This window comes from Pseudomonas sp. 51_B, assembly GCF_017491595.1.
GTDB lineage: Bacteria > Pseudomonadota > Gammaproteobacteria > Pseudomonadales > Pseudomonadaceae > Aquipseudomonas > Aquipseudomonas promysalinigenes.
The window spans coordinates 55,973-112,607 of record NZ_JAFGYW010000008.1 but is presented as its reverse complement, the minus strand read 5'-3'; the positions used below and the strand labels follow the sequence as shown (position 1 = coordinate 112,607).

Here is a 56,635-nt window from a genome sequence, read left to right as displayed (position 1 = left end):
TCTTGTTCACATCCTTGAGCATCGGCTTGTTGGCGTCGAAGATTTTCTGGTACTTGTTCGCATCGCCATATACCCGCTTGGAGATCGCGCTGAGGGTATCGCCCTTCTCGACGGTGACGAAGCGTGCCGCCTGAGCCACTGGCCCGGTGACGGTGATCTGATCGTCCACGCTGGCGACACCTTCGATGTTGCCGGCGGCGAGAATGATCTTCTCTTTTTCCTCCTGGCTCGCGACCTCGCCCTTGAGGATGACTTTGTCACCCTCCACGGTGGCCGTGATGTTCGGGTTGCCCAGGCCGACACTTTCCACGTGTTTCTTCAACTGCTCTTCGGCATTGGCGTTGCCGGGGGTCAGCAGATCGATCAACTTCTCGCCGGCTTCCTTCACGAAACTGAACAGGCTCATGACGCGCTCCTTGTTGACGTAAACCTTGAAGCCACGAGTCTAGGCCAGGATTGCACCTTGCGCCCTACTGCGACCAATCGACGCGCTCTATCAAGGCATAGACCCTAGCGATTAGACGCAGCCGGCCCACGCGCCTAGGCTTGGTGCTATCGAAAAACCGCCGGTAGTCAGCCTCCCGATGCAAAGCAAACCTCCGGTCTGCGCGGCCTCTACACCTTTGGCCCTGCCCGCCGCCAGCAATAGCTACGACTACGTCCAGCTCAGCGATGGCGAGCGCGCCTGCACGCCCCTGGCCGAAGAAGTCGCCTTGGCCATTGCCTACAACGGGCTGAACCAGGCGGTCATGCTGGTCAGCCCTACCGATCTGGAGGACTTCGCAGTCGGGTTCAGCGTTGGCAGCGGGATCGTCGAGGGCACCGCGGAAATCTACGACCTCAAGTTGTCTGGAAGTGGCTCTGCGATGTACGCAGACCTTGAGATTTCCAGCCGTGCGTTCTGGAACCTGAAGAACCAGCGCCGCCAGCTAGCCGGCACCAGCGGCTGCGGGCTGTGTGGTGTCGAGGCCCTGGAGCAGGCGCTGCCGGAGCTCAGCGCATTGCCTGGGGCCGCGTTGCCGCCAGCGCAATGGCTGGCGGGCCTGCGCCAGCGCATCGATGCGTTCACCCCCCTGGGCCAGCACTGCGGCGCCGTACACGCCGCCTTGTTCATGAACGCCCAGGGCGAATTGCTGATGGGCCGCGAAGACATCGGCCGGCACAACGCCCTGGACAAGCTGATTGGCGCCCTGTTGCGCCAAGGCATCAGCACCGAAGGGGGCCTTGCCATCGTCACCAGCCGCTGCAGCCTGGAGCTGATCCAGAAAGTACTGCGCGCCGGTATCCAGACTTTGGTCAGCCTCTCGGCGCCCACCGGCCTTGCCCTGCAATGGGCGCGCAAGCACAACCTCAACCTCATTCATTTGCCCAAACACAGTGCACCGCGGGTCTATAGCCCTGCGGCGGAGTCGTAACAGCCGTGACCTCGTACCAGCAACTACCTGACAACGCCCCAGCCTCCCCTCCTCGCTACAAGCCCTACCACGGCCCCGCCGGTGGCTGGGGCGCGCTGCGTAGCGTGGCCAAGGCCTGGGTCGGCAGCGACAATGCGCTGAAGAACATCCGCGCCCTGCTCAAGACCAACCAGAACGGGGGCTTCGACTGCCCCGGTTGCGCCTGGGGCGATTCGCCGGAAAGCGGCATGGTCAAGTTCTGCGAGAACGGCGCCAAAGCGGTCAACTGGGAGGCGACCAAACGCCGTGTCGACGCAGCGTTCTTCGCCCGCTATAGCGTCAGCGCTTTGCTTGAGCAGAGTGACTACTGGCTGGAGTACCAGGGCCGCCTGACCGAGCCAATGGTCTACGACCCCAAAAGCGATCGCTACCAGCCGATCACCTGGGAGGCCGCCTTTGCATTGGTCGCCCGTGAGCTGAATAAACTGGCCAGCGCAGACCAGGCCGAGTTCTATACCTCTGGCCGCGCGAGCAACGAAGCGGCGTTTCTCTACCAGTTGTTCGTGCGCGCCTACGGTACCAACAACTTCCCAGACTGCTCGAACATGTGCCATGAAGCCAGCGGCGTGGCCCTGGGCCAGAGCGTGGGCGTGGGCAAAGGCACCGTTACCTATGATGATTTCGAGCATGCCGATGCTATTTTCGTCTGGGGCCAGAACCCAGGCACCAATCACCCGCGGATGCTCGACCCACTCCGTGACGCAGTGAAACGCGGCGCTCAGGTGGTGTGCGTCAACCCACTCAAGGAGCGTGGGCTGGAGCGCTTCCAGCATCCGCAAAACCCGCTGGAAATGCTGACCAACAGCGACCGCCCGACCAATACAGCCTTCTTCCGCCCGGCATTGGGCGGCGACATGGCGCTATTGCGAGGCATGGCCAAGTTCGTCCTGCAGTGGGAGCGCGAAGCCCAGGCCAAGGGCGAGCCGGCGGTGTTCGACCATGTGTTCATCGCCGAGCATGGCCATGGGGTGGACCAGTACCTGGCAGCGGTGGATGCCACCAGCTGGGAGCACATCCAGGAACAGTCCGGGCTGCCGCTGGCCGACATCGAGCTGGCGGCGCGCATGTATTGCCGTGGCAAACGGGTAATCATGTGCTGGGCGATGGGCATCACCCAGCACCGCCATTCTGTGCCGACCATTCAGGAAATCGTCAACCTGATGATGCTGCGCGGCAACATCGGCGTGCCAGGCGCCGGCCTGTGCCCGGTACGTGGCCACAGCAATGTGCAGGGCGACCGCACCATGGGCATCAACGAGCGCCCGCCAGCGGCCCTGCTCGATGCCATTGAGAAACGCTTCAATTTCCCGGTACCTCGGCACAATGGCCACAATACCGTCGAGGCCATCCACGCCATGCTCGAAGGCCGTGCCAAAGTCTTCATCGGCCTGGGCGGCAACTTCGCCCAAGCCACACCGGACACCGAACGCACGGCGCAAGCCCTGCGCAACTGCGAGCTGACCGTGCACATCAGCACCAAGCTCAACCGCAGCCACCTCATCCATGGCAAGCAGGCGCTGATTCTGCCGTGCCTGGGCCGTACCGACATCGACCTGCAGGCCGACGGGCCTCAGGCAGTCACCGTGGAAGACTCGTTCAGCATGGTCCACGCCTCCAATGGCCAGCTGAAGCCGCTGTCGACGCAGATGCGCTCGGAACCTGCGGTGGTAGCCGGTATTGCCGCCGCCACGCTGGGCAAGCATCCGGTGGACTGGCACTGGCTGGTGGCCGATTACGCGCGCATTCGCGACCTTATCGGCGACACCATTGCAGGCTTTGCCGACTTCAATCAGCGCCTGACCCAGCCGGGTGGTTTCTACCTGGGCAACAGCGCCGCCAGCCGCCAGTGGAAGACCACCACGGGCCGCGCCAACTTCAAGGCCAACCTGCTGCCAGACACCTTGCTCGATGAGCGCGTGCGCGCCAGCGGCCAAGTGCCGGACCTGATCATGCAGTCGATGCGCTCCCACGATCAGTACAACACCACCATTTACGGCCTGGACGATCGCTATCGTGGCGTACGCGGCCTGCGCGAAGTGCTGTTCGCCAACGAGGCCGACATCATCCGCCTGGGCTTCCAGCCGGGGCAGAAGGTCGATATCGTTTCGTTGTGGGGCGATACGCACGTACGCCGTGTGCAGGGCTTCACTTTGCTGGCCTTCGATATTCCAGCGGGGCAAGCGGCGGCGTACTACCCAGAAGTGAACCCGCTCGTGCCGCTTGAAAGCATTGGTGACGGCAGCCATACACCAACGTCCAAGTTCGTTGCCATCAAGCTCGAACGCGCTCGGGACGATGGGCGAATCCTGTAAAGCGCTACCACCTGTCTGAACGAAAAAAGCCCTGAATCGCGAGGTCCAGGGCTTTGTCACAAATACCTCTGACAAGCGAAAACCGATTAAGTTTCATAGCAAATACAGCAACTTAGCGAATTGTGTACAACTCGTGTTACTCGTCGGATTTTCGTTGCCAGCCGCCCTTGCTAGCCTCAAATTCGCCTCGTCATCCCTATGAGGCTCTCTTGATGAAGAAGTACTCCTCGATTTTGTTGTTGTCTTTCAGCTTGCTCAGCGGCGTTGCCATGGCAGGCGGCACCACCGAGGCCGGCATTGGCGGCGCATTGGGTGGGGTACTCGGCTCCGTAGTGGGCAACTCCATCGGCGGTAGCACAGGCGGTGCCATTGGTGCAGGCCTGGGCGGCGCGGCCGGCGGCGCCCTGGGTGCCGACAAGCGTCAGCGTGGCGAGGCCGCCATCGGCGGCGCTTTGGGCGCTGCTGGCGGTAACGTGGTAGGCCGCTCGGTCGGTGGCACCACCGGTAGCTACATTGGTGCAGCCGCTGGCGGCGGTGCTGGTGGTGCACTGGGTAACTACATGGGCAACAAGGCCGATAGAGACGAGCGTCACGACGACCGTCGCTACCGTCGCGATTACGACGACCGTCGCCACTATGACCGTGGCCGCCATTATGGCCACCGCAAACATCGCCACTGGCGTCACTGATACCTCAGGCCAGGCCTTGTTGGTAAAAAAGCCCTGCCCCGACCGGCAGGGCTTTTTCATGCCTGAAGCTCTACCTGTAGGCCAGCCAGGGTAGCCTGCAAACCCTGGGGCAGCGGTACGGGCCGGCCGCTGGCGCGCTCGATGAATACCTGCACTACCGTCCCGGCCGCGCAGGCCTCATTCTCGCCAGGGCGATACAGCGCCAGGCGATACTCCACGGTGCTGCCTACCAGCCGCGTCACCCCAAGCCCGACCTCGAGCACATCCGGAAAGCCCGGCAAAGCGAAAAAGTCGGCCGCCGAACTCACCACGAACGCAGCCAGCTCGCCATCGCGCAGGTCGACATCTGCCTGCTCGACGAGAAATGCCTGAATGGCTGTTTCGAAAAAGCCATGCACGGTTGCGCCAGCGACGTGGCCGTTGACGTCGTTGTCCTGGGGGCGGGTGAGGATCGGGTGGAAGTGGGTGAACGCGCAGCGGTTCGGGGATTCGGTCATGGGTCATCCACAGCGAGTGACTTGAGAGCCAAGCTTCCCACAACAGGGCTAGGAAGGCCTAGGCCCCTGCCTAAACCGTGCTCCAGCGGGTTGGGCTTGGCGTCGGGGATCGATCGCACTGGCGCCCTGAACCTATAGCCAATCGCGCAAAAAAAAACCGACACCAGATCACTGGTGTCGGATTTTTCAGACTCAGGCTTGCTGGTTACAGCTAGCGTCAGCTTACAGCTGTGGGCCTGCAGCCTTGATGGCGTCGGAAACTTCGAACTTCTTGAAGTTTTCGGTGAACAGCTTGGCCAGGCCTTTGGCGGCCTCATCGTACGCCGCTTTGTCAGCCCAGGTGTTGCGCGGGTTGAGCAGCTCGGTGTCGACGCCTGGGACAGCCTTCGGCACGTCCAGGTTGATGATGTCCAGGTGCTCGGTTTCGGCGCCGACCAGAGCACCGCTCTGGATGGCGGCGATTACGCCACGGGTGGTCGGGATGCTGAAGCGCTTGCCAACACCGTAGCCACCACCCGTCCAGCCGGTGTTGACCAGATAGACCTTGGAGCCGAAAGCGTTGATGCGCTTGATCAGCAGTTCGGCGTATTCGCCAGCTGGGCGTGGGAAGAACGGTGCGCCGAAGCAGGTGGAGAAGGTCGACTTGATGCCACCGCCCGAGCCCATTTCGGTGGAGCCTACCAATGCGGTGTAGCCGGACAGGAAGTGATAAGCCGCCTGCTCGTTGTTCAGGATCGAAACCGGAGGCAGAACACCGGTCAGGTCACAGGTCAGGAAGATGACAGCGTTCGGCTCACCACCCAGGTTGGCCTCGGCGCGCTTGGCGACGTGCTCCAGCGGGTAGGCAGCGCGGCTGTTCTGAGTCAGGCTGACATCGGCGTAGTCGGCGTGCTTGTTGGCGTCGAGTACGACGTTTTCCAGCACCGCGCCATGCTTGATGGCCTTCCAGATGACCGGCTCGTTCTTCTCGGAGAGGTCGATGCACTTGGCGTAGCAGCCGCCTTCCATGTTGAAGACAACACCTTCGCCCCAGCCGTGCTCGTCGTCACCGATCAGGTAACGGCTTTCGTCGGCGGACAGGGTGGTTTTACCAGTGCCGGACAGGCCGAAGAACAGGGTCACATCGCCTTCTTCGCCGATGTTGGCAGCGCAGTGCATTGGCAGCACGTCGGCAGCCGGCAGCAGGAAGTTCTGCACCGAGAACATGGCTTTCTTCATTTCACCGGCATAACGCATACCGGCGATCAGTACCTTCTTCTGTGCGAAGTTGATGATCACGCAGCCGTCGGAGTTGGTGCCGTCACGCTCAGGCTCGCACACGAAGTTGGCAACGTTGAGGATCTGCCACTGCTCGCGACCGGCCGGGTTGAACTGGCCTTGCTCCGGGTTGATGAACAGGCAGCGGCCAAACAGGTTCTGCCAGGCAGTCTGAGTGGTCATCTTGACCGGCAGGTAGTGCTCGGCCGCAGCCCCTACGTGAACGTAGGAAACGAAGTGGTCCTGGGCGTTGTTGAACGCCTCGACGCGAGCCCACAGGGCATCGAACTTGTCGGCCGGGAACTTGCGGTTGATCGGGCCCCAGGCGATAGCGTCCTGGGTGGAAGGTTCTTCGACGATGAAACGGTCGGCCGGCGAACGGCCAGTACGGTGGCCAGTTTCGACTACCAGTGCGCCAGTATCGGCCAGCACGCCTTCACCGCGGGACAGCGCTTCTTTAACCAGCTCATCGACGCTCAGGTCGGTGTACACGGTGTTGTTGGCTTGCGTCATGAGATACCCCATCCGGCCCGAGGCCGAGTGCTCCAAACGTTTTGTAGTCGTCTTAAAAAAACTACTACAGCGAAAAAAGTGGCCGGATTATGCCAGAAACGCCCAAAAAAAGTAGGCCCCTCCTGTCGTAACTGCGTTTTTGCGCAATTCGACAGGAGATTCTCCTGAGCTTAAACGTTTCAGTGACGAGTTTCTGACGCCGCTTCTGTGCCACCACCGGCAAACAGTTGCGCCACATCGGTGGCATCGAAGAAATAGCGCTGGTTACAGAACTGGCAATCGATCTCGACCGTACCACCGCACTCCTCGACCAACGCCTTGGCGTCCTGCTCGCCCAAGCTGACCAATGCATTGCCGGAGCGTTCCCGCGAGCAGCTGCAGTTGAAGCGCAGCGGCTGCACGTCGAACAGGCGAACCGCGTCTTCGTGGTACAGGCGGTGCAGCAAGGTTTCGTTGCTTTCCGACCACTCTTGAGGCTTGAGTGTCTTGGCCAGGGCAATCACGTGCTGCCAGCTGTCTTCGCGCTCTTCGTCGTCGGGTTGGCGGTCACGTGGCAGTTGCTGCAGCAACAGGCCACGCGCCTTGCCGCCTTCGGCGTTTAGCCAGAAGCGGGTATTGAGCTGCTGCGATTGAACGAAGTAGTTGGTGAAGCACTCCGACAGGTCGGCGCCATCCAGGTCGACGGTGCCTTGGTAGCGCTGGCCTTTGACCGGATCGATGGTCAGGGTCAGGTGGCCGTCGGGCATCAGTTGCTCAAGCGTGGCATCGGCCGGGATCTGCTCAGCTTCGTAGCGAGCCATACCGCGGATGTCACGGTCACCCGAGCATTCGACCATCAGCAACGGGATTGGGCCTTGAGAGCGCGCCTGCAGAATCAGCAGGCCGTCGAACTTGAGGGCGCCGACCAGCAAGGCAGTGGCGGCCATCAGTTCGCCCAGCAGGGTCTGCACGGGCTGAGGGTAAGGGTGACGCGCCAGCACCGCGGCATAGCTATCGTCGAGAGACACCCACTCGCCGCGCACATCGCGCTCGTCGAAGATGAAACGTTGGGTGAAATCTTTATCTGGCAAGTCGCTCATGGTTGTCTGGCTATCTGAAAATGATGACAAAATAATTACCGGTCACTTAAAACCGTCGCAGAGCGCTGAAAAAGCGCCTATTCCACACTGGAGATCGAAACAGTTTATGGACAATCAGCCACTGTTCCAAGCAAGGTGGTCATGGGGACCCTTGGCAGCCTGTACCTTGCTGCCCATTGCCCTACTGTGTTTCTGGTTATGGCCCTTTGGCCAGATTCTTTGCCTGACTTTCGACGAGTGGCTATTCCATAGCCTCAACGCCCCATTGGCCGAGAATACGGCCTGGCGCTACATCTGGACCGTCGGCAGCCTGCGCCCGTTCGACATCGTCGTCGGGCTGATCCTTCTGGCGTTGCTGATCCGTGGCAACTGGGTGTTCAAGGCCGCTCAGGTCCGCGAGGCCTTCTTCGGCTTTTTGGTCACGCTACTCCTGTTAGTGGTGATTCGCGCGCTGTTTTCCAAGTGGGTGGACGCGATGGGCTGGCAACACGACAGTCCATCAATGGTGTTTGATAATGTCGTGCACCTGAGCGACTACTACCCGAACCTGGAAAAAACCTGGGAACTGAAAGACCGTTCCAGCAAGAGTTTCCCTGGCGATCACGCATCGGTACTGTTGATCTGGGCGCTGTTCATGAGCCTGTTCAGCCGCCGGCTGGTGCAGTACTTGGTGATCTGGGCACTGGCGTTTGTGTTCATGATGCCGCGCTTGGTGGCTGGGGCGCACTGGGGGCAGGATGACTACATCGGTGGCCTGCTGATGGCGGTGCTTGCGCTGGGCTGGAGTTGCCACACGCCGTTGGCGGCCAAGGGCAGTGCTTTGCTGCTGCGCTGGACCGCACCATTGGTCGGGATTGCCAGGAAAATACCGTTGATCGGGCGGCTGGCGGTAGTCCGCTGAAGCGCTGAGGCCGCGCTACTCAAAGCTCCCATGGAGCTGGTGAATCTGCCGCCGCTGCTTCTTGTTAGGCCGGCCATCGGTGGTAACACCCATGGCCCCGGCCTTGCGCAGCTCGGCCGCCTGCTCGCGCTGGCGCACGCTCTCTTCAGTCTCTTGATACAGGGCCTGCGCCTCAGGCGCACCACGGCGCACCACTGAGAGGGCTTTGACTACCACCGTGCGTTCGTCGAAGCCTGTGCGCAACACCAACTCGTCGCCCACCCGCGGCTCTTTGCTCGGTTTGCAGCGCTCGCCCCGGCAATGCACCTTACCGCTTTCGATCGCCGCCTTGGCCAGCGCACGCGTTTTGTAGAACCGCGCCGCCCACAGCCATTTGTCCAGGCGCACCTTGTCATCATCGTCGGCTTTTTGTGCCATCTCGTAACCTCGCATGCTGTCGTTCATCGAACTGTACTACCGTAACTGACGGATGCAAAAAGTCCCCGCCGTGCTTACAGTTCACCACCTTATCCGCAGGGTGTGCTTCGTGAAGAAATTTGACCATCTGACAGTGATCGGCCTGCGCGAGTGGGTAGCCTTGCCGGACCTCGGCGTGGCGGGCCTGCGGGCCAAGATCGACACTGGCGCCAGCACCTCCAGCCTGCATGCAACCGAAGTCGAGCCCTTCGAGCGCAACGGCCAACCCTGGGTGCGCTTCACCGCTCATCTGGGTTCGGTGGTGCAGTTGCGCCACCGCCGCTGCGAAGCGCCGCTGGTGGCCATGAAAACCATCAAGAGCTCCAATGGCCATGCGCAGACCCGTTACGTGATACGCACTTCGCTGGCCTTGGGTGATGCCGTGTGGGAAATCGAGTTCACACTGGCCTGCCGCAAGAACATGCGCTATAGGCTGCTTCTTGGCTCCAAGGCATTGATCCAAGGCCAGTTGGTGGTCAACCCTGGTTTGAAATACGTACAAGACAAACCGGCCTATCCGGCCACTCTCCCCCCTGTCACAGGTGCTGCATGAAGATCGCTGTGCTGTCGCGCAATCCGCGTCTGTATTCCACCCGCCGTCTGGTTGAAGCCGGTACCCAGCGGGGCCACGAAATGGTGGTGATCGACACCTTGCGGGCCTATATGAACATCGCCAGCCACAAGCCACAGATCCACTACCGTGGCAGGCCGCTGGAGGGGTTCAATGCGGTGATTCCGCGCATTGGCGCTTCGGTCACCTTCTACGGCTGCGCAGTACTGCGCCAGTTCGAAATGATGGGGGTGTACCCGCTCAATGAATCGGTGGCCATCGCCCGCTCCCGGGACAAACTACGGTCGTTGCAATTGCTGTCACGCCGCGGCATCGGCCTGCCCATCACAGGTTTCGCCCACTCACCCGACGACATCCCGGACCTGATCCAGATGGTCAATGGCGCCCCGCTGGTGATCAAGGTACTCGAAGGCACTCAAGGTATCGGCGTAGTGCTGTGCGAAACCACCAAGGCTGCCGAATCGGTGATTGAGGCCTTCATGGGGCTGAAACAGAACATCATGGTGCAGGAGTACATCAAGGAAGCCGGCGGGGCGGATATCCGCTGCTTCGTGGTAGGTGACAAGGTGATCGCCTCGATGAAGCGCCAGGCCAAGCCAGGGGAATTCCGCTCCAACCTGCATCGCGGCGGTGTAGCGAGCCTGATCAAGATCACCCCCGAAGAGCGCATGACCGCCATTCGGGCCGCCAAGGTGATGGGGCTGAGTGTGGCCGGTGTGGATATCCTGCGTTCGAATCACGGGCCGTTGGTGATGGAGGTGAATTCGTCACCGGGGCTGGAGGGCATCGAGGTGACCACTGGCAAGAACGTTGCCGGGATGATCATCGAGCACCTCGAGAAGAACGGCGGGCCGAATCAGACCCGCACCAAGGGCAAGGGCTGACACCGGCTTGTGTGGGCCTCTTCGCGGGGTCAGCCGCGAAGAGCCCAATGCACTTCAAACAGCATTGCGCGGCAGTAGCAGCCCTAATGGCAGCCGCACGCGCGCTTCGATCCCGCCACCGGAGCGGTTGCGCAGCTCGACATTGCCACCATGCTGCGCCGCGATCCGTTTGACGATCGCCAACCCCAGCCCGGTACCCTTGCCTCCTCTGGCACGATCACCACGAATGAACGGGTTGAAGATGGTTTCAAGCTCCGACTCTTCGATGCCGGTGCCCCGGTCCAGTACGCTGAGCACCACATAAGGCGCGCTCTCGTCCCCCGACACGTACGCCGCCACCTCAACGCCCTGGCCTGCATGATGCAGGGCATTGCCGATAAGATTGCCAAGCATGCGCTTGAGTGACACCCGCCGCAGCGGGAATGGCGGAATGGGCTCAAGGCACAGGCGCACGCGCTCGTGGGGCTGATTGTAAGGCGCTACTACCTCGCGCACCAGATTGGCCAGGTCGACCTCTTCGAGCGGCTCGTCTCGCCCGTCGCGAATGAACGCGAGGAACTGGTCGAGAATTGCGTCCATGTCCTCGATGTCGCGCACCATGTCATCGCTCAATTCGCTGTCGCTGTTCAACAACGACAACGACAGGCGCAGGCGCGTAAGCGGCGTGCGCAGGTCATGGGAAACACCGGCGAGCATCAACTCACGCTCACGGCCTGCTTGCTCGACATCTTCGGCCATCTGGTTGAACGCGCGGTAAACCTCGGTCATTTCGCTAGGGGTATCGCTGATCGGCAAGCGCACACTGCGCCCCTGCCCGAGCTGGCGGGCGGCAAACACCAGGCGCTTCAGGGGTTGGTTGAGCTGGCGCACGAAGATCCAGGCCGAGGCGGTGGACAACAGGCCGATGGCCAGGAACCAACCCAGCACGTTCCAGATCTTCTGCCCCCGCAGCGGGTGCGGATACAGGGGCACTTTCAGCCACCCCGGGCCCAGGCTCGGTGCATTCACCCACAGCGCAGGCGGCGCATGGATACGCAGGCGCACTTCGGTATCCTCACCCAGCTCGGCCTGCATCTGGCGCTGGTAGATTTCGCTGTAGGGCCAATGCTGCTCGCCCTCCGGCACGCCGGAGCCGGTGACACGGATCAGGCCAGCGGCTTCGGCGATCTTGTCGCGGTTTTCTTCATCCGCTGCCCAATAGGCGCGCAAAGTCAGTGCCACACCGTGACTGTACTGCCGATCGACCAACACGTCCTCGTTCATCAGCAGGTAGACCAGGGTCAGTGCCTTGGAGAACAGAACGACGATCAACACCAGCCACAGGGTGCGGGCAAAGAAGCTTTGTGGAAACCACAAGGGAGTTTTCATCGACGACGCTGCATCATTTGCCAGCGTTGCCGTCTGGTACGAACACGTAACCTACGCCCCACACCGTCTGGATGTAGCGTGGCTTGGACGGGTCTGGCTCGATCATGCGACGTAGGCGGGATATCTGCACGTCGATGGAGCGCTCCAGGGCATCCCACTCGCGACCACGGGCCAGGTTCATAAGCTTGTCGCGAGTCAGTGGCTCACGGGCATGCATCACCAAGGCCTTGAGCACGGCGAACTCGCCCGTGGTGAGCATGTGCACTTCGTCGCCACGCTTGAGCTCGCGGGTGGCCAGCGACAGCTCGTAGTCGCCGAAGGTAACCGTCTCGTCCTCGCTGCCCGGTGCACCCGGCACGCTCGGCGACTGACGGCGCAGTACGGCCTTGACCCGCGCCATCAGCTCGTCGGGGTTGAATGGCTTGCCCAGGTAATCGTCGGCACCCAGCTCCAGCCCCTTGATGCGGCTGAGTTCGTCACCCTTGGCCGTGAGCATGATGATCGGGATCTGGTTGTTCTGCTGACGCAGGCGCTTGCACGCGGATAGGCCGTCCTCGCCTGGCAACATCAGGTCGAGTACCACCAGATTGAACACCTCGCGCTGCAGCAGGCGGTCCATCTGTTCGGTGTTGGGCACTGCGCGGGCGCGGTAGCCCTTGCTGGTGAAGAAACGCTCCAAAAGGCTGCTGAGCCCAGGATCGTCGTCGACGATGAGAATCTTGTCACCTTCAGCGGTATTTGGCGTGCCGGTCATGAATAACTCCTCTGATATCGCCGCGCATTATGGCGTAGCCATTGCTGCACGTTGCGTGAGCATTGTTAGCAGATTTTTCCCCGGGCGCCAGTTCCGGCTGGCCGGGCGCCATCACCGCAAGCTGTTTGCGATGGGTATAATGCGCGGCTTTCATCCAGCGCCACAGGGCCAAAGGCCCACCGGCGACCCACGTTTTCACAAATGTCAGGTGGTTTTCATGGACAGCATCAACAGCCGTATCGCCGAGGAACTGGGCGTACGCCCCCAGCAGGTCGAGGCGGCCGTGGGCCTGTTGGACGAAGGCTCGACCGTGCCCTTCATCGCCCGTTACCGCAAGGAAGTGACCGGTAGCCTGGACGACACCCAGTTGCGCCACCTGGAAGAGCGCCTGCGCTACCTGCGCGAACTCGACGAGCGCCGCGCCAGCATCCTGTCCAGCATCGAGGAACAGGGCAAGCTCACCCCGGAACTTGCCCGCGAGATCAAGCTCGCCGACACCAAGACGCGTCTCGAAGACCTTTACCTGCCATACAAGCAAAAACGCCGCACCAAGGGTCAGATCGCCTTGGAAGCCGGTCTTGGTGAGCTGGCCGATGCTCTGTTCAACGACCCAACCCTGGCCCCGGAAAGCGAAGCCGCGCGCTTCGTCGATGCCGGCAAGGGCGTGGCCGACGTCAAGGCAGCTCTGGAGGGCGCCAAGTACATCTTGATGGAGCGCTTCGCCGAAGACGCCGCACTGCTCGACAAGCTGCGCAACTTCCTCAAGCAGGAAGCGGTGCTCAGCGCCCGCGTGGTGGCCGGCAAGGAAGAAGAAGGTGCCAAGTTCCGCGACTACTTCGCCCACGACGAGCTGCTGCGTACAGCGCCCTCGCACCGGGCGCTGGCCATATTCCGCGGCCGCAACGAAGGCGTGCTGAGTGCCTCGCTGAAGGTTGGCGAAGAACTGCCCGGCACCCTGCACCCGTGCGAACTGATGATCGGCAACCATGTCGGCATCGAAAACCGCAGCCGCCCTGCCGACAAATGGCTGGGCGAGGTGGTGCGCTGGACCTGGAAGGTCAAGCTCTATACCCACCTGGAAACCGACCTGTTCGGTGAACTGCGCGACAATGCCGAAAGTGAGGCGATCAACGTCTTCGCCCACAACCTGCACGACCTGCTGCTGGCAGCACCTGCAGGCCCACGCGCCACCCTGGGCTTCGACCCGGGCCTGCGCACCGGCTGCAAGATCGCCGTGGTCGACGCCACCGGCAAGCTGCTGGACCACACCACGGTCTACCCCCATGCGCCGAAAAACGACTGGGACCGCACCATCGCCATCATGGCCGCCTTGTGCGCCAAGCACTCGGTAGAGTTGATCGCCATCGGCAACGGCACCGCCAGCCGCGAGAGCGACAAGCTGGTGGCTGAGCTGGTGAAGAAGTACCCAGCACTGAAGATCACCAAGATCATGGTTTCCGAGGCCGGTGCTTCGGTGTACTCGGCATCGGAACTGGCAGCCCGCGAGTTCCCCGACCTGGACGTGTCGATCCGTGGCGCTGTGTCGATCGCCCGCCGCCTGCAGGACCCGCTGGCCGAGTTGGTGAAGATCGACCCGAAATCCATCGGCGTTGGCCAGTACCAGCACGACGTTTCGCAAATCAAGCTGGCCCGCGGCCTGGACGCGGTGGTCGAGGACTGCGTGAACGCCGTGGGCGTCGACGTCAACACCGCGTCGGTGGCGCTGCTGACCCGCATCTCTGGCCTGAACGCCACCCTGGCCCAGAACATCGTCGCTCACCGCGACGCCAATGGCCCATTTGCCACCCGTGCAGCGCTTAAAAAAGTCAGCCGCCTGGGTGAGAAAACCTTCGAACAGGCTGCCGGCTTCCTGCGTGTGATGAACGGCGACAACCCGCTCGACGCCTCTGCCGTGCACCCGGAGGCCTACCCGCTGGTGCAGCGCATCGCCGCAGGCACCGACCGTGACATTCGCTCGCTGATTGGCGACAGCAGCTTCCTCAAGCGCCTGGACCCCAAGCAGTTCACCGATGAAACCTTCGGCCTGCCCACCGTCACTGACATCTTGCAAGAGCTGGACAAACCCGGCCGCGACCCGCGCCCTGAGTTCAAGACGGCCACCTTCCAGGATGGCGTGGAAGACCTCAAGGACCTGGAGCCCGGCATGATCCTCGAAGGTGTGGTGACCAACGTTACAAACTTCGGGGCCTTCGTCGACATCGGCGTCCACCAGGACGGCCTGGTTCACATTTCGGCGCTGTCGGAGAAATTCGTCAAAGACCCACGCGAGGCGGTCAAGGCCGGCGACGTGGTCAAGGTCAAGGTCATGGAAGTGGACATCCCGCGCAAGCGCGTGGGCCTGTCCATGCGCATGAGCGACACGCCGGGCGAGAAGGTCGAAGGCAACCGCGGCGGCAACCGTGGCAATGCTGGTAACCGTCAGCAGCAGGCGCCGCGCCAGCGTGAAACCACCGCAGCAGCCCCGGCCAACAACGCCATGGCCGCCTTGTTCGCCAATGCCAAGCAGCTGAAGAAGAAGTGATGGATATCCCCAAGGAACTGCTCGAGAGCGCCTACAGCCAGCTGCTCGGCTGCCGGGTACAACGCCTGGACGCCGGGCTGGCGGAAGTAGGCCTGGCCCTTGAGCCGCACCTGCGCAATCGCGGCCAGAAGCTGCACGGCGGGGCGATCTTCAGCCTGGTGGACATCGCCATGGGCCTGGCGTGTTCGGCCAGCCATGGCTTCGACCAGCAAAGCGTGACCATCGAGTGCAAGATCAACTACCTGCGTGCCGTCAGTGACGGTGAGGTGCTGTGCACGGCCCGCGTGCTGCATGCCGGGCGCCGCACGCTGGTGGTCGACGCCGACGTAGTTCAAGGCGACAAACTGGTGGCAAAAGCGCAAGGAACCTTTGCGGTTCTCTAGCTCACCAAGTGGTATCTGCGGTATTTTTCGGCAGTGCGCTGGCACTGCCGGAGCCGCGTAAACCAGGCGACCACGCCAGTTCCTTTCCTCCTACCCTTGTAGACCGTCTTTGCTACCCCCATATTGGGGCCACTGACGCGTGAAGGAATACATCTTGAGCGACCTCCTCAACCGCCGCCTGAGCCTGCTCGGCGCCAATCTTCCCCTGCTCAAGCAGTGCCTGCACGGTATTGAGCGAGAATGCCTGCGCGTGACCCATGAAGGGCGCCTGGCCCAGACGCCCCACCCAGAGGCCTTGGGCTCGGCACTGACCAACGAACAGATCACCACCGATTATTCCGAGTCGCTGCTGGAGTTCATCACCCCAGCGATGGCCGACTCGGCCAAGGTGCTCGAAAGCCTCGAACAGACCCACCGCTTCGTCTACAGCAAGCTTGGCGACGAACTCCTGTGGAGCCCGTCGATGCCCTGCACGCTGCCGGCCGAGGAGGACATCCCGATTGCCGAGTACGGCACGTCGAACATCGGCAAGCTCAAGCACGTCTACCGCAAGGGCCTGGCCCTGCGCTATGGCCGCACCATGCAGTGCATCGCCGGTATCCACTACAACTTCTCGCTGCCTGAGGCGCTGTGGCCACTGTTGCGCGATGCCGAAGGTGGTGAACAGAGCGACCGTGATTACCAGTCCTCAGCGTACATTGCGCTGATTCGCAATTTCCGCCGCTACAGCTGGCTGCTGATGTATCTGTTCGGCGCCTCACCGGCATTGGACAAAGGCTTTTTGCGTGGCCGCCCGCACCAGCTTGAAGAGCTGGATGCCGAAACCCTGTATCTCCCCTACGCCACCAGCCTGCGCATGAGCGACCTGGGCTACCAGAGCAATGCCCAGGCGGGCCTTACGCCGTGCTACAACAACCTCGAGAGCTACACCGATAGCCTGCGCAAGGCAGTCGGCACGCCCTACCCGCCTTATGTCGAGGTCGGCACCCATGTGGATGGCGAGTGGGTGCAGTTGAACACCAACATCCTGCAGATCGAAAACGAGTACTACTCGAACATCCGCCCCAAGCGCGTGACCTACACCGGCGAGCGGCCGATCCAGGCTTTGACCTCGCGCGGCGTGCAGTACGTCGAAGTGCGCTGCCTGGATATCAACCCGTTCCTGCCGGTGGGCATCGACCTTACAGAAGCACGCTTCCTCGATGCATTCCTGCTGTTCTGCGCGCTGGAAGAGAGCCCGCAACTGGACAACAGCGAGTGCGGCCAGTGCTCCAGCAACTTCCTGACCGTGAACAAGGAAGGCCGTCGCCCAGGCCTTGAACTGCTGCGCGATGGCCAACCCATCGGGCTGCGTGAGTGGGCCAGCGAACTGATCGAACGCATCGGCCAGTTCGCCGCGCTGCTCGACCAGGCGCAAGGCGGTGACGAACATGCCAAAGCGTTGGCTGAACAACAGGCCAAGGTCGATGATGCAGCCCTGACCCCATCCGCCCAGGTGCTGGCCCGCATGACCGAACATGACGAAACCTTCGTCCAGTTCTCCCTGCGCCAGAGCCGCCTGCATGCCGAAACGTTGCGCGAGCAACCACTGCATGTGGAGCAACAGCAGGCGTTCGAGACGCTGGCGCGTGAGTCGCTGGCCCGGCAGTCGGAGCTTGAGCAAGAGGAGGTCGGCGACTTCGACCTGTTCGTCGGCGCTTACCAGGCCAGCATCCTGGCGATCAGCAACTGATGAATCGGCCCGCCACTTCGCGCAAGCCCCGCGCCAGCAGCCAGGCGAGGATCGACGCGATCCTGGCGGCCGCCCGCGCGCTGCTGGCCGAGCACGGAGTGACCGGGCTTTCGATCTACAGTGTGGCAGAGCACGCACAGATTCCGCCGTCTTCGGTGTACCACTTCTTCGCCAGCGTGCCGGCCCTACTGGAGGCGCTGACCGCCGATGTGCACAGGGCTTTTCGCGAGGCGCTGAGCGCACCGATCGACAGCAGCGCATTCGCCACCTGGCACGAGCTGTCACGGCTGGTCGAGCAGCGCATGCTCGACATCTACAAGGAGGATGCCGCAGCGCGCCAGTTGATTCTGGCTCAGCACGGGCTAAGTGAAGTGGTGCAGGCCGACCGGCTGCACGATATGGAGCTGGGCAGCCTGATGCACAACCTGTTCGACCGGCATTTCCACTTGCCGAAGATTCCGGCAGATGTGGATGTGTTCACCTTGGCGATGGAACTGAGTGATCGGGTTTATGCCCGCTCGGTGCAGTTGCACGAGACAATCACCCCGCGCATGGCCGAGGAAGGCAAGCGGGTGTTCGAGGCCTATCTTGGGCTTTATCTGCCGCCTTTTCTGGCCAAACGTGCACCCTGAAGACTAGGGCCGCGTCGCGGCCCTGGATGCCCGCCTCACAGCTTGGCGATGGAGACTTCGGTCGACTTCACGAACGCGATCACTTCGCTGCCCACCTGCAGCTCCAGCTCCTTCACCGAGCGGGTGGTGATGACCGAAGTGACGATGCCCGAGGCAGTCTGCACGTCGATTTCCGACAGTACCGGGCCTTCGAGGATTTCTTTCACGGTGCCTTTGAACTGGTTGCGAACGTTGATGGCTTTGATGGTCATGGCTTGATTCCTTCTCTTTGGCTTCTTGGGTTCAGTGTGCCCAACGCAGTTGCGTGGGCAATGGGGCTACAGGATCGGGCTCGGGCGCACTGCCCGGGGTCGACAGAACACGGTCAAGCACTTCGCTTTCAAGCGCAGCCAGGCGGTGCGAACCACGCGCCCTGGGCCTGGCCAGATCGACAGTGAGGTCCAGGCCGACTTCACCCTCTTCGATCAGAATCACTCGGTCGGCGACGGCGACGGCCTCGTTGACGTCGTGGGTCACCAACAGCACGGTGAAGCCATGCTGGCGCCACAGGCGTTCGATCAATTGCTGCATCTCGATGCGCGTCAGTGCATCCAGCGCGCCCAACGGCTCATCCAGCAGCAGCAGGCGCGGCTGGTGGATAAGGGCTCGGGCCAAAGCCACGCGCTGTTTTTGCCCACCGGACAACGCAGCGGGCCATTCATTGGCGCGGTCAGCCAGGCCGACGGCCTCCAACGCATCCAGCGCACGCTGCCGCCAGCCGCCATGCAAACCCAGGCCAACGTTGTCGATCACCTTCTTCCACGGCAACAGCCGCGCGTCCTGGAACATCAGGCGAGTTTCCTCACGAGCCTGGCTCAGCGGGGCGGCTCCGGCCAGCAGCTCACCGTCAGTCGGTTGGTCGAGCCCGGCCAGCAGCCGCAACAAGGTGCTCTTGCCGCAACCACTGCGCCCGACGATGGCAACGAACTGCCCTGCGGGTATGTGCAGGTCGATACCTTTCAAAACCTCGCGCTGGCCGAAGGCTTTGCGCAAGCCCTTGGCGGCCAACGGGATGCCACGCAGCAGGCGTGGCGGCTGTTCTTTGAGCACCGTCATGCGCCCTCCTTCTTCGCCACTTGGTAGGCCGGGTGCCAGCGCAACCACACGCGCTCCAAGCCGCGTGCGGCGAGGTCGGCTAGCTTGCCCAGCACCGCGTACAGGACGATGGCCAGCACCACTACATCGGTCTGCAGGAATTCGCGGGCATTCATCGCCAGGTAACCGATGCCAGCATTGGCCGAAATGGTCTCGGCAACGATCAGCGTCAGCCACATGAAGCCCAGCGCAAAGCGTACCCCCACCAGGATCGAGGGCAGCGCCCCAGGCAGGATCACCTGGCGGAACAGGCCAAAACCTGACAGGCCATAGCTGCGGGCCATTTCCACCAAGGCCGGGTCGACGTTGCGGATGCCGTGATAGGTGTTCAGGTAGATCGGAAACAACGTGCCCAGCGCGACCAGAAAAATCTTCGCCGACTCATCGATCCCGAACCACAGGATCACCAGCGGGATGAGCGCCAGGTGTGGCACGTTGCGGATCATCTGTACCGAGCTATCGAGCAGGCGTTCGCCCCAGTTCGAAAGGCCAGTGATAAAGCCCAGCACCAGGCCGATGCTGCCGCCGATCACGAAGCCCAGCCCGGCACGCCAGCCGCTGATGGCTAGGTGCGTCCAGATTTCCCCGCTGCGCACCAACTCAACGCCGGCACTGACCACCGCACTGGGCGCGGGCAGAATGCGGGTCGACAGCCAGCCGGCGCTGACTGCCAACTGCCAGGCCGCCAGCAGCAGCACTGGCAGCGCCCACGGCGCCAGGCGCTGGCTCAGGGTGGTTGTAGTTGCACGACTCATGGCCCGGCCCTCAGCTCTGCGCAACCGATTTGGGCAAGATGTCGTTGGCCACCATCTCGCCGAACGGGCTCACATAGCCGCCGCTTTTCGGCTGCTCCGGGCGCTGCACGTCAAGATGCGGGAACAGCAACTCGGCAACCCGGTAAGACTCCTCCAGGTGCGGGTAGCCAGAGAAGATGAAGGTATCTATGCCCAATTCGGCATACTCCTTGACCCGCGCCGCTACCGTGGGGCCGTCACCGACCAGAGCGGTGCCAGCACCGCCGCGCACCAGACCGACGCCGGCCCAGAGGTTGGGGCTGACTTCGAGCTTGTCGCGGTTGCCGTTGTGCAGGGCGGCCATGCGCTGTTGACCCACGGAGTCGAAACGCGCCAGGGAAGCCTGGGCGCGAGCGATGGTGTCATCGTCCAGGTGCGAGATCAGTTTGTCGGCGGCAGCCCAGGCTTCTTGGTTGGTTTCCCGCACGATGACGTGCAGGCGGATGCCGAAGCGCACTTGGCGGCCTTGAGCGGCGGCCTTCTCACGCACTGCAGCGATCTTCTCGGCCACGGCCGATGGCGGCTCGCCCCAGGTCAGGTACAGCTCGACCTGCTCGGCTGCCAGGTCCTGAGCGGCCTCGGAAGATCCACCGAAATACAGCGGCGGGCGCGGTTGCTGGACTGGCGGATAGAGCAGCTTGGCGCCCTTGACCTGAATGTGCTTGCCCTCGTAGTCGACAACTTCGCCTTCCAGCACCTTGCGCCAGATGCGGGTGAATTCGACAGAGGCCTCATAGCGCTCCTGGTGATTGAGGTGCAGACCGTCGCCGGCCAACTCGTCCGGGTCACCCCCGGTCACCAGGTTGAACAACGCGCGGCCGTTGGACAGCCGGTCGAGCGTGGCAGCCTGGCGAGCCGCCACGGTCGGGGAGATGATGCCGGGGCGTAAGGCCACCAGAAACTTCAGGCGCTGGGTTACCGGTACCAGCGACGCAGCCACCAGCCAGGAATCCTCGCAGGAGCGCCCGGTGGGGATCAGCACGCCACCGAAACCCAGGCGGTCAGCGGCCTGGGCAATTTGTTGCAGATAACCATGATCGACCGCGCGAGCGCCGTCGGAGGTGCCCAGGTACTTGCCGTCACCGTGGGTGGGGAGGAACCAGAAAATGTTAAGGCTCATTGGAGTTGTCTCCTCAGGGTGGCTCGAGCCGAGGCGGCGCCCCGGCGCAGGCGAATCATTCAAGGCGCAGTGGCGACCTTGGCCGGGGGTGTCCAGATCACGTCCTTGATGCTCAAGGGCTTGGGAATCAGCTTGAGCACCTGGAAGGTGTCGGCAATCTTCTGTTGCGCGGCAACCACCTGCGGGGTGAGCGGTTGGGCACCGTAACCTTGGCGTTTCACCGAGGTCAGGGTGATGTCGGCAGGCAGGCCCAGCAGTGGGGCGACCTGCTCGGTGACCTCTTGCGGGTTGGCCTGGGACCACTGGCCGACAGCGCGCACTTCGTCGATCAGGGCGCTGATTACCGCCGGGTGCTGGGTGGCGTAGCTGCGCGTTGCCAGATAGAACTGATGGTTATCCACCAGGCCTTGACCATCACGCAGCGTGCGGGCCTGTAGCTGTTGCTCGGCGGCAGCTTGGTACGGGTCCCAGATCACCCAGGCATCGACACTGCCACGCTCGAAGGCGGCGCGGGCATCGGCGGGGGGCAGGTAGACGGGTTGGATGTCGCTGTACTTGAGGCCGGCGTCTTCCAGGGCGCGGACCAACAGGTAGTGCACGTTCGAGCCCTTGTTGAGGGCGACTTTCTTGCCTTTGAGGTCCTTCACCGACTGTACCGGCGAGTCCTTGGGCACGAGAATGGCCTCGCTGTGCGGCGCAGGTGGCTCATAGGCCACATACAGCAGGTCGGCACCAGCGGCCTGAGCGAACACCGGCGGGGTCTCACCGGTGACACCGAAGTCGATCGAGCCAACGTTCAACCCCTCGAGCAACTGCGGCCCGCCGGGGAACTCAGTCCATTGCACCTGCACGCCTTGAGCGGCCAGGCGCTTCTCAAGCGTACCCTTGGCCTTGAGTAGCACCAGGGTTCCGTATTTCTGATAGCCGATACGCAGGCTTTCTGCGTGAGCTTGGGTGATGGCGCCGAAGGACACAGCCGCCGCAAACAGGGCGACCAGACCACGACGCAAGAAGACAGTGCGCATGGCGCTCTCCTGTGCGATAGGGTTCGGGTTGCACCTGCTTGCCTCGTTGACGGGCGAGTAAGGTGGTGAAGCTATGGGGTGACAGTACCAGCCTGCTTATATATCTAGAAATCATATTTTTTCATTTGTTTATTCCATTTTATGATTTTGGACATGAGGGCTTTATTGCGGCGAAAGCCGCCCTTACCAGGTCTTCTTGCAACCCACGCAGCATCGGTCGGGAGCGGGTCTATCCGCGAATAACCCCATCACTTTTACCCAGGCATAAAAAAGGGCCGTCGAAACGGCCCGAAAATCCCTGCTATGGCTAAGAGCACTGCAACGAGGATTTGGTCAGCGATTAGGTTGCGGAGTCAGCCGCAGATAAGGCTTCACAGCCCGGTAACCTTTCGGGAAGCGCTGCTTGATTTCTTCCTCATCTTTTAGAGACGGCACAATCACCACATCGTCGCCGTCCTGCCAGTTCCCTGGTGTGGCAACCTTGTGGTTATCGGTGAGCTGTAGCGAGTCGATCACCCGCAGGATCTCGTTGAAGTTGCGCCCGGTACTGGCCGGATAGGTGATAGTCAGGCGTACCTTCTTGCTCGGGTCGATGACGAACAGCGAGCGCACCGTCAAAGTGTCGCTGGCATTGGGGTGAATCAGGTCATACAGGTCCGAAACCTTGCGGTCGGCGTCGGCAATGATCGGGAAGTTGACCACAGTGTTCTGGGTTTCGTTGATATCCGCGATCCACTTATGGTGTGAGTCGACCGGGTCAACCGACAGGGCGATGGCTTTTACACCGCGCTTGGCGAACTCATCCTTGAGCTTGGCGGTCAGGCCCAGCTCGGTGGTGCACACTGGAGTGAAATCCGCCGGGTGGGAGAACAGCACACCCCAGCTGCTGCCTAGCCATTCGTGAAAGCGGATCTTGCCTTCACTTGAATCCTGCTCGAAGTCCGGGGCGATGTCGCCAAGTTTGAGGCTCATGGGGTGCGGCTCCTGTGCGGTGTTCTGTTGTATGGGTTGAATGTGCCTGTATTCGAACCAGAACAAAAAGAATAAATAATGATTTATCTATAACCCCAAGGAATATCGAATGATGTCCACAAAAAAGCCTCGCACTAGGCGAGGCTCTTGGTGTAACTAAGACTTACAGGAAGCTGTAAGTGTAGTTCACGATGAAGCGAGTCTGGTCCTGATCGGCAGAGGACTCACCCTGACCACGGAACACGCCCTGGCGCAGGCTGAAGCCAAGGCCTTTGAGGGTGCCTTGCTGAACGGTGTAGTCGATGCGCGCATCACGTTCCCACTCGTTGTAGGTGCCGTGGCCGGACTTGTAGCGGATGTCATCACCGCGCAGGTACGAAACCGAGGCCTTCAGGCCTGGTACGCCCAGCGAGGCGAAGTCATAGGCGTATTGACCGAAGTTGGTGTTCTCGCCAGCACGGGCGAACTGGTTGATCATGCTGTCGGTGAACAGGTAGAAGCTGGAACCGCCAGCGCCTTCGCCACGGCCGTTGCCGTCAACTACGTTACCCTGGTTCAGCCAGACGAAACCGCCGTCATCGCTGACTTGCTGACGACCCAGCATGAGCGAGTGACCGCCCAAGGTGTAGGTGAACATGGCAGTCCAGGTCTTGTTGTCGACCTTGCCATTGTTCTTGGCATAACCACCGTTGTTGTTGAAGTTGTAGCCGCCGCCGTGGCCGTTGTTACCGTCGCTGCTGCTGTCGAAGTAGCGCAGGTCGGTCTTGAACGACTGGTTGTCAGCGATCTTGAAGATGTGGGTCGCACCCAGGAAGTGCTGCTTGTAGAAGTCTTCCAGGTTCGAGTAGTAGTACTGCAGGGTCAGGTCTGGAGTGAGCTTGTAGTCCAGGCCACCGTAGCGGAACTTGTTGCTGTCGGCAGTGGCACCAGCGATCGACAGGCCAGTACGGTTGCTCGAAGCACGGCCCATGGCGTGAGTCAGCTGACCGGCGTTGATGGTCAGGTTGTCGATTTCCTTCGACTGGATGGTGCCACCCTCGAAGGTTTGTGGCAGCAGTCGACCGTCGTTGGCCACCAGGATCGGCAGGTTAGGGGCCAGGGCGCTACCGTAGTGAACTTCGGTCTTGGAGAAGCGAGCCTTAGCATTGGCACCGGCACGTGCCCACTGGCTTACCGCCGAACCGTCAGTATCGCTTGGGAAGAAGGAGCTGTTGTCGGGGTGTTTACCGCGACCGCCGTCCAGGTGAATACCCCAAAGGGCCTGGGCATCGACACCGAAACCAACAGTGCCTTGAGTGAAACCGGAGATGTAGTCGAGCTTGAAGCCCTGACCAGACTCACGGTTATCGGCACCACCTTCACGGTTGTCACCGTTGAAATACATGGTACGCGAGCTCACCGACAGCTTGCTGTCTTCTACGAAACCGGCGGCACCTGCTGCTTGGGCGAAAACCCCCACTGCCACGGCCAGAGCCAGGCTGGACTTGTACATGTTTTGCTCCTCTACGTTCTAATTCTTGTGTATCACTGGCGGCAGGGTCTTGTGCCCCGCTCGACCGTGGATGGGCGATTAGCCCCAAACCGTGACCATTTAGTCAATAGTTTCTAAACATTTCTCGACTTTGGTCTAAGACGGCCCTGCGCTACAGGATAATGACAATCCTATAAATCCAAAATGACCGTTTTGTGAATTTGTAAGATTATTACGGAATATCAAAGGAACCAATCCTACAAAAAGTTGTATCGTCGCCTGCAACCATATCTTTAGGTTATTTGCAAACGTTTGCTGACTAGCGTGCAGTCTTTCCATGGGCAGTGAAGGAACAGCAGCCTAGCAGCGCATTCGCATTGCGCCACCGCCGTTGGGCGTAAGGCGTTTGTCTCCTAAGCTAATTCTAAAAAGTTATTTATATTGGATTTGTTAGATCATTTAGTCTTTTCGTCATTCAGCTCATCCTTTGCCCGACGAGAGGTCCTACATGATCCCGCATGCTTCGCTGCGTCTGTTCGCTGCCATCGCTGTGGTTGGCGCCACCTGGTCGGTTCAGGCCGCCGACCTTACCGTTGCGTACCAGACCACCGTCGACCCAGCCAAGGTTGCCCAGGTCGATGGCGACTACGAAAAAGCCAGCAAAACCAGTATCGACTGGCGCAAGTTCGATAACGGCGCAGATGTGATAACCGCTGTGGCCAGCGGCGACGTGCAGATCGGCTACCTCGGCTCCAGCCCATTGGCCGCAGCGGCCACCCGCAAGCTGCCAGTCGAAACCTTCCTCATCGCTACCCAGATCGGTGCCGGCGAGGCCCTGGTGGCCCGCGACGGTATTCAGACCCCGCAAGATTTGATTGGCAAGAAAGTCGCCGTGCCGTTCGTCTCCACCGGCCACTACAGCCTGCTCGCCGCGCTGAAGAACTGGAACATCGACCCGTCCAAGGTGCAGATCCTCAACCTCGCACCACCGGCGATCATAGCCGCCTGGAAGCGCGGCGACATCGATGCCACTTACGTGTGGGACCCTGCCCTGGGTGTAGCCAAGGAAAACGGCAAGGTGCTGATCACCTCGGGTGATCTGGCCAAGAAGGGCGCGCCGACCTTCGATGCCTGGATCGTGCGCAAAGACTTCGCCGCCAAGCATCCCGATGTGGTCAAGGCCTTCGCCAAGGTCACCCTGGACGCCTATGCCGACTATCGCAAAGACCCCAAAGCGTGGCTGGCCAACCCGGACAACGTGGCCAAGCTAGCCAAGCTGTCCGGTGCCAAACCTGCGGATATCCCGGTGCTGCTGCAAGGCAACATCTACCCGCTGGCCGCCGACCAGGCTAAAGAGCTGGGCGCACCGACCACTCAAGCGCTGACCGATACGGCTACCTTCCTCAAACAGCAAGGCAAGGTCGAAGCAGTGCTGCCCGACTACTCGCCCTACGTCAGCGCGCAGTACATCCCGCAGTAAGACTGCAACCACACGGAGCCTGCCATGGCCTTGCTAGAGCTGGAGCGCATCAGCGCACAGTACCCCGGCGCCACCTCCCCGGTGCTGGCCGATATCAACCTAAGCCTGGGGCCACGCCAACTGCTGGTGGCCCTGGGACCATCGGGCAGCGGCAAAACCTCGCTGCTCAACCTTATCGCCGGCTTCGTTAGCCCCAGCGCTGGGCACATCACCCTTGATGGCGCACCGGTACAAGGCCCCGGGGCCGAGCGGGGCGTGGTGTTTCAGGACGATGCCTTGCTGCCGTGGCAGAACGTGTTGGGCAATGTTGCCTTCGGCCTGGAGCTGGCCGGTGTACCACGCGCCGAGCGCGAGGCCAAAGCCCGCGAAATGTTGACCCTGGTGGACCTCGACGGCTTCGCCGATAGGCGCATCTGGCAGTTGTCCGGCGGCCAGAAACAGCGTGTTGGCTTGGCCCGTGCGCTGGCCGCCGACCCGCGCGTGCTGTTGATGGACGAACCCTTCGGCGCCCTCGATGCCTTCACCCGTGAACAGATGCAAGAGCTGCTGCTGCAGGTTTGGCAGCGCACCGCCAAGCCGGTTTTCCTGATTACCCACGACATCGAAGAGGCGGTGTTCCTGGCCACCGAGCTGGTGCTGCTGGCGCCCAACCCTGGCCGTGTGGTCGAGCGCCTGCAACTGGATTTCGGCCAGCGCTACGCGGCTGGGGAGCCGGCTCGGGCGATCAAATCCGACCCAGCTTTCATCGAAACGCGCGAGCACGTTCTGGCCCGCGTGTTCTCCCAACGCCAAAGCCTGCAGGAGCGCCCATGAGCAGCCTGGATCTGCCGATTGCCGGCAAACACTCTTCCCATAAACGCCCGGCGCATAAGGCTAGGCCCTCGCTGTCAACCCGGTGGATCAGCGGCCTGACCCTGGCCAGCCTACTGCTTGTATGGTGGCTGGTGACGGCAGCAGGATGGGTCGAGCCGCTGTTCCTGCCCTCGCCTGGGGACATCGCGGCCAAGGCCTGGACTCTGCTCACCCAAGGCTACATGGACGCATGCCTGTGGCAGCATCTGGGTGCCAGCCTCGGCCGTATCGGCCTGGCCCTTGCTGCAGCGACCTTGACCGCCATCCCGGTGGGCATCGCCATCGGCTACAACCGTGTGGCGCGGGGGATTCTCGACCCACTGATCGAGTTCTATCGGCCCATTCCCCCGCTGGCCTACCTGCCACTGATCGTTATCTGGTGCGGCATCGGCGAGTTGTCCAAGGTGCTGCTGATCTATTTGGCGATATTCGCGCCCATCGCGATTGCCACGGCCACCGGCGTGCGCACGGTAGACCCCGCTAAGCTGCGGGCGGCGCAATCGCTGGGCGCCACCCCCACACAACTGATTCGCCACGTGATCCTGCCTAGCGCCCTGCCAGACATTCTGACTGGCATCCGGATCGGCCTGGGGGTCGGTTGGTCGACCTTGGTCGCCGCCGAGCTGATCGCCGCCACTAGCGGCCTGGGCTTTATGGTGCAGTCGGCGGCGCAGTTCCTGGTCACTGACGTGGTGGTGCTGGGCATTCTGTTGATCGCCCTGATCGCCTTCGCCCTTGAAATGGGCCTGCGCGCCCTGCAACGCAAGCTGGTGCCCTGGCATGGGCAGAACCACTGAGCATCCGACTGACCACGCCGGCAACCCGGCGCCTGATTGAAGAGACCGCCATGAGCCTGACCATTACCCCCCTCAGCCCTGCGCTCGGCGCGCAAATCAGCGGCGTGGACATCAGCCGCGACATCACTGACCCACAGCGTGACGCCATCGAGCAGGCGCTGCTTGAGCATCAGGTGCTGTTCTTTCGCGATCAGCCGCTCACCCCAGAGCAACAGGCACGGTTCGCCGCATACTTTGGCGACCTGCACATTCACCCGATCTACCCCAACGTGCCAGAGACGCCCCAGGTGCTGATCCTCGATACGGCGGTCACGGACGTGCGTGACAATGCGGTCTGGCACACCGACGTAACGTTTCTGCCGACCCCGGCACTGGGTGCGGTGCTCAGCGCCAAACACCTGCCGGCCTATGGCGGCGACACGCTTTGGGCCAGCGGTATTGCGGCGTTCGAAGCACTTTCGGCGCCACTGCGCGAAATGCTCGATGGCCTGAGCGCCACCCATGACTTCACCAAGTCATTTCCGCTGGAGCGCTTCGGTACCACGGCACAAGACCTGGCCCGCTGGGAGGACACGCGGCGCAACAACCCGCCGTTGTCGCACCCGGTGGTGCGCACGCACCCGGTCAGCGGGCGCAAAGCGTTGTTCGTCAATGAGGGGTTCACCACGCGCATCAACGAATTGAGCGAAACGGAGAGCGAGGCGCTGCTGCGACTGCTGTTCGCCCATGCAACACGGCCGGAATTCAGCATTCGCTGGCGTTGGCAAAAGAATGACGTGGCGTTCTGGGATAACCGCGTGACCCAGCATTTCGCTGTGGATGACTACCGGCCTCAGCGCAGGGTGATGCACCGAGCGACCATACTGGGGGATGCGCCTTTCTGAGGCATCCTGCTCGGGCCCTTTCGAGGGTGAACCCGCGAAAGGGCCCGAGCAGATGACTACCTGACCAGATGCAAGAACTGCATGTGCCGTTCGTACTGGTCAAGGATGTCGTTGATGATCTGCTCCTTGCTGTAGCCGACCAGGTCATAGTTCTGGCTGCCTTCGCTCAGATGCACCTCGGCACGGTAGTAGCGGCGGTTCTTGAGCTCCTGCGAGCCCAGCCCACCCAGCGCGAAAGACGGGGTGAAATAGCCGCGCATCTGCACCTGATAGATGAACGGCTGCTCCTCGCCATGGCCCACTTTCAGGCTGACATTGTCATGGCTCGGGTCGTCCTGGGTCACCAGCACCAGCCCCTTCTGCTCGAACACCTCGCGCACATCGGCAATCGCCGGGCGCACCACATCGTCCATGAAGCGATACACCTCGTCGCGCGAGGGGAAGTGCACTGCCTGGCTCAGGCGCTGGCGCCAGCCACCGCGGCCACGGCGGGACTGGGCGAACGGTGCCAACGAATGCATCTGCGCGATCTGCCGCTGGCTCTCGAGGTAGAAGGCCTTGTGCAGCCCCCACATCATGCACAGCAGAATCAGCGAGAACGGCAACGAGGTCAGTACCACCGCCGATTTCAGCGAGTCGATGCTGCCGGCGAACAACAGGCCGCTGGTGATCAATGCGGTCATCGCGCCCCAGAAAATCCGCAGCCAGTTCGGCCCGTCTTCGTCAGCGTTGCCGCCTTTGGCTGACAGGGTCGACAGCACCACGGTGCCCGAGTCGGCCGATGTGACGAAGAACACGAAGCTGATGAACACCGTGACGGCGATCACCGTCTTGCTCCAGGGGTAGGTTTCCAGCAGCAGGTACAGGCTCATCGACGGGTTGTCCAACGCCGACTGGCCAAGCGCGGTCATGCCGTGGTTGAGCACTTGGTCCAGCGCGCTGTTGCCGAAGATCGACATCCACGCCAGGGTAAAGCCCAGCGGAATCAGCAATACACCGAACACGAACTCGCGGATGGTACGGCCACGGGAGATACGCGCAATGAACAGCCCTACGAACGGAGCCCAGGCAATCCACCAGGCCCAGTAGAACACCGTCCAGCCGCCCAGCCAGTCACGCTGCTCGCCGTACGCGTACACATCGAAGCTTTTGCGCGGCAAGGCGCCGAGGTAGTCGCCAAGGTTCTGGATCAAGGTATTGAACAAGTGCTGGGTGGGCCCAGCGAACAATACGAACAACAGCAAGGCACAGGCCAGGAACAGGTTGATGTCGCTCATCACCCGAACGCCCTTTTCCACCCCTGCCACGGCAACCGCCACCGCCGCGCCCATCATCAATGCAATCAGCACCACCTGTACCCATTGGCTATGGCTAATGCCAAACAGGTAGTCGAGGCCGGCGTTCAGGTGCAGCACACCAAAGCCCATGTCGGCGCCCAGACCGAACACCGTAGCGATGATGCCGAAACCGTCCACGGCGTAGCCAATCGGCCCGTTGATGCGTTTGCCGATCAGCGGATACAGCGCCGAGCGCAGGGCCAGCGGCAGGTTATGCCGATAGGCGAAATACGCCAGCGCCATGCCGACGAAGGCGAACACGCCCCAACCATGCAGGCCCCAGTGCAGGAACAGAATCTGCATCGCCTGACGCCCGGCTTCGGCCGTGCCACCTTCGCCTTGGGGCGGGGTAAGCATGTGGGTCAAGGGTTCGGATACGCAGAAGAAGAACAGCGTGATGCTGATGCCGGCGGCGAACAGCATGCCGGCCCAAGACAGGTAACTGAACTCAGGTTCGTCGTGGTCGGCACCGAGCTTGATCTTGCCGTAGCCTGACACCGCAGTGACCACGACGAATACCAAGTACAGGCTCATGGCAAGCATGTAGTACCAGCCGACCGTATTGGCCGCCCAGTTCTGCGCCGCCAGCAACCATTGGCCGGCAGCCTCGGGAAAGGCGATTACCACTAGGCCGAACAATAGAATGAACGTTGCCGCAAAGTAGAACACCGGCGGGTTCATGCGGATCTTGCCGTCGGCAAGGGATGGGGACGGTGCACTCATGCGTAAGGCACCTCGTCAATCGACGTGAGGTTCGGGATGAACGGGTTCAGCAAAGGAATCCTCCTGTTGAACACCGGCAGCGGACCAGCGTTTTTTAATTGAACAAGCGTTCAAGTTAAACATGGATCGCCGCTCAATGCGAACTGGGGCGCCGATTGGCACCCCACATGGGTCAATTTTTGACCTGGCAATCGAGCTGGAGGTTCGCTTGAGTGATGTTGCTTTCGGCCGGCACGCTGCGGGTCAGCCAGACGTTGCCGCCAATGGTCGAACCCTTGCCGATGGTGATCCGCCCAAGGATCGTCGCGCCGGCGTAAATCACCACGTCATCTTCGACAATTGGGTGACGCGCCAAGCCTTTGTGCAGCGTGCCCGACTCATCGCTGGGGAAGCGCTTGGCGCCCAGTGTCACCGCCTGGTAGATGCGCACCCGCTCACCGATGATCGCCGTTTCGCCAATCACCACGCCGGTACCATGGTCGATGAAGAAACTCGGGCCGATCTGGGCGCCTGGGTGGATATCGATGCCAGTCGCCGAATGTGCCAGCTCCGAGCTGATACGCGCCAGCAGCGGCAAACCGGCCTGGTAAAGGTAGTGGGCAAGGCGGTGGTGGATGATCGCCAGAATGCCGGGGTAGCACAGCAGTACTTCATCCACGCTGCGCGCGGCGGGGTCGCCGTGATACGCCGCCAGTACATCGGTATCGAGTAGCTCACGCAGGCCGGGCAAGGCCGCCGCGAAACCTTGAATCAAGTGTAGGGCCTGGGCATCGATGTCGTGCACCGGCGCTTTGCTCTGGCGCGCGGCGTAGCGCAGCTCTAACCGCGCCTGCACCAGCAGCGCGGTAAGCGCCGTGTCGAGGGTATGGCCGACATAGAAGTCCTCGCTCTCTTCGCGAAGGTCGACTGGCCCCAGGCGCATCGGGAACAGTGCGCCGCAAAGCTGCTCGAGTATCTGCCGCATGGCTTCGCGAGAAGGCAGCTCACGCCCGCCCTGCTCGCCGATGCTGCGCCCATTGCGGCTGCGCCACCGTTCGCGGGCAGTGCGCAGGCCGCTGACGATAGTGTGCAGGTGCCATTGCCCAGATGAAGGTTGTTCGCTCACGGTGTTCTCCTGCCAAAGGGGCTGATCTGACGTTGTGCAATTCACTCTACGGCAAATCCACCCCTTGGAAAAAACAACGCTTTATTCCATCCTGCGCTAAGTACGGCATAAGCCGTAATGACGGTGGCCAAGTCCTGGCCTACCCTCAAGAGCAGCCGGACCACGGCACTGAGTTAATTGGTAATAATAAGATAAGTTTTTATTATTTCCCGGCCTAAAAGGCCAGCTCTATAGTCGCCACCCACAACTTCCACTACAAGCGCGGGGCCTGACATGTCGAAATTCGCCAAACCCTTACTCAACGCCAGTCTAGCCCTCCTTCTGGGCGCCGGCCTGCTTGGCCAGGCCTTCGCAGGCGAGCAGCTGAAAACCATCGAAGAGAAAGGCGTGATCAACGTCGGCCTCGAAGGCACCTACCCGCCTTTCAGCTTCCAGGATGAAAACGGCAAGCTTACGGGTTTCGAGGTCGAGCTGTCGGAGTTGCTGGCCAAGGAGCTCGGCGTCAAGGCCAAGATCCAGCCAACCAAGTGGGACGGTATCCTCGCCGCGCTGGAATCCAAGCGCCTGGACATCGTGGTCAACCAGGTGACCATCTCCGAAGAGCGCAAGAAGAAATATGATTTCTCCGAGCCCTACACCGTCTCCGGGATCCAGGCACTGGTGCTGAAAAAGAAGGCCGACCAGCTGAACATCCATGGCGCCCAGGATCTGGCCGGCAAGAAAGTCGGCGTTGGCCTTGGTACCAACTATGAGCAATGGGTCAAGCAGGACGTGCCTAAAGCTGACGTGCGCACCTATGAAGACGACCCAAGCAAGTTCGCCGACCTGCGTAACGGCCGCATCGATGCGATCCTGATCGACCGCTTGGCAGCACTGGAATACGCCCAGAAAGCCAAGGACACCGAGCTGGCCGGCGATGCCTTCTCGCGCCTGGAAAGCGGCGTGGCACTGCGCAAAGGCGAGCCTGAATTGCTGGCGGCCATCAACAAGGCCATCGACAAGCTCAAGGCAGATGGCACGCTCGCCAAGCTGTCCGAAAAATACTTCGGTGCCGATGTCACCAAATGATTGCTGAAAGCCTGCAACTCGTTGCCGATTCCGCGCCCTTTTTGCTCAAGGGCGCGGGCTATACGGTGCTGCTCAGTGTCGGCGGCATGTTCTTCGGCTTGGTGCTGGGCTTTGTCCTGGCACTGATGCGGCTGTCGAAGATTCTGCCGCTTGACTGGCTGGCGCGCATCTACGTGTCGTTCTTCCGGGGCACGCCACTGCTGGTGCAACTGTTCGTGATCTACTTTGGCATGCCTCAGATAGGGATCGAGCTCGACCCGATTCCAGCGTCGCTGATCGGTCTGTCTCTGAACATGGCGGCCTACATCTGCGAAATTCTGCGGGCGGCCATCTCGTCGATCGACCGCGGCCAGTGGGAGGCGGCGGCCAGCATCGGCATGACCCGCACCCAAGCAATGCGCCGGGCGATTCTGCCCCAGGCGTTGCGCACGGCGTTGCCCCCGCTGGGCAACAGTTTCATTTCGCTGGTCAAGGACACCGCACTGGCCGCCACCATCCAGGTGCCCGAACTGTTCCGCCAGGCTCAGTTGATCACCGCGCGCACCTTCGAGGTGTTCACCATGTACCTGGCCGTTGCAGTGATTTACTGGGTCCTCTGCAGCATCCTTGCGTACTTCCAGAACCGCATGGAAGCGCGGGTCAACCAGCACGACCAGGAGCAATGAGATGATCGTCGTCAAAGGCCTGACCAAGCAGTTCAAGGGCCAGACCGTACTCAACGGTATCGACCTCACCGTGCAAGCCGGTGAGGTGGTAGCCATCATCGGCCCCAGCGGCTCGGGCAAAACTACCTTCCTGCGCTGCCTCAACCTGCTGGAAACACCGGATGCGGGGCAGATTCAGATCGGCGCTATCAGCATCGATGCCAACCGCCCGCTCAGCGGCCAGCAAAGCGCGATTCGCCGCCTGCGCCAGCAGGCAGGTTTCGTGTTCCAGAACTTCAACCTGTTCCCCCACCGCACCGCCCTGGAAAACGTCATCGAGGGCCCGGTGATCGTCAAGAAAACCCCGCGCGAGCAAGCCCTGGACCTTGGCCGGCGATTACTGGCCAAGGTTGGCCTGGCAGGCAAGGAAGATGCCTATCCAAGGCGCCTGTCCGGGGGCCAGCAACAACGTGTGGCTATTGCTCGCGCGTTGGCCATGGAGCCTGAGGTGATCCTGTTCGACGAGCCCACCTCAGCCCTGGACCCGGAGCTGGTAGGTGAAGTACTGGCGACCATCCGCGGCTTGGCCGAGGAGAAGCGCACCATGATCATCGTCACTCACGAAATGAGCTTTGCCCGCGACGTTGCTAACCGAGTGATCTTTTTCGACAAAGGCGTGATCGTGGAACAAGGCGAAGCCAAGGCGCTGTTTGCCGCCCCCAAGGAAGAGCGCACGCGGCAATTCCTGCGCAAATTCCTCGGCACAACCGCCTCCAAGTGAACCCTCACGGGCGTTTTCACGGGTATGTCCACTGCGAGTAGCCTCTGTGGGAGCGCAAAGGCTCGTCGCGGTGGGTGGTACTCGCGGCTCAAGCCGCACCTGCGCGATGCCTGCCCATGCCCGCGAAAGGCCGTTACACCCACGGCAGATTCCTCCCTTCTATGCATATTCCAAAAATCTAGTTCATAAACAATTTATAAGCCATTAGGCTATATGAACCGGACCACCGGACCACAAACGCTTGTCGCCATCAACTGAAGCGACGCATCCACTTTGTGAGGTTCGGTTCTGATGACCATCCAACCCAATACCCCCTTCCACAGCGATATCGACAGCCCGCCACCGCTGCTGCGCGCCAAGGTTCTGCGCAATGACGCCGAGGCATTGCAGGCTGCCCGTGAACTGGCAAGCCATGCCCGCGAGCAGGCCGCTCAGCGCGACCAACATCGCAAATTGCCCTGGGCAGAGATCGAACAGTTCACCCGCAGTGGCCTGGGCAGCATCAGTGTGCCCAAAGCCTACGGTGGCCCAGACGTCTCGTTCGTCACCATTGCCGAGGTGTTCCGCCTGATCAGCGCTGCCGACCCGGCCTTGGGGCAAATTCCGCAGAACCAGTTCGGCATTCTGCAACTGCTGCGCCTGACCGCGACCCAAGCCCAACAGGCGCTGATCTGGCGTAGCGTGCTGGACGGCTGGCGCATCGGTAACGCCGGCCCCGAGCGGGGCACCAAAGACACGCTGACGCTCAAGGCGCGCATTAGCCGCAGCGGCGACGGCTATCGCATCAGCGGCGAGAAGTTCTATTCCACCGGTGCGCTGTTCGCCCACTGGGTGGCGGTCAAGGCACTGGACGATGAGGGCCGCCAGCGCCTGGCCTTCGTACGCCGTGGCTCGCCAGGGCTACGCATCGTCGACGACTGGTCCGGCTTCGGCCAACGCACCACTGCCAGCGGGACTGTGCTGCTCGACCAGGTACCAGTAGACGCCGAACTGGTCATCGACAACTGGCGCCAGCGCGATATCCCCAATATTCAGGGCGCCGCCTCGCAGCTGATCCAGGCAGCCATCGATGCGGGCATCGCCGAGGCAGCTATCGACGACGCCATCGCCTTCGTCGGGGAAAAGTCCCGGCCATGGATCGACGCCAAGGTCGAGCGCGCGGGCGATGACCCTTACGTGATCGCCGATGTCGGCCGCCTGAAGCTCGAGCTGCATGCCGCTGAGGCGCTGCTGCGCAAGGCCGCGCAGGTACTCGACGAGGTCAACGCAGGGCCCATCGATGCTGACGCTGCGGCGCGGGCCTCGATTGCCGTGGCTGAGGCCAAGGTCTTGACCACCGAAATCGCCCTGCTGGCCAGCGAGAAGCTCTTCGAGCTGGCCGGTAGCCGCGCGAGCCTGGCCGAGTTCAACCTTGACCGGCACTGGCGCAATGCTCGGGTACACACCCTGCACGACCCGGTGCGCTGGAAGTATCACGCCGTCGGCGCCTACTACCTCAACGGCACCCTACCAGCCCGGCATTCCTGGATCTGAGTTCGAGGGCCTCGGGGCTGCTTAGCAGCCCCTTCGCGATATGAGGCCGCTCCTACACGGGATCGCGCTCGCCTGTAAAAGCGGCCCTATTGGCTGCGGAGATCACCATGACTACATCCGTTATCACCAGCGACGCCCAGGCACTTTCCGTCGCTGAACACATCGCCCAGCAACTCGAGCGTGACAGCGCTCTGCGCGACCGCGAACGCCGCTTGCCCCATGCCGAGCTGGAACTGTTCACCCGCTCCGGCCTATGGGCCATCAGCGTTCCCAAAGCTTTCGGCGGCGCCGGCGTATCCAACGTCACCCTGGCCAAAGTCGTCGCCCGCATTGCCCAGGCGGACGCCTCGCTGGGGCAAATCCCGCAGAATCATTTCTACGCCCTGGAAGTACTACGGGTGAACGGCAGCCCCGAGCAGCAGCATCGGCTGTATGCCGAAGTCCTCGCAGGCCGCCGCTTCGGCAATGCACTGGCAGAGCTCGGCACTAAAACCGCTCACGACCGCACCACGCGCCTGACCCGCGATGGCGCCGGTTATCGCATCAATGGACGCAAGTTCTACGCCACCGGTGCCTTGTACGCCCAGCGTATCCCGACCTCGGTGATCGACGAGCAAGGCCGTCAGCAACTGGCTTTCGTCCCCGCCGACAGCCACGGCCTTGAAGTCATCGATGACTGGAGCGGCTTTGGCCAACGCACCACCGGCAGCGGCTCGGTGACATTCGACAACGTTTGGGTCGGCGCCGAAGACGTGGTGCCCTTCGAAAGCGCTTTCGAACGCCCGACCCCGGTCGGCCCGCTGGCGCAGATACTGCACGCAGCCATCGACACCGGCATTGCCCGTGCTGCGGTGCAAGACGCCCTGCATTTCGTGCGCACCCGCAGCCGACCGTGGGTTGATTCGGGCGTGGACAAGGCCAGTGACGACCCTCTGACCCTGAAAAGCTTCGGCCATCTGGTCATCCGCCTGCATGCCGCCGAGGCGTTGCTCGAGCGTGCGGGTGAATACCTCGACCGCGCTCAGCTCGACAGCACTGCCGACAATGTCGCGGCAGCTTCGATTGCGGTAGCCGAAGCACGGGCGATCAGCACTGAGGTGTCTCTGTCCACTGGCACCAGCCTGTTCGAACTGGCCGGCAGCCAGGCCACGCTGGCCGAGCACAACCTCGACCGCCACTGGCGCAACGCACGCGTGCATACGCTGCACGACCCGGTACGCTGGAAATACCACGCCATCGGCAATTACTACCTCAACCACGCAAACCCTCCACGCCGGGGGACCATCTGATGGCCAAGCAGATCCTGCTCAATGCCTTCAACATGAACTGCATTGGGCACATCAACCACGGCCTGTGGACCCACCCACGGGACACCTCGACCCAGTACAAGACCCTGGCCTACTGGACCGATCTGGCGCGCCTGCTGGAGCGTGGGCTGTTCGACGGTTTGTTCATCGCCGATATCGTCGGCACCTATGACATTTACGGCAACTCCGTCGACGTGCCGCTGAAAGAGTCGATCCAGTTGCCGGTCAACGACCCGCTGCTGCTGGTATCGGCCATGGCCGCGGTCACACGCCACCTGGGCTTCGGCCTGACCGCCAACCTGACCTACGAAGCCCCTTACCTGTTCGCTCGGCGCCTCTCCACCCTCGACCACCTGAGCAATGGCCGGGTCGGCTGGAACATCGTCACCGGGTACCTCGACAGCGCCGCCCGCGCCATGGGCCTGGCGCAACAGCCCGAGCACGACCGCCGTTACGACCAGGCCGACGAATATTTGCAGGTGCTCTACCAACTGCTCGAAGGTAGCTGGGCGGACGATGCCGTGGTCAGCGACCGCAAACGCCGGGTGTACGCAGAGCCGAGCAAAGTGCGCAAGGTGCGCCACCAAGGCGAGTTCTACACGGTCGAGGGCTACCACTTGTGCGAGCCCTCGCCACAGCGCACGCCGGTACTGTTCCAGGCAGGCAGCTCCCCGCGTGGCCTGGCGTTTGCCGGCAACCATGCCGAATGCGTGTTCATCAGTGGCCAGAGCAAAGCCGCCACCCGCGCCCAGGTCGACAAGGTGCGTGCGGCCGCCCAGGCTGCCGGCCGCAGCGCCCAGGCAGTGAAGGTGTTCATGGGCATCACGGTGATCGTGGCGCCTACCGAGCAACAGGCTCAGGCCAAATACGCCGAATACCTGCAACACGCCAGCGCCGAAGCCGGTGTTGCCCATTTTGCGGCCTCGACCGGCATCGACTTTGCCAGCTACGGGCTGGACGAGCCGATCGGCGCCAGCAAAGGCAATGCTATTCAGTCGGCCACCCGGCAATTGCAGGAAAACGTCTGGACCCGCCGCCAGCTGTTGCAACAGCACGCCTTGGGCGGACGCTATGTGACGCTGGTCGGTGCCCCGGACCAGATTGCGGAGCAACTGATTGCCTGGATCGACGAAACCGGCCTGGACGGTTTCAACCTGACCCGCACCGTGACCCCGGAAAGCTATGAAGACTTCATCGAGCTGGTGGTCCCCCAGTTGCAGCAACGCGGCCGCTACAAAACCGCCTACGCCGACGGCACCCTGCGCGAAAAGCTGTTCGAAAGCGATCACCCGTACCTGCCCGCCGAGCACCCAGGTTCCACCTACCGCAACCCACCTATCGTCAGCCCGACTGGAGCCCTGCACCATGCTTGAAAAATTGATCCGGCCCGTCGCGGCCTTTGCCATCAGCTTGAGTCTGGCCACCAGTGCCGTGGCTGGCGAACCACTTAAGATCGGTACCACCGCCGCCTTTGCCATCCCGCTGGAGGCAGCGGTGGAAGAGGCACACAAACAAGGCCTGGAGGTGAAGCTGATCGAATTCAGCGACTGGATCGCGCCGAACGTCAGCCTCAACAGCGGCGATATCGACGTCAACTACTTCCAGCACATTCCCTTTCTGGAAAACGCCAAGGCTGCAGCCGGTTTCAACCTGGTGCCCTATGCACCCGGCATCATCAACAACGTCGGCCTCTATTCCAAACGCTACAAAAGCTTCGCGCAACTGCCCGAAGGGGCAAGCGTGGCCATCGCCAACGACCCGATCAACAGCGGCCGCGGCTTGCAGCTGCTGGCCAAGGCTGGCTTGATTACCTTGAAACCGGGCGTGGGTTACAAGGCCACTGAAGACGACATCATCGCCAACCCCAAGAAGTTGAAGATCCTACAAGTCGAAGCCGTGCAACTGGTGCGCGCCTACGACGATGCCGATCTGGTCCAGGGCTACCCGGCCTACATCCGCCTGGCCAACAGTTTCGACGCCACCTCGGCACTGCTTTTCGATGGCCTTGAAAACAAGGAATACGTGATTCAGTTCGTCATCCGCCCGCAAAGCAAAGACGACCCTCGCCTGGCCAAGTTCGTGGATATCTACCAGCACTCGCCAGCGGTACGTGCGGCGCTGCACAAAGCCCACGGCAGCCTGTATCAAGCCGGCTGGGAGGGCTGAGATGAGCCAGGCCAATGCGCTCAGGGCGCCAACTGCTCAACCATCACCAGCCCCGGCCACCCAGCACGCCCTGCGACCTGAGCTCGACCAGGCCCACGTGCGCTTCATCGAGCTGGGTAAGACCTACCCCGGCCAGCAGCAACCTGCCCTGCAGGGCATCGACCTGAATATCCGCCGAGGTGAGATCTTTGGCATCATCGGCCGCAGCGGCGCGGGCAAGTCGTCGTTGCTGCGCACCATCAACCGCCTGGAACAGCCAAGCCAGGGCCGCGTGCTGATCGACCAGATCGATATCGCACCCTTCGACGAAGAACGCCTGGTGGCGCTGCGTCGGCGCATCGGCATGATTTTCCAACACTTCAACCTGATGTCGGCCAAGACCGTGTGGCAGAACGTGGAGCTGCCGCTGAAAGTCGCGGGCGTGGCGAAGGCCGAGCGTCAGCGTAAGGTCCGCGAGCTGCTTGCGCTGGTTGGCCTGCAAGACAAACATCAGGTTTACCCGGCCCAGTTGTCCGGGGGCCAGAAGCAGCGGGTTGGCATCGCCAGGGCACTGGTGCACGACCCCGATATTCTGCTGTGCGATGAAGCTACCTCGGCGCTCGACCCCGAAACCACGGCGTCCATCCTCCGGTTGCTGCGCGACATCAACCTGCGCCTGGGCCTGACGGTGGTGCTGATCACCCATGAAATGGCCGTGATCCGTGATATCTGCCATCGCGTGGTGGTGCTGGAGCAGGGAGCTGTGGTGGAACAGGGCGAAGTCTGGCGGGTGTTCGGCAGCCCCCGCCACGAGGTCACTCGTACCCTGCTTGCACCGTTGCAGACCAAGCTGCCTGCTGCGTTACAGGCAAGCCTGCGGGCCAATCCAGTGGGTCAAGACAGCGCCGTGGTGCTCAAACTGACCCTGCTTGGCGAACCTGCCCTGTCGGAGCTGTTCGCCGACCTGGGCGGGCGTGTGCGCCTGCTCCAAGGTGGCGTGCAAACCATTGGCACGCATGCGCTTGGCCAACTGATCCTGTCTGTTCAGGGCTCGGTGCATGACACCCAGCAATTGCTCGACCGTGCACGGTGCTGGGCCGAGAACGTGGAGGTACTGGGCCATGTGGTTTGATCGCTTGCTGCAAGGGCTGCTCGACACGCTATTGATGGTGGGCGTGTCTTCATTGATCGCGCTGCTGCTGGGTGTGCCGATGGCAGTACTGCTGGTCACCAGCGATAAAGGCGGTATCTACCAGGCACCGTTGCTCAATCGCGTGCTGGGTGGCTTCGTCAACCTGTTCCGCTCCATCCCATTCTTGATCTTGATGGTCGCGCTGATCCCCTTCACTCGGCTGGTGGTAGGCACTACCTACGGCGTCTGGGCAGCCGTGGTACCGCTGACCATCGCTGCCACACCTTTCTTCGCGCGGATTGCCGAGGTAAGCCTGCGCGAGGTCGATCATGGTCTGGTGGAAGCCGCCCAGGCCATGGGTTGCCGGCGCTGGCACATCGTTTGGCATGTGCTGCTGCCTGAGGCGCTGCCGGGGATCATCGGCGGGTTTACTGTCACGCTGGTAACGCTGATCAACTCTTCGGCCATGGCCGGGGCGATTGGCGCAGGCGGGCTGGGGGACATCGCCTATCGCTACGGGTATCAGCGTTTCGACAGCCAGATCATGTTGACCGTGATCGCCATGCTGGTGGCTTTGGTGGCACTGATACAACTGGGTGGGGACAGGCTGGCGAAAGGGTTGAACAAGCGTTGACGCCCCTGGCGTTGCCTCTGCTGCGCCTGTGAGATATCACAGGCGCAGAGAACCTGGCGCCCTACCTTTCAACCCCAGCGCAGATCGCCAGCCGGGACCGGCCGGCCGAACCAGTACCCCTGCCCCAGTTGGCACTGCTGCTCCAACAGGAACCGCGCCTGCTCGGCCTCTTCGATGCCTTCAGCATGCACTTGCATGCCCATGCTCCGCGCAAGGGCGATGATCACCCGCACGATCGCAATGTCATCATCGTCCAACGGCAGGCCAGCCACGAAACCTTGGTCGATCTTGAGCTTTTGCACGGGCATGCGCTTGAGCCGCAGCAGCGACGAATAGCCTGTACCGAAGTCATCGATGGCCAGGTTCAAGCCCAGCTCACGCAAGCGATGCAGTTGTTCAAGGGCCACCTCCGGGTCTTCCATCACCGCACTTTCGGTCACCTCCAGTTCCAGCAAGGCCGGGTCCAAGCCGGTTTGGTGGAGCACATCGGCAACCTGCCTGTACAACTCACGCTGGCCGAACAAGCGGCTAGAGATATTTACGGCAACGAATTCCAGCGATCGCCCCTGGGCCTGCCAATGCACCATCTGCAGGCATGCTTCACGCAGTACCCAGGCATCGATCTCGGCAATCAGCCCAGTGCGCTCGGCGATCGGAATGAACTCCCCAGGCGGCACCAACCCGCGCTGCGGATGCTGCCAGCGAACCAGCGCCTCGACCCCGACCATCCTTGCCGTGAACAGGTCATGCACCGGTTGGAAAAACACCCGCAGCTCATCCTTGGCCAAGGCCCGGCGCAGTTCACTGGCGGTTTCGACACGGTGCTGTGCGTGCGCGGTCAGCTCCTCCGTGTACAACGCATAGCAGGCACGGCCACTGCTCTTGGCCTTGAACAGTGCCGAATCGGCATTGCGCAACAGCTGCTCGGCGCTCAGCGCATCGCTGGGGAACAGGCTGATACCCACGCTGGCACTGATGAACAGCCGGTGGCCGTCGAACTCGAAAGGTTCGCGCATGCGCTCGATGATGCCTTGGGCCAGCTTGCCAGCTTGCCCTACCTGCTGGCAGTTCTCGGCCAGCACCCCGAACTCGTCGCCGCCCAGACGCGCCAGGGTAACGCTGCTGCCCACGGCCTGGCCCAGGCGCTCGCCAACCAGCTTGAGCAACTGGTCGCCGATGGTGTGGCCAAGGCCATCGTTGATGCTCTGAAAGTGATCCAAATCGAGCAACAGCAGCGCGCAGCCTCGCTTGTTGGCCTGCGCCGCGGCCAGGGCCTGCCGGGCACGGTCGTTGAACAGCAACCGATTGGGCAACCCGGTGAGCGGGTCATGGTGGGCCAGGTAAGCGAGTTCCTGTTCGGTATGTTTGATGGCACTGATGTCGCTGAACACCGCCACATAATGACTCAGCTCACCATGCTCATCGCGAATGGCGCTGATGGTCTGCCATTGCGGGTAGATTTCGCCGCTTTTGCGGCGGTTCCAGATCTCACCGCTCCACTCGCCCTTTTCTGCCAGCGCCCCGTAGATTTGTTGGTAGAACGCCGCGTCATGGCGCCCAGACTTGAACTTGCTGGGGCGCTGGCCGAGCACTTCCTCCTGCTGGTACCCAGTGATCTGCATGAAGGCACGATTGACATGCACGATCAGGCCGTGACGGTCGGTAACCAGTACGCCTTCCAGTGTACTGTCGAACACAGCTGCAGCCATGCGCAGGCGCTCGCGGTCCTCGCTGCGCAGGCGCGCGCCGACGCCGATGAAGTTGAGCAGACGGGCGCGGGTCACGAAGATCAGCAGGGCGCTGACCAGCACCCACACCACTACATTGATCTGCCGGCCCACGGTTAACGCAAGCGGGTCGTCAGTCATACTGCGCAGGACCACCTCGGCCAACACCAGCCAAAGGAACGAGAGCACCACATACAGCGCGGCCATGCGCAAGGCGTCGCGAACGGAAACAGACATGTCGGGGGGGAAAGCCCATGAAAAAGGATGGGGCATTATAAAGGCTGAAACATGCCGTGACTTCCTATCGGAAAGGGTGACTGGTTTTATTTCCCTGCCAAGGGATAATCACACCCTTCTCCCTGCATTCACGAGGGCTTCTACACCTATGTGGTACAACGGTTTGCTCGACTTGTCGGCCTGGCAACTGGTTGGCGTCACCCTGCTGATGACCCACGTGACCATCATCAGCGTCACTCTCTACCTGCACCGCTACTCCGCCCACCGTGCGCTGGAGCTTAACGGCGCGCTCAAGCACTTCTTCCGCTTCTGGCTGTGGCTGACCACAGCGCAGAACACCCGTGAGTGGACCGCCGTTCACCGCAAGCACCACGCCAAGTGCGAAACCCCGGACGACCCACACAGCCCCGTATACAAGGGCCTTGGTACGGTGCTGCGCAAAGGCGCCGAACTCTACCGCGAAGAGGCCCGCAACCCTGAAACGCTGCGCATCTATGGCAAAAATTGCCCGCAGGATTGGGTCGAGCGCAACCTTTACTCACGCTTCAAATTCGGCGGCATCGTGCTAATGGCCATCATCGACCTGCTGCTGTTCGGCACCGCTGGCATCACCGTCTGGGCGGTGCAGATGATGTGGATTCCGTTCTGGGCCGCAGGCGTGGTCAATGGCTTGGGCCACGCGGTGGGCTACCGCAATTTCGAATGCCGCGACGCCGCCACCAACCTGGTGCCGTGGGGCATCGTCATCGGTGGCGAAGAGCTGCACAACAACCATCACACCTACCCCAACTCGGCCAAGCTTTCCGTGAAGCGCTGGGAGTTCGACATGGGCTGGGCCTGGATTCGTCTGTTCTGCCTGCTGCGCCTGGCCAAGGTTCAGCGCGTGGCGCCCATCGCCCACAGGGTCGAGGGCAAGGCCAGCCTGGACATGGACACTGCCATGGCCATCCTCAATAACCGGTTCCAGATCATGGCCCAGTACCGCAAGCTGGTGATCGCCCCGCTGGTCAAGCAAGAGCTGGCAAAAGTCGATGAGTCTGTCCGCCATCGCTTTCGCCGTGCCAAGCGCCTGCTGTCCCGTGAAACCAGCCTGCTGGAAGACCGTCACCACCTGCGTATCGAGGGCATGCTCGCCCATAGTCAGGCGCTGAAGACCATCTATGAGAAGCGGCTCGCCCTGCAACAGATCTGGGCGCGCACCAGCGCCAATGGTCACGACATGTTGGCCGCAATGAAAGATTGGGTACACGAGGCCGAGGCCAGTGGTATTCATGCCCTGCGCGACTTCGCAGCACAGCTTAAAACCTACTCCCTGCGCCCCACTGGCGCCTGAAGGCCGCTGATCGGCGCGCCCTGCAATAGGGCGTGCCTGCTGGAACTTACCCTGTGAAAACCGACTCAAAACCCGCACATCGCCCGCGTGGCGGGCCGGGTTCTTGGCCGCACGCCTCATTGTTGAGATCCGCTCCGTGCTCATGGCCAAACACCTTCCACCTTTGCTATCAGGTAGCCAACCTCCCGAAACTGCACAAACCTTGCTGGCCCTGCTCCACGCCCAAGGCGAAGTTGCCCGCTTGAGTGAACGCGACCAGCTCTACAGCTCACTACTGGACAGCGTCAATGCCGTGCTGTGGGCTTTTGACTGGGAAACCCGTCAAGTGCTTTATGTCAGCCCCGCCTACGAGCGCATCTTCGGCCGCCCAGCCAGCCTGGTACTGGCCGACTACAACGAGTGGCGCGACAGCATCTATCCCGATGATCTGGACTTCGCCGAGCGTAGCCTGGCCCAGGTGCTGCTCAAAGGCGCCGTGGAGGACCGGGAGTACCGTATTCTCAACGCCAGCGGCCAGGTCCGCTGGCTGAGCGATAAGTGCTACATCAATCAACAGAGCGAAGGTGAGCGGGTCATCGTCGTTGGTATTGCCGAAGACATCACCGAAAAGAAGCAATTGGAAGGCGAACTGCAGCGCCTGGCTACCACCGATGTGCTGACCCAGAGCAGCAACCGCCGGCATTTCTTCGAGTGTGCCCGACAAGCGTTCGATCACGCCCGAGAGGACGGCACACCTTTGGCCTTTCTGCTGTTGGACATCGACGACTTCAAGCGTATCAACGACAGTTACGGCCATCAGGAAGGCGACCAGGTGCTCCAGCGCATCGCCGACAGCGGCAAAGCCGTTCTACGCCGGGGCGACCAGTTCGGGCGTATCGGGGGTGAAGAGTTCGCCGCCATCTTCCCAGGTTGCAATGCACAAGCCGCCGAGATCATTGCCGAGCGCCTGCAGCGAGAGGTCCAACGGCTGAGTTTCAGCCACAACGAACAGACCTACAGCGTCACGGTAAGCCAAGGATTGACCGCCCTGACCGATCAAGACACCTCGCTGGACGACCTGTTCGCCCGTGCCGATGCCGCTATGTACCGCGCCAAGCGGCAGGGCAAGAATCAGATCGTTCACGGCTGATGGCCCCGCGGCTGCCACGGTAGCTCAAACGTTGCTGGAGGCGTCCGGGTCGAGCGGCCCATCGGCATGGGGCTCCCCTTCAGGATTCGCCACCTTGCGTAACCGGCGCAGCTCTGGCAGGCCAACCTTGAGCAAGCGCGCCGTCTTGCTACTGGCAAGCTTCTCCAGGCCTTGCTCTGCCGGCAGCCGGGCGAGTTGCCCAGCCAGGTTCATGGCCAGGATCTCCCGAGAATACACACCACCACCCAACTGGTAGATCGCTGCAATCAGCTCCCGCAGGCTCAGCGGCAGGCGCCAGCGGGTGCGCAAGGCCGAGCCGAATGCCGCACCGAACTCCTCCAGTGAAAGTGTCACCCGCCCCTCGTCCAACTCGCCTCCGGCCAGGCGCCACTCCTGCAGGCAGCGCAACACCGCCAAGTCACCCAGGCAATGCAACAGGCCGGCGCAGTAACAGCGCTCTTGCTCCAGCTCGAGCATGCGTGCCAGCGAGCGGGCGTATTCCGCGCAATGCAGTGACAAGTTCCAGTAATGCGTGGCGTGTTGTGTAAGCAAGGGGTCGCTCAGGCGCGCGCTGCGCTTGAGCGTAAGACCCAGGATCAAGTTCATGCTCTGGGTGCTGCCCAGCTTGTTAAGCGCCTGCAGCAGGGTCTGCACAGGCGCGTCACGGTGCAGGCTGGCGCTGTTGGCAGCGGCGATCAGCACCGCAGTGATCTGCGGGTCGCCACGCACCTCTTCTTCGAGCACTTTGAGGTTGAGGCCTTGGGGGTTGAGCGCACGCTTGATAGCCAGTTGTACATCCGCGAACAAAGGACCGCCATCGGCACTGGCGCGGCGCTGCTCAAGGTAAGCCGGCAGCCTGGTGCCAGGCTGCAACGGTGGCACAGGGCAGGCCACCTGCTCACCTACTGCCAGCAACAGCTCTTCGAGGCTTTTGCGCAATTTATCGAGATTCAGCGGCTTGCTCAGGTAAGCCGTGGGGTGCAGTGGTAAGGCTTCGCGAACGCTGGCGCTGTCGCTGCGGTTGCTCATGAGAATGAACGGCAACCCCGGGCCTTTGACCCGCACCTTGCGCAGCAGGTCCAGGCCATCGACGCCGGCCAGCTCGCGGGCGGCGATGATCAGGTCAGGCTTGCTGGCCAGCGCCGCAAGAGCCTGAGTGCCGTCGGCGCAGACTTGCAAGCGGGCATCGCAGCGCACGCTGAGCAGCATCTCGCTCAACATTTCCCTTACCCAAGGGTCACCTTCGGCAATCAATACGCAAGGTGGGGTGGGGTCTGCAGCACTCATCAGCAACTCCTGAATATCCCTGACACGCAATCCGTTGCAGCTTCCAAGGCAAGTCCTCACACCACCATAGCGCTACAGGGCTTTTCTTGGCACAAAAAAACCCGCCGAAGCGGGTTTTTTCATGAAGCGCGTCACATCAGGCGAGTTCAGCGAAGCACTCTTCGATGATGGCCAGGCCTTTGTCCAGCAGCGCGTCTTCGGCGGTCAGCGGAACCAGGATACGCAGGACGTTGCCGTAGGTGCCGCACGACAGCAGGATCAGGCCCTTGTCGCGCGCTTTGGCCACAACTTGGGCAACAGCAGCAGCGTTCGGGGTGTGGGTGCCCTTCTCGAACACTTCCACAGCGATCATCGAGCCCAGACCACGGACGTCGCCAATGATCGGATGCTTTTCCTGGATCTTGCGCAGGCCAGTGGTGAGGTGCTCACCGACCGCCTTGCTGCGGTCCAGCAGTTTTTCTTCCTCGAACACCTGGATAACGGCCAAGGCAGCGGCGCAGGCGATCGGCGAACCGGCGTAGGTGCCGCCCAGGCCGCCCGGGGCGATAGCGTCCATGATTTCGGCCTTGCCGCACACACCGGCCAGCGGGAAGCCGCCAGCAATGGATTTGGCGAAGGTGGTCAGGTCAGGCGCAACACCCATCTGTTCCATGGCGAAGAAGGTGCCGGTACGGCCAGCGCCAGTCTGCACTTCGTCGGCGATCAGCAGAATGCCGTGTTTGTCGCACAGCTCGCGCAGACGCTTCATCAGCTCTTTCGGCGCTGGCAGGAAGCCGCCTTCGCCTTGTACTGGCTCGAGGATGATCGCGGCGATGTCGCGTGGCTCGGCGTCGTTCTTGAAGATGCGCTCGACCGAAGCGATGGCGTCGTCAACGCTGATACCGTGCAGTTCGCTCGGGAACAGGGCGCGGAAGATGCCGCCTGGCATCAGGCCCATGCCTGCGGAGTACGGTACGACCTTGCCGGTCAGGCCCAGGGTCATCATGGTGCGGCCATGGTAACCGCCGGTGAAGGCGATCACGCCAGCACGGCCAGTGGCAGCACGGGCGATCTTGACGGCGTTTTCAACGGCTTCAGAGCCGGTGGAAACCAGCAGGGTCTTCTTGTCGAAGTCACCTGGAACCAGCTTGTTGATCTTTTCGCACAGCTCTACGTAAGGCTCGTACGCGAGCACCTGGAAGCAGGTGTGGCTGACCTTGGTCAGCTGCTCTTGCACGGCTGCAACCACTTTCGGGTGCAGGTGGCCAGTGTTCAGTACTGCGATGCCGCCGGCGAAGTCGATCAGTTCGCGGCCTTCAACGTCGATCACCGTGGAGTTCTTCGCGGATTCAACGAAGATTGGGTGAATCTGGCCAACGCCACGTGGGACGGCGGCTACACGACGTTGCATCAAGGATTCGTTGGTCTTGCTCATAATGCCCTCATTTGCGCCAATCAGCGGCGCTTTTATTCGGGGGTGGCTGGGAGTGCTCGCGAACAGTATTCGTTGATCGACTGCCGTGAACGCCCTGGCCACCAGGTGCTGCGATGTCAAAAAAGCCAGCGAGACGTCGCTCTCGCGCCCCGCTGGCAGAGGTAAAAGCTTTACCCGGCGATCAAACGCTGATGCACAGGTACTTGATTTCGAGGTAGTCCTCGATACCGTACTTGGAGCCTTCACGACCCAGGCCCGAAGCCTTGATGCCGCCGAATGGCGCGACTTCGTTGGAGATCAGGCCGGTGTTGATACCCACCATGCCGTATTCCAGGGCCTCGGCAACACGGAACACACGGCTCATGTCACGGGCATAGAAGTACGAGGCCAGGCCGAACTCGGTGTCGTTGGACATGGCAATGACTTCGGCTTCGTCTTTGAAGCGGAACAGTGGCGCCAGTGGGCCGAAGGTCTCTTCTTTAGCGACTGCAGCGGTTTTCGGCACGTCAACCAGGATGGTCGGCTCGAAGAAGTTGCCTTCGATCAGCTTGCCACCGGACAGCACCTTGGCGCCTTTGCCAACGGCGTCTTCGATGTGTTCCTGAACCTTGGCTACAGCCTTGCCGTCGATCAGCGGGCCAGTGGTGGTGCCCTCTTCCAGGCCGTTACCGATCTTCAGTTTGGCCACTGCGGCAGCCAGCTTCTGAGCGAACGCGTCGTAGACGCCGTCCTGCACATAGATACGGTTGGCGCAAACGCAGGTCTGGCCGTTGTTGCGGTACTTGGAGATGATCGCGCCCTCGACCGCCTTGTCCAGGTCGGCGTCGTCGAACACGATGAACGGAGCGTTGCCACCCAGTTCCAGGGAAACTTTCTTGATGTCCTTGGCGCATTCTTGCATCAGCTGGCGACCAATTTCGGTCGAGCCGGTGAAGGACAGCTTACGTACCAGGGAGTTGCCGGTCAGCTCGCCGCCGACTTCACCAGCGCTGCCGGTAACTACGCTCAGCACGCCAGCCGGGATACCGGCACGGTTTGCCAGTTCGACCAGCGCCAGGGCCGAGTATGGGGTCTGCGAGGCAGGCTTGAGCACCATGGTGCAACCCGCAGCAAGGGCCGGGCCGGCTTTACGGGTGATCATGGCAGCCGGGAAGTTCCACGGGGTGATGGCCGCCGTAACGCCGATTGGCTGCTTGATGACGATCAGGCGCTTGTCTGGCTGGTGACCTGGGATGGTGTCACCATAAACGCGCTTGGCTTCTTCGGCGAACCACTCGATGAACGAGGCCGCGTAGGCGATTTCGCCTTTGGCTTCGGCCAGCGGCTTGCCTTGTTCGGTGGTCATCAGGCGAGCCAGGTCGTCCTGGTTTTCGATCATCAGTTCGAACCAGCGACGCAGCTTGGCCGAGCGCTCCTTGGCGGTCAGTGCACGCCAGGCCGGCAGGGCCTTGTCGGCGGCTTCGATGGCGCGGCGGGTTTCCGCAGTGCCCATCTTCGGCACGGTACCGATGACTTCACCTGTGGCCGGGTTGGTCACATTGATGGTCTGGCCGCTGTCCGCATCCAGCCACTCACCGTTGATGAAGGCTTGCTGGCGGAACAACTGAGCGTCTTTGAGCTGCATGTCGGCTTCCCGAATTGTTGATTGTATGAAAAGCGCCCAACGCAGGGCATCGAGCGTTTGAAATCTCAAACGAATGCTAAGCGGGTGCTGGGGTGTTGGACAATAGGCTGTTCAAAAAAAAGAACGAATGGTTGAACAGCCTGGCTAAAAGTGCAGCACTTTGCAAAGCGGCAACTGACCTGTTCGCGGGTGAACCGGCCTGCACAGGTCATGCATAGCCATGTGACAGCCGGTGGAGCAAAAGGCTTGTCGAGCTGTGCAGACCGTTGCGCTAAAGCCGCTCTCACAAGCTGGAGTCTATCGCAAAGCCCATGCTGGCCTGTGTGTTTACCCGCGAAACGCTGATGAAGGTTAGCCGACGCCGCTCATGCAAAGTTGAAGAGAGGACCGACGGCTTTCTGAAAGGAATCGATCAGTAACCCTTGCCCTGATCGGTCACTGAGTCCAGCTGACGACTGTGTACGTTCAGCGCCACCACCACCCTTTAAGTACCCCGACGCATTTTGTTGAGCACCGTGGTGGTGAGCTTCTGCGGACTAGGGAACTTGAGCTGAGCCCGATAGCTGAACTGCTTGTCGCTTTCTGGCCGGGAAGCACCACTGAAGTCACTCAGCTGGGCTCAGGCCAGAACTCATCGCACTGTAGGCGACAGATCGGCAAGCGTGCGCAAGTAGGCCCAAGGGTAGATACCTCGCTGATGCCCATCGCTGAATAGCAGCTGCACACCGTAGCCCTGCTCTATGAGGCGCTCCACGCGAACATCGTCTCTGACCACCATCACCCGCCCCTGCAAACCCGCTGCTCGGCATTGCGAGCAAGGGCAGTTGCCCCTTAGTCGAGCATGGCTAATGACAGCCTCGGCATCGGGCCACTGTACGGTCAGCAACCCGTACGCACGCTGGTTATGAATCCGACTTGGGCCATTCATCCGTTAGCCCCGCTCAACTGCGTCAAGGCAATGCGAACCGCCTTACGTACTTCAGGGTCGCTGTCAGCTTCAGCCGCCTGCAACGCTGGCAAGGCGCGGGCCTGGCCCAGCTCACCGAGGGCCAGCGCGGCTTCTTTACGCAGGTTGGCGATGCAGTGGCCAAGCAAACCGGCCAAGGCATCCAACGCCTGTGCATCACGCAGGCGGCCAAGCGATCGAGCAGCGCGCAATCGCACCTGCCAGAAGCCATCTGCCAGCGCCGACACCAATGCCGGGGCCGCCTGAACATGCCCTACCTTGCCCAGGGTCGTCGCGGCCTCCTCGCGCACTTGCCAGGCCGGATCGCACAGGGCGCCGATAAGTGCCGGCAAGACTGTGGAGTTACGGGAAAGCCCCAACGCGCCAATCGCTGCGCGACGGACTTCGGTATCCGGCTCATGCTCGGCCAGTTTCGCCAAGGCAGGCAAGGCAGGCTCGTGCTTGAGCCAACCCAGCACGCCTACCGCTTCGCGACGCACAGTCGCGTCCGTGTCCTGCAGTGCCAGCAAGGCAGGTGCGGCGGCATCTTCGAGGCGCAATTCACGCAGCGCACGCAAGGCACTGGCGCGTACGAAACCATCGGCATGGGTCGTCCATGGCAGGATCAATAGGCCCGACTGCGGGTGCTTCAATTCGCTGAGACTTTGCGCAGCCGCCAAGCGCACTGCTTCTCCAGCATCGGCCAGAGCGGCGCACAAGGCTTGCACCACTGCCGGCTCTTCCCAGGCCTCCAGCAGGCGCGCAGCCTCGGCACGCACCTGGTCGGCGCTGTCTATCAACAGGGCATCGGTGAGCCACGGCAGGGCATCGGAATCTTCAAGATCGGCCAATTCGAGCAGGGCGATGCGGCGCACCGCTGCGTCGTCAGCTTCCAGGCGTGGCAGCAGTTGCAGAATCTCAGGGTTGTCTGTGCGTCGTTCGGTCATAGCGCGATCCTTAGCGGCGGATGTTCGCTGAGTGGCAGGCCAAGTGGCGTTAGGCGTGGTAATTCGCGGCCTTCTTCATGGCGCAGTAGGGCCAGGCAATGGCGTTTTAGGTGAGTGAAGTCTGGGCGGGTCAGCAGACTGGCATTGCGCGGACGGGCGAAGTCCAAGCGCAGCTCCTCAATGAAGCGCCCCGGGCGAGGGCTCATGACCAAAATGCGGTCGGCCAGGAACAGGGCTTCATCGATATCATGCGTAACGAACACAACCGTGGTGCCAATGCGCGCCCAGATTTTCAGCAGCAGCTCCTGCATGCGCGATCGGGTCTGTGCATCCAGGGCGCCAAACGGCTCGTCCATCAGCAGCAGCCGTGGGCGGTTGATCAATACTCGCGCGATTTCAGCGCGCTGCTGCATGCCACCAGATAGCTGGCTGGGCCAGCGTTCGGCAAACTCCGCCAGGCCTACCAAACGCAGCATTTCGGCTGCCTGCCGGCGGCGCTCGGCCTTGCCAATGCCTTGCATCTTCAGGCCAAAGGCTACGTTGTCGAGCACGCTGCGCCATGGCAGTAGGGTGTGATGCTGAAACACCATGCCGCGCAGCGGCGAAGGGCCGGCAATGGCCTGCCCATCCACGCTCAAGGTGCCGTCGCTGGGGGCCAGGTGGCCGGCCAAGGCGCCGAGCAAGGTGGATTTGCCACAGCCCGAAGGCCCGAGTATGCAGACGAACTCACCAGGCTCCACGGCAAAATCCAGACGTTGGACTGCTTCGAAAGCTTCATCGCCCTCCCCCAGGCGAATCGACAGGCCACGCCCATCGACGCGTCCATGCATCTGTTGACCAGTGCTCATCTACCGGCCCTCCGCGTGCGGTACCAAGGCGTGGCCAGTGCTCCAAGGCGCTTGACCAGCGCACTGCTACCCATACCAAGTACGCCGATCAACAACATGCCGACAACAATGTCCGGATAGTTCTGCAAGGTATATGACTCCCAGGTGTAGTAACCGATGCCGAACTGCCCGGCGATCATTTCGGCAGTGACCAGGCAGAACCACGAGGTGCCCATGCCGATAGCCAGGCCTGTAACGATGCTTGGCAGCGCGCCGGGCAATACCACATCGCGCAAGATCGCCCAGCGCCCGGCACCGAGGCTGCGTGCCGAGGCCACCAGGCGCGGGTCTACGGCCTCTGCGCCATGAACGGTATTGAGCAGGATCGGGAACAGGGCTCCGGTGAAAGTGATGAACACCATCGACAGCTCCGAAGAGGGGAACATCAGGATCGACAGCGGGATCCAGGCAACCGCTGGAATCGGCCGCAACACCTCCAATGGCGGCAGCAGCACATCCTCGGCCCATTTCGATCGGCCGATCAGCAGCCCCAGTGCCACGCCAAGCAATGAGGCAACCGCGTAACCGGCAAATACCCGCGACAGGCTGCTGCCAAGGTGCGCCATTAGTAAACTCGAAGTCAGCAGTTGCCAGGCCGCGCTCAGCACCGTCTGCGGCGTAGGAACGTAGGTGAAGGTCAGCAGGCCCAGGTCCAGCCTGACGCTGGCCGCCACCTGCCAGAACAGCAAGCAGGCCAGCAAAGAGATCAGGCGCAGGGGCCAACGCTTGAGGTCGCGGTTCATGGTGGCGGCTCCCGGTCAGCGCTGGGCGACCAGCTTCTGGTTGGCACTGACGAAGTCGAGCGCTTGGCCCCCATGGGCTTTGGCATATTGCTCAGCCTGGTCCTTGAGCAGGAAGGCGGCCAGTTCGCCCTCAGCGTTGCGCACAAACCAGGCTTGGTTGGCTAACAGCTTGATGCCGCTATCAGCAGCCTGGGCGTAGATTGCGCGGATGTCCTTGCCGTCCTGCTCAATTTGGGCCAGCGCACCCAAGGCGGCTTGGGGCGAGGCGTAGTTACGTACTTTGTCTTCACCGCGCACCCAAATCTGCGCCAGGCGACTGAAATCGGTGATCGGCTTGCCCGTTAGTGCATCGTTGGCCTTGAGCGGGAGTGCGTCGTAGTTCTTGAGCGCCTTGTCGTAATCCAGGCCGGCCTGCTTGAAAGCGGCGCGGATGTACTGGTCGTCGATGAACTGCGCGGTGTCCAGGCCGCGGTCGGTTTTCTTCAGCAACTTGAGAGTGTCGATGGACGTAGCCACTGCCTCACGGTACTCGGGTTTCCAGGTCTGATCGCGGGTCTGTAGGCCGAGCGGGCCGTGAAACAGGTAGCTAACCTCGGCCTCGATGCCAGTCACCTTCTCGATTAACTCGCTGTATTTCTCGGGCTCTTTGGCGATCAAGCGGTCAGCTTCCAAGCTGGCACGCAGGTACGCGGTGACGACTTCTGGGTACCGATTGGCATAGTCAGCATCGACCAAGGCGCCATGGAAGGTCGGTGCTTTGGCCTGGGCACCATCGTAAATCTTGCGGGCAAAGCCGCGGTTGGGAAACAGCTCGGCGAAAGGCACGAAGTCGGCATGCGCATCAATGCGGTTGCTGCGCAAGGCGGAACCCGCGATTTCAGGTGCCTGGGCGATGATTCGCACGTCCTTTTGCGGATCCCAGCCCTGGGCAGCGACGGCTCGCAGCAGCATCCCGTGGGCAGTGGAGGCAAACGGCACGGATATGGTCTTGCCTTTGAGCTCACTCAGCGACTGCACCTGTGAGGCTGCCGGCACGACGATGCCATTGCCGCTACCCTGCACACTACCGGACAGCACACTGATGAACAGGCTGCGTTTGCCCGCATCCAGGTGCGCCACGCCGTTGAATGCGCCGGGGAAATCTGCCATGACGCCGAAGTCGAGCTTACCGGCGACCATCTCATTGGTCAGTGGCGCACCGCTGGTGAAATTCTTCCACTCCACCTGGTAGTGGGCGTCCTTGTACTTGCCGTCATGGGGCAGGTACTTTTCGAGCAGGCCAAGCTCGCGGATCAACAGGCCTGCAGTGGCGCAGTTGATGGTGGTGTCCTGGGTACCGATGGCGACGCGGATGGTCTGGGCGTTGACGTTCAGCCCGGTTAGCGCCAGCGCTAGGCCGGCGACGGTTGCTACAAGGCGCATGGATGATCCCCTCGAATCGTTTTGAGTTATGAAGTCGTCTCCGCCGCCCGGATTGGGGGTGGGAAACGAGGGGCTTTGCAGGAAGGCGCGTCCGGTGGTTTGCCGGATGGCGGAGATTGGTCAGCGCAGCAAGTAAGGGATGTCCACCTTCACAGCGCCGGTAGGGCAGTCTTTTTCACAGGGCATGCAGTACCAGCACTCGTCAAAAGCCATGTAAGCCTTCTGAGTTGCCGGGTTGATCGCCAGCAGGTCCATGGGGCACACCTCGACACAAACTGTGCAACCTTTGTCGGCGATGCACTTTTCTTCGTCGATGGTCACCGGAGCGCTGCTGCGAAAGAAGATTTCCTGGGGTTGGTAGGCCATTTCTCGGGGTCCTTGGGGCCTTCACGGGCACCCTCTAATCTGAAGACTTGCACTTATCCCTAGGGGAGCGGGCTTACCCGCAAAGGGTCCAACACGGTGGACGCCACCGGCTGCCCCCGCTGTTCTTGGATGAACTTGCTGCCATAAGGTGAGGTGTCGCTCAGGCGGCACTGGCTTTGACTCTTAACCGGTCATAGGCAGTTTGTTCTTCAGCATCCAACGCGATCAGGTACGGCTCGACGGGTTTCTTGAAACTGATCATTTCACCGTTTGCGCCTTTCTTCAGATGGCAGTGGCAAAACCATTCGCCATCGTTGCGCTCGGGGAAGTCGACCCTGTAGTGGTAAAGGCCCCAGCGGCTTTCCTCACGGAACAATGAGGCGCGGGCCGCCATTTCGGCGCAGTCACGAATCACCGAGACCTCCATAGCGCGCATCAGCTCGTGGGGATTGCTGGCTTTGATCTGCTGGAGATCACGCTCGATTTCGGCAAAGCGCGCCAGGCCGATTTCCATCTTCTTGGTTACTTTCGGCGGTTGCAGGTAATCGTTCACCATGCGCCGCAGCTTGTATTCCACCTGCGCTGGCGGCAGGCCATGCTCACGCTGCAGCGGGGCGAATATCCGCGCACGCTCGCGCTCGACCTGCACGACATCAACCTCGGCCAGCGCCCGTCCGGCCACGTACTGCGCCGCGTTCACACCGGCAAACCAGCCGTAGGTAAACGCGCCTAGCATGTAGTTATGGGGCACCGCTGCCATGTCACCAGCGGCATACAAGCCCTTGACGCTGGTCTCGGCCTTTTCGTTGACCCACACCCCAGAGGCCGAATGCCCCGAGCAGAAGCCAATCTCCGAAATGTGCATCTCGACCATGTGCTGCCGGTAATCGGTGCCACGCCCAGCATGGAACTGGCCGCGGCTGGGGCGTTCGTTACTGTGCAGAATCTGTTCGATGTTCTGGATGGTTTCCTCGGCCAGGTGATCGAGTTTGAGAAAAACCGGACCGTTGCCGCCCTCCAGCTCCTGGTGGAATTCCCACATCATCTGGCCGCTCCAGTAGTCGCACTCGATGAAGCGTTCACCCTTGTTGTTGGCGGTATAGCCACCTAACGGGCCTGTGACATAGGCACACGCAGGGCCGTTGTAGTCCTTGATCAACGGGTTGATCTGGAAGCACTCGAGGTTGGCGAGCTCGGCGCCGGCGTGGTAGGCCATGGCGTAGCCGTCACCAGCGTTCGTCGGGTTCTCGTAGGTGCCCATCAGGTAACCCGACGATGGCAACCCCAGGCGCCCCGCCGCGCCGCAGGCAAGAATCACCGCCTTGGCTCGCACCACGCAGAACGCGCCAGAGCGGCAGTCGAAACCCAACACACCGGCAGCGGCGCCTTCGGCATCGAGCAATACGCGAGTGCAGACCATGCGGTTACTGATCTGAACTCGGGCGCGCTTGAGTTGCCGATAGAGCACCTTCTTGATGTCGTGACCCTCGGGCATGGGCAATACATAAGCGCCCATGTGGTGGACCTTCTTCACCGCGTAGTCGCCAGTTTCGTCCTTTTCGAACTTCACACCCCAGCGATCGAGCTGCTCGATGGTCTCGAAACTGTGGG

At 61.7% G+C, this 56,635-nt stretch carries 52 protein-coding genes (2 of these 52 cut by a window edge); 25 read left to right on the top strand and 27 right to left on the bottom strand.

The window, feature by feature from the left end:
- Window positions 1–406, bottom strand: partial view of a peptidoglycan-binding protein LysM gene (lysM, locus tag J5M56_RS11935; protein ID WP_060478271.1) — the 5' portion only. The gene continues 35 nt to the left of window position 1, outside the view; only the first 406 of its 441 coding nucleotides appear in the window; its start codon is at window positions 404–406; the stop codon falls past the left edge of the window.
- A 178-nt stretch (window positions 407–584) separates the two neighbouring features.
- On the opposite strand from lysM, the gene fdhD reads away from it, so the two are divergent.
- The 3 genes from fdhD to J5M56_RS11920 all read left to right on the top strand — a co-directional run bounded on the left by fdhD (window position 585) and on the right by J5M56_RS11920 (window position 4,455).
- The gene (gene fdhD, locus J5M56_RS11930; RefSeq protein ID WP_207936963.1) at window positions 585–1,415 is read left to right on the top strand and encodes a formate dehydrogenase accessory sulfurtransferase FdhD; all 831 of its coding nucleotides are present in this window, start codon (window positions 585–587) and stop codon (window positions 1,413–1,415) included.
- Window positions 1,416–1,420: 5 nt separating this feature from the next.
- Window positions 1,421–3,766, top strand: a complete 2,346-nt coding sequence (locus tag J5M56_RS11925) for an FdhF/YdeP family oxidoreductase (protein WP_207936961.1) — start codon at window positions 1,421–1,423, stop codon at window positions 3,764–3,766.
- Window positions 3,767–3,978: 212 nt separating this feature from the next.
- Entirely contained in the window at window positions 3,979–4,455 is a 477-nt protein-coding gene (locus J5M56_RS11920) for a YMGG-like glycine zipper-containing protein (RefSeq protein WP_060478268.1), read from the top strand.
- Window positions 4,456–4,511: 56 nt separating this feature from the next.
- On the opposite strand, the gene J5M56_RS11915 is transcribed toward J5M56_RS11920, so the two are convergent.
- From J5M56_RS11915 to hslO, 3 genes are all read right to left on the bottom strand, one after another.
- The gene (locus tag J5M56_RS11915; protein WP_186478390.1) at window positions 4,512–4,952 is read right to left on the bottom strand and encodes a thioesterase family protein; all 441 of its coding nucleotides are present in this window, start codon (window positions 4,950–4,952) and stop codon (window positions 4,512–4,514) included.
- Between the two features lie 222 nt (window positions 4,953–5,174).
- Window positions 5,175–6,722, bottom strand: coding sequence for a phosphoenolpyruvate carboxykinase (locus tag J5M56_RS11910; protein WP_060478719.1), 1,548 nt, complete (start codon window positions 6,720–6,722; stop codon window positions 5,175–5,177).
- 179 nt (window positions 6,723–6,901) lie between these two features.
- Window positions 6,902–7,801, bottom strand: a complete 900-nt coding sequence (gene hslO / locus J5M56_RS11905) for an Hsp33 family molecular chaperone HslO (RefSeq protein ID WP_186478389.1) — start codon at window positions 7,799–7,801, stop codon at window positions 6,902–6,904.
- A gap of 106 nt (window positions 7,802–7,907) precedes the next feature.
- Between hslO and J5M56_RS11900 the strand changes: the two genes are divergently transcribed.
- The gene (locus tag J5M56_RS11900; RefSeq protein WP_060478717.1) at window positions 7,908–8,702 is read left to right on the top strand and encodes a phosphatase PAP2 family protein; all 795 of its coding nucleotides are present in this window, start codon (window positions 7,908–7,910) and stop codon (window positions 8,700–8,702) included.
- Window positions 8,703–8,717: 15 nt separating this feature from the next.
- Here the strand turns inward: J5M56_RS11900 and J5M56_RS11895 are convergent, their stop codons facing one another.
- Complete coding sequence (locus J5M56_RS11895) at window positions 8,718–9,119, bottom strand: S4 domain-containing protein (protein ID WP_060478721.1); 402 nt, start codon at window positions 9,117–9,119, stop codon at window positions 8,718–8,720.
- Between the two features lie 109 nt (window positions 9,120–9,228).
- Between J5M56_RS11895 and J5M56_RS11890 the strand changes: the two genes are divergently transcribed.
- Window positions 9,229–9,711: an ATP-dependent zinc protease gene (locus J5M56_RS11890; RefSeq protein ID WP_060478716.1), complete on the top strand. Its 483-nt coding sequence runs from the start codon at window positions 9,229–9,231 to the stop codon at window positions 9,709–9,711.
- On the top strand, window positions 9,708–10,613 hold the full coding sequence (gene rimK / locus J5M56_RS11885; protein WP_207936960.1) for a 30S ribosomal protein S6--L-glutamate ligase: 906 nt from the start codon (window positions 9,708–9,710) through the stop codon (window positions 10,611–10,613). Before J5M56_RS11890 ends, rimK begins: the two co-directional genes overlap by 4 nt.
- A gap of 54 nt (window positions 10,614–10,667) precedes the next feature.
- Here the strand turns inward: rimK and J5M56_RS11880 are convergent, their stop codons facing one another.
- Both J5M56_RS11880 and ompR read right to left on the bottom strand, forming a co-directional pair.
- Entirely contained in the window at window positions 10,668–11,981 is a 1,314-nt protein-coding gene (locus J5M56_RS11880) for an ATP-binding protein (protein WP_060478714.1), read from the bottom strand.
- Window positions 11,982–11,994: 13 nt separating this feature from the next.
- Window positions 11,995–12,735: a two-component system response regulator OmpR gene (gene ompR, locus J5M56_RS11875; protein WP_060478713.1), complete on the bottom strand. Its 741-nt coding sequence runs from the start codon at window positions 12,733–12,735 to the stop codon at window positions 11,995–11,997.
- A 217-nt stretch (window positions 12,736–12,952) separates the two neighbouring features.
- Between ompR and J5M56_RS11870 the strand changes: the two genes are divergently transcribed.
- The 4 genes from J5M56_RS11870 (at window position 12,953) to J5M56_RS11855 (ending at window position 18,024) form a co-directional block, all read left to right on the top strand.
- Window positions 12,953–15,277 carry a Tex family protein gene (locus J5M56_RS11870; protein ID WP_186478388.1) on the top strand — a complete coding sequence of 775 codons (2,325 nt, stop codon included), beginning with the start codon at window positions 12,953–12,955 and terminating at the stop codon, window positions 15,275–15,277.
- On the top strand, window positions 15,277–15,660 hold the full coding sequence (locus J5M56_RS11865) for a PaaI family thioesterase (RefSeq protein ID WP_060478711.1): 384 nt from the start codon (window positions 15,277–15,279) through the stop codon (window positions 15,658–15,660). The genes J5M56_RS11870 and J5M56_RS11865 overlap by 1 nt, the downstream gene beginning before the upstream one ends.
- A 139-nt stretch (window positions 15,661–15,799) precedes the next feature.
- Entirely contained in the window at window positions 15,800–17,392 is a 1,593-nt protein-coding gene (gene gshA, locus J5M56_RS11860; RefSeq protein WP_186478387.1) for a glutamate--cysteine ligase, read from the top strand.
- Complete coding sequence (locus J5M56_RS11855; RefSeq protein ID WP_060478709.1) at window positions 17,392–18,024, top strand: TetR/AcrR family transcriptional regulator; 633 nt, start codon at window positions 17,392–17,394, stop codon at window positions 18,022–18,024. The genes gshA and J5M56_RS11855 overlap by 1 nt, the downstream gene beginning before the upstream one ends.
- Before the next feature lie 35 nt (window positions 18,025–18,059).
- Here J5M56_RS11855 and J5M56_RS11850 read toward each other — a convergent pair whose 3' ends face one another.
- From J5M56_RS11850 to J5M56_RS11820, 7 genes are all read right to left on the bottom strand, one after another.
- Window positions 18,060–18,275 carry a molybdopterin-binding protein gene (locus J5M56_RS11850; RefSeq protein WP_008095172.1) on the bottom strand — a complete coding sequence of 72 codons (216 nt, stop codon included), beginning with the start codon at window positions 18,273–18,275 and terminating at the stop codon, window positions 18,060–18,062.
- 31 nt (window positions 18,276–18,306) lie between these two features.
- Window positions 18,307–19,119 carry an aliphatic sulfonates ABC transporter ATP-binding protein gene (ssuB, locus tag J5M56_RS11845; RefSeq protein WP_207936959.1) on the bottom strand — a complete coding sequence of 271 codons (813 nt, stop codon included), beginning with the start codon at window positions 19,117–19,119 and terminating at the stop codon, window positions 18,307–18,309.
- Complete coding sequence (gene ssuC / locus J5M56_RS11840; protein ID WP_060478707.1) at window positions 19,116–19,913, bottom strand: aliphatic sulfonate ABC transporter permease SsuC; 798 nt, start codon at window positions 19,911–19,913, stop codon at window positions 19,116–19,118. The genes ssuB and ssuC overlap by 4 nt, the downstream gene beginning before the upstream one ends.
- Before the next feature lie 10 nt (window positions 19,914–19,923).
- Complete coding sequence (gene ssuD, locus J5M56_RS11835; protein WP_207936958.1) at window positions 19,924–21,072, bottom strand: FMNH2-dependent alkanesulfonate monooxygenase; 1,149 nt, start codon at window positions 21,070–21,072, stop codon at window positions 19,924–19,926.
- Window positions 21,073–21,131: 59 nt separating this feature from the next.
- Window positions 21,132–22,097, bottom strand: a complete 966-nt coding sequence (locus tag J5M56_RS11830) for a sulfonate ABC transporter substrate-binding protein (RefSeq protein WP_186478383.1) — start codon at window positions 22,095–22,097, stop codon at window positions 21,132–21,134.
- Window positions 22,098–22,430: 333 nt separating this feature from the next.
- Complete coding sequence (locus J5M56_RS11825) at window positions 22,431–23,069, bottom strand: peroxiredoxin (protein ID WP_207936957.1); 639 nt, start codon at window positions 23,067–23,069, stop codon at window positions 22,431–22,433.
- 163 nt (window positions 23,070–23,232) lie between these two features.
- Window positions 23,233–24,561 carry an OprD family outer membrane porin gene (locus tag J5M56_RS11820; RefSeq protein WP_060478704.1) on the bottom strand — a complete coding sequence of 443 codons (1,329 nt, stop codon included), beginning with the start codon at window positions 24,559–24,561 and terminating at the stop codon, window positions 23,233–23,235.
- Between the two features lie 487 nt (window positions 24,562–25,048).
- Between J5M56_RS11820 and tauA the strand changes: the two genes are divergently transcribed.
- From tauA to tauD, 4 genes are read left to right on the top strand one after another with little or no spacing between them, the layout of a single operon-like run.
- Complete coding sequence (gene tauA, locus J5M56_RS11815; protein WP_186478381.1) at window positions 25,049–26,020, top strand: taurine ABC transporter substrate-binding protein; 972 nt, start codon at window positions 25,049–25,051, stop codon at window positions 26,018–26,020.
- A gap of 24 nt (window positions 26,021–26,044) precedes the next feature.
- On the top strand, window positions 26,045–26,833 hold the full coding sequence (gene tauB / locus J5M56_RS11810) for a taurine ABC transporter ATP-binding subunit (protein ID WP_207936956.1): 789 nt from the start codon (window positions 26,045–26,047) through the stop codon (window positions 26,831–26,833).
- Window positions 26,830–27,669: a taurine ABC transporter permease TauC gene (gene tauC / locus J5M56_RS11805; RefSeq protein WP_207936955.1), complete on the top strand. Its 840-nt coding sequence runs from the start codon at window positions 26,830–26,832 to the stop codon at window positions 27,667–27,669. Before tauB ends, tauC begins: the two co-directional genes overlap by 4 nt.
- 50 nt (window positions 27,670–27,719) lie before the next feature.
- Window positions 27,720–28,553 carry a taurine dioxygenase gene (gene tauD, locus J5M56_RS11800; RefSeq protein WP_207936953.1) on the top strand — a complete coding sequence of 278 codons (834 nt, stop codon included), beginning with the start codon at window positions 27,720–27,722 and terminating at the stop codon, window positions 28,551–28,553.
- A gap of 56 nt (window positions 28,554–28,609) precedes the next feature.
- On the opposite strand, the gene betT is transcribed toward tauD, so the two are convergent.
- Together betT and epsC are read right to left on the bottom strand one after the other, a co-directional pair.
- A complete protein-coding gene (gene betT / locus J5M56_RS11795; RefSeq protein ID WP_196375139.1) occupies window positions 28,610–30,571 on the bottom strand; it encodes a choline transporter BetT in 1,962 nt (653 codons plus the stop codon).
- Between the two features lie 214 nt (window positions 30,572–30,785).
- Entirely contained in the window at window positions 30,786–31,718 is a 933-nt protein-coding gene (gene epsC, locus J5M56_RS11790; protein ID WP_207936952.1) for a serine O-acetyltransferase EpsC, read from the bottom strand.
- 273 nt (window positions 31,719–31,991) lie between these two features.
- Between epsC and tcyJ the strand changes: the two genes are divergently transcribed.
- The 9 genes from tcyJ (at window position 31,992) to J5M56_RS11745 (ending at window position 40,962) form a co-directional block, all read left to right on the top strand.
- Window positions 31,992–32,786, top strand: coding sequence for a cystine ABC transporter substrate-binding protein (gene tcyJ / locus J5M56_RS11785; protein ID WP_060478697.1), 795 nt, complete (start codon window positions 31,992–31,994; stop codon window positions 32,784–32,786).
- A complete protein-coding gene (gene tcyL / locus J5M56_RS11780; protein ID WP_060478696.1) occupies window positions 32,783–33,451 on the top strand; it encodes a cystine ABC transporter permease in 669 nt (222 codons plus the stop codon). Before tcyJ ends, tcyL begins: the two co-directional genes overlap by 4 nt.
- Window position 33,452: 1 nt before the next feature.
- Window positions 33,453–34,211, top strand: coding sequence for an L-cystine ABC transporter ATP-binding protein TcyN (gene tcyN, locus J5M56_RS11775; protein WP_207936951.1), 759 nt, complete (start codon window positions 33,453–33,455; stop codon window positions 34,209–34,211).
- 291 nt (window positions 34,212–34,502) lie between these two features.
- Window positions 34,503–35,744 carry an SfnB family sulfur acquisition oxidoreductase gene (locus J5M56_RS11770; protein WP_207936950.1) on the top strand — a complete coding sequence of 414 codons (1,242 nt, stop codon included), beginning with the start codon at window positions 34,503–34,505 and terminating at the stop codon, window positions 35,742–35,744.
- A 107-nt stretch (window positions 35,745–35,851) separates the two neighbouring features.
- Entirely contained in the window at window positions 35,852–37,033 is a 1,182-nt protein-coding gene (locus J5M56_RS11765) for an SfnB family sulfur acquisition oxidoreductase (RefSeq protein WP_207936949.1), read from the top strand.
- Entirely contained in the window at window positions 37,033–38,424 is a 1,392-nt protein-coding gene (locus J5M56_RS11760) for an LLM class flavin-dependent oxidoreductase (protein WP_060478692.1), read from the top strand. Before J5M56_RS11765 ends, J5M56_RS11760 begins: the two co-directional genes overlap by 1 nt.
- Window positions 38,417–39,217 carry a MetQ/NlpA family ABC transporter substrate-binding protein gene (locus J5M56_RS11755; RefSeq protein ID WP_207936948.1) on the top strand — a complete coding sequence of 267 codons (801 nt, stop codon included), beginning with the start codon at window positions 38,417–38,419 and terminating at the stop codon, window positions 39,215–39,217. The genes J5M56_RS11760 and J5M56_RS11755 overlap by 8 nt, the downstream gene beginning before the upstream one ends.
- Before the next feature lies 1 nt (window position 39,218).
- Window positions 39,219–40,328, top strand: a complete 1,110-nt coding sequence (locus J5M56_RS11750; RefSeq protein WP_207936947.1) for an ATP-binding cassette domain-containing protein — start codon at window positions 39,219–39,221, stop codon at window positions 40,326–40,328.
- Window positions 40,318–40,962, top strand: a complete 645-nt coding sequence (locus J5M56_RS11745; RefSeq protein WP_207936939.1) for a methionine ABC transporter permease — start codon at window positions 40,318–40,320, stop codon at window positions 40,960–40,962. Before J5M56_RS11750 ends, J5M56_RS11745 begins: the two co-directional genes overlap by 11 nt.
- 68 nt (window positions 40,963–41,030) lie before the next feature.
- On the opposite strand, the gene dibA is transcribed toward J5M56_RS11745, so the two are convergent.
- Window positions 41,031–42,926, bottom strand: coding sequence for a phosphodiesterase DibA (gene dibA / locus J5M56_RS11740; protein ID WP_186478372.1), 1,896 nt, complete (start codon window positions 42,924–42,926; stop codon window positions 41,031–41,033).
- A gap of 148 nt (window positions 42,927–43,074) precedes the next feature.
- Between dibA and desA the strand changes: the two genes are divergently transcribed.
- Both desA and J5M56_RS11730 read left to right on the top strand, forming a co-directional pair.
- Complete coding sequence (gene desA / locus J5M56_RS11735; RefSeq protein ID WP_186478371.1) at window positions 43,075–44,259, top strand: delta-9 fatty acid desaturase DesA; 1,185 nt, start codon at window positions 43,075–43,077, stop codon at window positions 44,257–44,259.
- Window positions 44,260–44,401: 142 nt separating this feature from the next.
- Window positions 44,402–45,388 (top strand): sensor domain-containing diguanylate cyclase, encoded by a 987-nt coding sequence (locus J5M56_RS11730; RefSeq protein ID WP_207936937.1) that lies wholly within the window; start codon window positions 44,402–44,404, stop codon window positions 45,386–45,388.
- Window positions 45,389–45,412: 24 nt separating this feature from the next.
- Here the strand turns inward: J5M56_RS11730 and J5M56_RS11725 are convergent, their stop codons facing one another.
- The 10 genes from J5M56_RS11725 to J5M56_RS11680 all read right to left on the bottom strand — a co-directional run.
- The gene (locus J5M56_RS11725; RefSeq protein ID WP_060478685.1) at window positions 45,413–46,675 is read right to left on the bottom strand and encodes a response regulator; all 1,263 of its coding nucleotides are present in this window, start codon (window positions 46,673–46,675) and stop codon (window positions 45,413–45,415) included.
- Between the two features lie 136 nt (window positions 46,676–46,811).
- Window positions 46,812–48,089 carry a 4-aminobutyrate--2-oxoglutarate transaminase gene (gabT, locus tag J5M56_RS11720; RefSeq protein WP_060478684.1) on the bottom strand — a complete coding sequence of 426 codons (1,278 nt, stop codon included), beginning with the start codon at window positions 48,087–48,089 and terminating at the stop codon, window positions 46,812–46,814.
- A gap of 181 nt (window positions 48,090–48,270) precedes the next feature.
- Entirely contained in the window at window positions 48,271–49,713 is a 1,443-nt protein-coding gene (gene gabD, locus J5M56_RS11715; RefSeq protein WP_060478683.1) for an NADP-dependent succinate-semialdehyde dehydrogenase, read from the bottom strand.
- Window positions 49,714–50,344: 631 nt separating this feature from the next.
- Window positions 50,345–50,641 (bottom strand): gamma-butyrobetaine hydroxylase-like domain-containing protein, encoded by a 297-nt coding sequence (locus J5M56_RS11710; protein WP_186478367.1) that lies wholly within the window; start codon window positions 50,639–50,641, stop codon window positions 50,345–50,347.
- Window positions 50,638–51,606, bottom strand: a complete 969-nt coding sequence (locus J5M56_RS11705) for a HEAT repeat domain-containing protein (protein WP_186478366.1) — start codon at window positions 51,604–51,606, stop codon at window positions 50,638–50,640. The genes J5M56_RS11710 and J5M56_RS11705 overlap by 4 nt, the downstream gene beginning before the upstream one ends.
- On the bottom strand, window positions 51,603–52,454 hold the full coding sequence (locus tag J5M56_RS11700; RefSeq protein ID WP_186478365.1) for an ABC transporter ATP-binding protein: 852 nt from the start codon (window positions 52,452–52,454) through the stop codon (window positions 51,603–51,605). The genes J5M56_RS11705 and J5M56_RS11700 overlap by 4 nt, the downstream gene beginning before the upstream one ends.
- On the bottom strand, window positions 52,451–53,236 hold the full coding sequence (locus J5M56_RS11695; protein ID WP_186478364.1) for an ABC transporter permease: 786 nt from the start codon (window positions 53,234–53,236) through the stop codon (window positions 52,451–52,453). The genes J5M56_RS11700 and J5M56_RS11695 overlap by 4 nt, the downstream gene beginning before the upstream one ends.
- A gap of 15 nt (window positions 53,237–53,251) precedes the next feature.
- Window positions 53,252–54,658: an ABC transporter substrate-binding protein gene (locus tag J5M56_RS11690; protein ID WP_186478363.1), complete on the bottom strand. Its 1,407-nt coding sequence runs from the start codon at window positions 54,656–54,658 to the stop codon at window positions 53,252–53,254.
- 120 nt (window positions 54,659–54,778) lie between these two features.
- Entirely contained in the window at window positions 54,779–55,024 is a 246-nt protein-coding gene (locus J5M56_RS11685) for a ferredoxin family protein (protein ID WP_186478362.1), read from the bottom strand.
- Window positions 55,025–55,184: 160 nt separating this feature from the next.
- On the bottom strand, window positions 55,185–56,635 hold the 3' portion of the coding sequence (locus J5M56_RS11680; protein ID WP_186478361.1) for a fumarate reductase/succinate dehydrogenase flavoprotein subunit. It continues 274 nt past the right edge of the window; only the last 1,451 of its 1,725 coding nucleotides appear in the window; its start codon lies off the right edge, out of view; it ends in the stop codon at window positions 55,185–55,187.

Coding starts and splice junctions, on each gene's coding strand:
- ompR (WP_060478713.1), bottom strand. CDS start 12,735: ATGACCGGCACGCCAAATACCGCTGAAGGTGACAAGATTCTCATCGTC.
- J5M56_RS11880 (WP_060478714.1), bottom strand. CDS start 11,981: ATGAAAACTCCCTTGTGGTTTCCACAAAGCTTCTTTGCCCGCACCCTG.
- tcyN (WP_207936951.1), top strand. CDS start 33,453: ATGATCGTCGTCAAAGGCCTGACCAAGCAGTTCAAGGGCCAGACCGTA.
- J5M56_RS11920 (WP_060478268.1), top strand. CDS start 3,979: ATGAAGAAGTACTCCTCGATTTTGTTGTTGTCTTTCAGCTTGCTCAGC.
- J5M56_RS11770 (WP_207936950.1), top strand. CDS start 34,503: ATGACCATCCAACCCAATACCCCCTTCCACAGCGATATCGACAGCCCG.
- J5M56_RS11750 (WP_207936947.1), top strand. CDS start 39,219: ATGAGCCAGGCCAATGCGCTCAGGGCGCCAACTGCTCAACCATCACCA.
- J5M56_RS11685 (WP_186478362.1), bottom strand. CDS start 55,024: ATGGCCTACCAACCCCAGGAAATCTTCTTTCGCAGCAGCGCTCCGGTG.
- J5M56_RS11700 (WP_186478365.1), bottom strand. CDS start 52,454: ATGAGCACTGGTCAACAGATGCATGGACGCGTCGATGGGCGTGGCCTG.
- J5M56_RS11765 (WP_207936949.1), top strand. CDS start 35,852: ATGACTACATCCGTTATCACCAGCGACGCCCAGGCACTTTCCGTCGCT.
- J5M56_RS11850 (WP_008095172.1), bottom strand. CDS start 18,275: ATGACCATCAAAGCCATCAACGTTCGCAACCAGTTCAAAGGCACCGTG.
- gabT (WP_060478684.1), bottom strand. CDS start 48,089: ATGAGCAAGACCAACGAATCCTTGATGCAACGTCGTGTAGCCGCCGTC.
- J5M56_RS11855 (WP_060478709.1), top strand. CDS start 17,392: ATGAATCGGCCCGCCACTTCGCGCAAGCCCCGCGCCAGCAGCCAGGCG.
- hslO (WP_186478389.1), bottom strand. CDS start 7,801: ATGAGCGACTTGCCAGATAAAGATTTCACCCAACGTTTCATCTTCGAC.
- J5M56_RS11870 (WP_186478388.1), top strand. CDS start 12,953: ATGGACAGCATCAACAGCCGTATCGCCGAGGAACTGGGCGTACGCCCC.
- desA (WP_186478371.1), top strand. CDS start 43,075: ATGTGGTACAACGGTTTGCTCGACTTGTCGGCCTGGCAACTGGTTGGC.
- ssuB (WP_207936959.1), bottom strand. CDS start 19,119: ATGACGGTGCTCAAAGAACAGCCGCCACGCCTGCTGCGTGGCATCCCG.
- tcyJ (WP_060478697.1), top strand. CDS start 31,992: ATGTCGAAATTCGCCAAACCCTTACTCAACGCCAGTCTAGCCCTCCTT.
- tauD (WP_207936953.1), top strand. CDS start 27,720: ATGAGCCTGACCATTACCCCCCTCAGCCCTGCGCTCGGCGCGCAAATC.
- J5M56_RS11910 (WP_060478719.1), bottom strand. CDS start 6,722: ATGACGCAAGCCAACAACACCGTGTACACCGACCTGAGCGTCGATGAG.
- tauA (WP_186478381.1), top strand. CDS start 25,049: ATGATCCCGCATGCTTCGCTGCGTCTGTTCGCTGCCATCGCTGTGGTT.
- tcyL (WP_060478696.1), top strand. CDS start 32,783: ATGATTGCTGAAAGCCTGCAACTCGTTGCCGATTCCGCGCCCTTTTTG.
- J5M56_RS11755 (WP_207936948.1), top strand. CDS start 38,417: ATGCTTGAAAAATTGATCCGGCCCGTCGCGGCCTTTGCCATCAGCTTG.
- J5M56_RS11730 (WP_207936937.1), top strand. CDS start 44,402: ATGGCCAAACACCTTCCACCTTTGCTATCAGGTAGCCAACCTCCCGAA.
- J5M56_RS11820 (WP_060478704.1), bottom strand. CDS start 24,561: ATGTACAAGTCCAGCCTGGCTCTGGCCGTGGCAGTGGGGGTTTTCGCC.
- fdhD (WP_207936963.1), top strand. CDS start 585: ATGCAAAGCAAACCTCCGGTCTGCGCGGCCTCTACACCTTTGGCCCTG.
- rimK (WP_207936960.1), top strand. CDS start 9,708: ATGAAGATCGCTGTGCTGTCGCGCAATCCGCGTCTGTATTCCACCCGC.
- J5M56_RS11690 (WP_186478363.1), bottom strand. CDS start 54,658: ATGCGCCTTGTAGCAACCGTCGCCGGCCTAGCGCTGGCGCTAACCGGG.
- J5M56_RS11710 (WP_186478367.1), bottom strand. CDS start 50,641: ATGAATGGCCCAAGTCGGATTCATAACCAGCGTGCGTACGGGTTGCTG.
- J5M56_RS11825 (WP_207936957.1), bottom strand. CDS start 23,069: ATGAGCCTCAAACTTGGCGACATCGCCCCGGACTTCGAGCAGGATTCA.
- tauC (WP_207936955.1), top strand. CDS start 26,830: ATGAGCAGCCTGGATCTGCCGATTGCCGGCAAACACTCTTCCCATAAA.
- J5M56_RS11705 (WP_186478366.1), bottom strand. CDS start 51,606: ATGACCGAACGACGCACAGACAACCCTGAGATTCTGCAACTGCTGCCA.
- J5M56_RS11865 (WP_060478711.1), top strand. CDS start 15,277: ATGGATATCCCCAAGGAACTGCTCGAGAGCGCCTACAGCCAGCTGCTC.
- betT (WP_196375139.1), bottom strand. CDS start 30,571: ATGAACCCGCCGGTGTTCTACTTTGCGGCAACGTTCATTCTATTGTTC.
- ssuD (WP_207936958.1), bottom strand. CDS start 21,072: ATGAGCCTTAACATTTTCTGGTTCCTCCCCACCCACGGTGACGGCAAG.
- J5M56_RS11725 (WP_060478685.1), bottom strand. CDS start 46,675: ATGAGTGCTGCAGACCCCACCCCACCTTGCGTATTGATTGCCGAAGGT.
- ssuC (WP_060478707.1), bottom strand. CDS start 19,913: ATGAGTCGTGCAACTACAACCACCCTGAGCCAGCGCCTGGCGCCGTGG.
- J5M56_RS11900 (WP_060478717.1), top strand. CDS start 7,908: ATGGACAATCAGCCACTGTTCCAAGCAAGGTGGTCATGGGGACCCTTG.
- J5M56_RS11895 (WP_060478721.1), bottom strand. CDS start 9,119: ATGGCACAAAAAGCCGACGATGATGACAAGGTGCGCCTGGACAAATGG.
- J5M56_RS11830 (WP_186478383.1), bottom strand. CDS start 22,097: ATGCGCACTGTCTTCTTGCGTCGTGGTCTGGTCGCCCTGTTTGCGGCG.
- J5M56_RS11745 (WP_207936939.1), top strand. CDS start 40,318: ATGTGGTTTGATCGCTTGCTGCAAGGGCTGCTCGACACGCTATTGATG.
- tauB (WP_207936956.1), top strand. CDS start 26,045: ATGGCCTTGCTAGAGCTGGAGCGCATCAGCGCACAGTACCCCGGCGCC.
- J5M56_RS11695 (WP_186478364.1), bottom strand. CDS start 53,236: ATGAACCGCGACCTCAAGCGTTGGCCCCTGCGCCTGATCTCTTTGCTG.
- dibA (WP_186478372.1), bottom strand. CDS start 42,926: ATGTCTGTTTCCGTTCGCGACGCCTTGCGCATGGCCGCGCTGTATGTG.
- gabD (WP_060478683.1), bottom strand. CDS start 49,713: ATGCAGCTCAAAGACGCTCAGTTGTTCCGCCAGCAAGCCTTCATCAAC.
- J5M56_RS11760 (WP_060478692.1), top strand. CDS start 37,033: ATGGCCAAGCAGATCCTGCTCAATGCCTTCAACATGAACTGCATTGGG.
- J5M56_RS11915 (WP_186478390.1), bottom strand. CDS start 4,952: ATGACCGAATCCCCGAACCGCTGCGCGTTCACCCACTTCCACCCGATC.